The following is a 57671-nucleotide window of genomic DNA, read 5'->3' on the forward strand; positions in this document are numbered from 1 at the left end:
TTACAGCTTTGTGGATGCCAAACTGAGGATCTACTTCCAAAAGCATATGAACATGGTCTGGCATGATCTCCATTTCCAGAATGTCTACAGAAAAATTTGCAGCATACTCTGTGAGCAGCTCCTTCAGCCGGACGTCCACACCATTAATTAATACTTTTCGTCTATGCTTTGGACACCATACTACATGGTATTTACAGGAATAGACGACATTGTTGTTTGATTTATATGTTGTGTTCATATTTGTATTATACTATGGTTTATCAGTTAATACAATTACTATTTTGTCCATCTTCAATTACTTGCATAAATTCGATGGACGCGTCTTATATCCCCATAGCTGAAGCAGGGGGTTTTACGACGCATTGGATAATATTACGATACTTTTTTTACCTTAGAATTAATGGACATAAAGCCTGCTTCAGGATGTCGCGGATAAATATTCTTATACCTGTAAGTACTCAGCACGATTCCCATGAGTCCATAAGAAACTATGATACAGCTTCCTCCGGCTGAAAAAAACGGAAGAAATGTTATTGATTGCGGAAATACGCCAAGATTCTCAAGGACATTTATCAAAAAACTGATGAGAAATACAATTCCGCACCCGCATCCCATCATCATACCCAGCTGATTTTTCTGTCGCAACGCAGTGTTAAAGACTGCAAAAATCAAAACCGCAAGAACACAGCACAAAAGTATAGCTGCAATTATTCCATATACAGATGACAGATAGGTCAGAATGTAATCCGCGTTAAATGCTGGCAGGATTCCCGTTACATCTGATTTGCTTTTCCCGATCAGCTTATTTTGTCTCCAAAGTGAATGCAACATTTTTGTGAGATAATCTGTTTCGCTACCGCTGGAAAACATCGCCTGTATGCGCGCAATTTGATATTCCGCCAGCCTGTTTCTCAGGTACATACCCAGGAAAGCTGCTATGGGCGCGGTCAAAAACACAGCCCAGATTCCACAGATAGTTCTTTTCTTTCTGACAGTAAACCAGTCCTTTTTGATTGCGATCGTCAACATAGTCAGCATAGTTACCAGCATCACACAAGCTGTCCTGAGTGCCGGCAGGCTGTAAACTAATATTACTGGAGCAATCAGCCATAAGATTGCTCTTACCAGTCCCTTATATCCCCACCCATGATATTTATATAAAATTGCTCCATATATGGGGACATAAAACAGCATCAGTTTTTGTACATCCATGCCTCTTCTGCCTCCTGGCAGTGATATAAAAATCCTTGCTCCGTTTACCTGGCCTCCTTCCAATATAACCAGCAAACAGGCGGACAATAAAACAGCTGCAATTATTTTTGAAAATTTTGCCAATACGGTATAGTCCAGCAGATACAAAATCATCATGACAGCCAGCCCGATCATAACATGAAACACATATCTGTCAGAACCGGCTACCGCATTCTCACTGGCTTTTCCGGAAATCCCTGCATGTATCAGAACACCTGCAATGCTGATAAGTATAATCATTCCCAAAAGTTTCCATGCAGCTTGAGGTCTGTGGATACTGTCAAGGGAGATTCCTGTTTCCACAGGATCCCCCATGTCTCTGACGGCTTCCTTCTCTGCCTGTTCATGATCCATGCCTGCCTTCATGTTTTCCGCAATCTGATCCTCCATATGATCCTGCAGTTCCTGTTTTATGTATGGTCTGGCTTTTGTGCAGCGAATCTGTTCCAGCAATAATTTCAGATATTCATCCATAACTCACACCTCCAGTATAAGCACATTGGTCACTGCTGCAGAATACTCTTTCCATTCCTCTATTTTCTTTTCCAGGAATCCTCTTCCCTGTCTGGTAAGGCTATAATACTTTCTGGTCTTTCCAGCTACATCCTGTTCATATACTGTCAGGAGTCCTTTCTCTTCCAAGCTGTGCAGCAATGGATAAAGAGTTCCAGCCTTCAGCTCAAATACATTCTGAGATTTTTGCCTCAGTGTGTCGATCATCTCATATCCATACATATCCTTTTCAGACAAAAGTTTCATTACAAGCATTGCCATACTTCCTGAAACCAATGCTCTTTCAATAGCCATCTGGTCCCCCCCCTTCTTAGAATAAGTTATATATCGGCGTTCTATATATCGGTTGTCTATATAATAGATTATTTTACATTATTTGTCAATATATCAATAAGATTTATCAAAACTAATGGCTATTACCATTCATTGATTGTTTCGGTAATTGCCATATTACGTATGCGCTTTGCAGGGGCATAGACAGATACAATAGCAGATATAAAGATAAAGGCAACAACGATTCCAAACCATAGGATAGGAAAACTCCACTCAATTCCAAAATAATGTGCAATTAGACGATTATATAAAAATCGGCTAAGAGGAAGTCCAATACCACATCCAACTATCAAACCAGAAATTGCATAGGTGTACGCTTCCGCAGAAATCATTCGTTTAAGCTGTCAGCGAGATAATTCCGACAGTAGCCAGAAAACCATAACAAACAATTCGTACCGCCAAATAGGTAGCATTATTTTGTTTATTGCTTTCACGCTGATCTGTGATAATAATGTCATCATTTTCAAGGCTTCTAATTTCTGCTATCGTTTCTTCAGTTGCATTTGAAGCTAATTGAATTCCAATAAGACCATACTTTGTATTGCGCATGATACGTTCAAACACCGACACTTGCAATACCCGGTCTGCCGTTTGTGCTATGCCGCGGTTATGGGTAATCATAATGATGGTCTGCTCATATTTTTTCGATGTTTCTTTGAGCAATGCTATAACCTCGCTGCTATTTTGTGAATCCAGAGTTCCCGTCGGCTCATCTGTAAACTGTACCCCTATCCCTTATGCCTTGAAAATAGAGGCTTTAACTGTATGCACACTTGTGTACTGTGTACACTTCTATTCAGAAAAAGGCAGGGCTTTTATACCCTACCTTGATCTCCCTTAAATACTATGAAAAATTTTCTTTTATCCTTTGATTGCTTTTATCCAGCACACAAAAGTACTCTTTTTCTTTTTTGTTTCCGTAACAGAATCATAGACTTCTTTTTCTTGTAATTTGTAACTTGTAATGTACGATACTTCTTGTAATCGTTTAGCAAGCCTTTGGCTTTCTTCGCTATTAGGTAATTCAACGTTATGTTTTTTACTTCTATCGCAAAATCCTGAATACCATTGTGAAAGTTCTGAAAAACAATTTTCAAAATCAGCCGCTTCTAAAATCGAAAGGCATTTAAACATCAACGTCTTTTTCCCTTTTTCATCTACATATTCCCAGGCTGCTGTAAATATCGATTTGTTAATCGTCATATTTGAATCAACTAAGTTTTCAGCAATTTTTGCAGTCATATAATTTTCTCCAAAAGCATCCAACAGAATTTCTGCATTAGAAAAATTGAGAATAGGTGAAAGCAATAGTGTTTCTAATAATGTTTCTCCCATTGGAATCTTTTCCATTACTTCCATATATTCCGCTTGATTATACAAAATAAAATCTGGACATAAATCAGGATAGGCATCTTTAATTTCACCATATTTATTAACATCAAAAGGAATATATTTTTTCTTAATCAAAATTCCCACTTTCCGTCTCTCAACCTTCTCTATTGGAATATCAAATTCTAATTCCAACTGAGATAATAGTTTTTCAAAAGCAGAATCATCAATTGTACTTGTAATAAGTTCTTCGGCAAACACTTCATTTAAACACTGATTCTCTAAAAATGTAAGTTGATCACTATTTGTTTCAATGTATTGAAGTAGTTCTGGCGTAATCTTATATCTGTCCCAATAACATTTGATATTCTCCCATTTCAAGCTTACTTTTCCTTTATCCAATAACTCATTCCAAAGAATTTTCACGTCCTTATCAAAATCAGAATCGAACTTTCCACAGCATTCACAAATATCATCTACACAAAATTCTTCATGATTCACTAATTCCAAACAGATTTCGGTCTCTTCTGGATCATTTTCCAACATTCTTTCTAACAAATCCATAATCTGTTCAACATCTTCCTTAGTATTATTAGATGCTAATATAATTTCCCTTACATACTGTTTCAAATTTTCTTGTATGTATTTAATTAACGGTTCATATCCTAGTGAAATAATTGTTGTATAATTTCGAGTATCTAAACCGGAAAGCATTGTATCATTTTCAAATTCCACAATCCTACGTATCATCGTATCATTTAACTTATAGCACCGATTTTCAAAAACATATCGCAAAATTTCCTCCGAAACATTTTCAATAGAAACATTCTTGAAAATAATTCCAAGTGTTTCAATTAAGGAAATCACCTTTTGATCTTGAATAGATGATAGCCGCTGTAATATATCTGGATTTTCCTCTATAAAGTCGCTCATCTTATTATTGTCATTTAATTCAAATAAGCGTTCTGTATCCACGTTATCAATAAGTAACTGTAAATAAAAAATTTTCCTTTCGTATGTTATCGATATATCCTGGACAATATCATTCCACATATCAGGCCAACGCATTGCTAATAATTGAATCAATCTCTCTTTATATTGAGTTTGCTCAATAAATTCATCTATAAACTCCCAGCTTTCCACTGTTCTATCAGATAATTGATCAATTAATATCATACGTTTTTCATTCTCATTCTCTTCAGACAATAAATATTCCAAAAGAATAAAATTGAAAATACTTTTTTGTTCGAATTCATACGGTTGTAAACGCTGTATAACCATTCCAACTTTTGTCAAATTATAATTATATGGCAGCTTTTCCATATTTTTTACTGCCAGTATATAATTCATATCTTCTTTTGTAATGCTTGTCCCCTTAAAATAATTGATATAGTTTGCGTATTTTTCATCAATGTATCCTCTTCGAAGCATAAATACAAGCAATTTATTTTCAGCAACTTTTTCAGATAGTACATTATGAACTCCAAATTTTTCTATCAGCTTTTTAAGTGACCAGCCTGAAAGTTCATGTACATTCTTCTTCAAATCTTCAATTTCTCTTTTTATTGAACTAACACCTTTTTCTTGGACAAATTGAAAATTTTTAATTCTTTCATAATATAGTTGAAAAACTTCTTGAAAATCACTCACAGATTTTTCCGACTGGAAACAACTCCATGTGTAATACTCAATTTCAACATCTTTTAATTCCGCAAGTTTCGATAATTCAAACGAATCCTCCATTATTTTACTCACTGAACATTTATCCCAATAGCTTTTATTAATACTATATGGAATGCCTTGCCAATTCACCATAGCACCAAGCATAGCTGTTTTGAGTTCTTTTATGTGTTCTAAACAGTCATCATGATATTTTTCTAATTCCTGTGTAAGTTCATCAACTTCATTATGCCATTTCATACATTGTCCAGAGATATATCTTTGCTTATCCTCAAAAGCTTGTTTCACAACTCCTCTCTCCATCTGAAGTTCTGCAAACTCCCGTGGATACAAATTTTTAAAAATAATCAATGCCATCATTGTTTCATCTGACAATTTCAGTTCCTGATCAGTACGAATCGTTTCCTTATAAATAACAAACTCATTGTATATATTCTGAAGAATTCGCATATCTTCAACATATGGAGATACGTCTAATATAAATTCCTGTGAGATTTCATGAACAATCCCTTTCTTTTCAGATTCCTCAAGTTTTTGTAAAAAGATTTCCCCAGAATTCGTAGAATTTATAATTGGAATTACCGGAATAATAAATTCAAAGAATTTTGTTCTGTCTGTATCCGTAAATATATCATCTCTAATAGCATAAATAAAAACAATACGCCCTTTAATCCCGTCGTAGTTGTTCAATAATGTATTCAATTCCCGAAGATGGATAAAAATAGATGGATCTTCTAAGCGATCTAAATCCTCAAAAAATACAACTCTGTGCTTTGTCTCTTCAAAGAAATATACAATTTCATCCATATTTTTATTAAATACAGTTTCCGCTGCCGTTTCAGAACTTTTCACAACTGTCTCTGTTGGCAATTTTACTTCATTTACTTTAAAGCGAAACAGCACCAAACGATATGTTCGGGCGATGATTGCCAATATTCCCGCACAAAAAACAAGGAAAATACTATCCGAAACCACTGCTTTTAATCCAAATTTTCCACCTGCCTCTTCTATTTTTTCAATTATCATTTGAAAAGTATCTGGAAAAAATATAAATTCCGTCACTCCCAAAATTAAAAATATCAAAACCAAATATCCCCAGACACGTTTCCAATTAATTTTGTGTAGCTTCCGATATCTGCTCTGCGGGATCTTTTTATAATTGACTTTATAAAATAATTGCTTTAAAATTCCTAATTCAATTTCATCTTGTTTCAAAGAAATTTTCTTAGGATTCCCCTTCTCATCAGTTTCGTTTTCAACAAAAGTTGCCATTGAAACACGAAGCGATTTACTTCTAATAATTCTATGTTTTTTCAAATATGTATCAATGATACTACTCTTGCCCGCACCATATGGACCTGCCAGTGCAATATTTTTAACTTTCTTTTTCTTTATCGCCCAATGTAATGCCTTTAAATATTCAGCTCCATTTTCAATATCATCAATGGGTGCCAAGTCTGTAAATTCATTTTTCTTTTTCTCTTGTATTCTTTTATTTATTACTTCACGAATTTTCTCCAAAAGTGCTATCGTAGAAATCCCTCCCTCAAATTTAACTGATAACACTATTGTATCATGAAATATTTGATGATACAAAATGAAAAAGTCTTGATTTCTCCTCTATTTTATCCCCATAACCATCAGCAGACACGTTCTTTACCTCCCCCTGCCAGTCGCTGATTATTTTCTTCTTCATTAGAAATTCTTAATCAGATTCAAGTCTCTTTTATTCAATACTTTCCGCATTGCTTCATTTTCTTTCCGTAATGTCTCGTTCTCTCTTTTTAGTTTCGCTACCTGTTGCTCCAGCTGCAGGATACGGTTGTCCATTGCCATATCTAAAAATCAAAGCCACCGCTTCAAAAGCACGCGAAAATGTATCTGCGTTACGATGGCTTTTTTTCTTTGCCGTCGTGCGGCAGAATGAAGTTATATTCTTTACTTATATACTATATGGAAAATTTGTAGATTTTATAAAGATTTGAAAAAATAATGAGCGATACCGTAGTATCGCCCTCTAATTTCTTAATATGGAATTTTAATTATTACCTGCGCACCACCAGTCTTTTTAGAATTGCTTAAAATAAGTTGCCCGTCATGTTGTTTGATAATGCTGTTTGTGATATAAAGTCCCATACCAAAGTGCATATTAGAAGTTCTGCTTTTATCGCCCATAAAAAATTGTTCTTGTGCATGGTGTATAGCTTCTGATGTGAAGCCGGTTCCCTCGTCTGTTATGGATATGTGTAAAAAATGGTCTACCTTTTGTGTTGTTACATAAATTGTTCCCAGTGGTGGAGAATAGTCTACGGCGTTGCTTATCACATTCATAATTGCCCGTTCTAACAGAAGTTTATCCGTTTTGAATATACCCAAGTCAACTTCCTTTTCCATGTGCAGACAAATTCCTTTTGCAAGACATAAAGAGTTTGCCTGTGCTTCAATCTGTCCCATGTAACCAGAAATATCAATTTCTTCCAAATGAAGCTGATACCCGGCAACAGTCCGGGAAATATCAATCAGCGTCTTAATATAAATGCTTATTTGACTGGAGCTTTCAGTGATATAATCTGCATATAGACATTGTTCGTCATCAAGTTCCGTTTCATTTATCAAATCAATATTTCCTTGAATAACTGTCAAAGGTGTTTTCAAATCGTGGGCTAATGCTGCAATCTGTTCTCTCTGTAATTGTTCCGCGTGCCATTGCTTCTCTAAAGACATTTTCAGATCATCCCGCATTTTAGAGAAAGAAAGCAGAACATCTTCAAATTCTTTAATATTAGAATGGCCTATTTCAAAATCAAGATTTTGTGATGAAATTTCTTCGGTCGCGTTCATAATAGGCACTAATTGTTTTTGTAGACGCCTTGAAAAACGAATGGTTAATAGTATACATACAAACACGCAATTCAGAACAATTAGAGAGTAAAGTATCATTTCCGGTGAAGGAAAATATTTGTTCAACCATGGGTTTATAAAGCGTGAACCAATATAGTATTGTAAAACAATCAATTCCTTATCCCTTGTAATCAGCAGAAACTGCTTTCCGTTATTTGCAGTATTAACACCATCGGTCGCATATCTTAATGCTGATTTCACATCATCATTTTTTAAGGAGGTTTCCAGTATTGTGTATGATTTATCCAGTAAAAGGTAATCACACCCGGAGGGCATATTTTCTGTTACATCTGCCAAATCAGGTGTTGAAGCAAGAACAGGAGCTATTGTTTTCACAAATTCTTCACTTTGATTAGCATAATTAACAATCCCAAAACTAGCAAATATCGTAAATATAAGAAAAGGAGTGATTACGGATAATGCCAGACCGCCTATCAGCATAACAAGGTATTTTATAAAAGCTGTCCTTAATGTCGCTATCTTTGTTCCCATTTGTAACCTTTCCCCCAAACTGTAATGATTGGCTGTACCCCCATCTTATTGAACTTTGCCCGTACATTTTTAATGTGAGTAGAAATTGTTGAGTTATCGCTGTCTCCGTCAATACTGAATACAGCCTCATAAATCTGTTCTTTAGAAAAAACCTGTCCTTTGTTATTAGCAAGATATTCACAAATTAAATATTCGCTCTTTGTAAAGGGAACCGGGCAGTCATCAACCCGGATTTCTTTTGCGGATAAATCGACCTTAATATGTTCAAAAACGATTGTGCTGTGTTTTTCTCTTGTTTCCCGCCGCAGATGGGCGTTTACACGTGCCCGCAATTCAGCTATACGGAAGGGCTTTGTCAAATAGTCATCAGCTCCAATTCCCCCAAGCCAAAAGTGATATCGTTCTCCAATGTTTTAGCAGTAAGAAATAGTATGGGGCAATCCACAAGGGAGCGGATTTTTTTACAGAATGTAAAGCCGTCTGTGTCAGGCATCATAATGTCAAGCATTATCAAATCATATCGGTTTAAGTACTCTAAGGGAATCTGTGAAACAGATGGATATGTGGAAACGGTGTGTCCGTCTTTCTGCAATCCATTTTTTATCAATTCCAAAATAGGAATTTCATCATCTATAGCAAGGATATTTGCCATAAAATGCACCTCCTTTCACTCCGGTACTATTGTAGCACCATCATATTGTTTTGCAAATTTTACTGACATTTTGCCACCCGGTATTCAGAATTTACTTCTACTGCCACGGAATCAGTTCTATCTTTGTGCAAGATTTCATATATACCGCCTATTGTCCACTGCTCTCGTTTTTGTGAGCTCTTCTCTTTTCCGTTCCAATCAATATGATATAGTTCCTCTTTGGGAATTTGTAATTTTGTATCATTATCAAATGTATAGGATTCAGCAATTATATCAATATATTCTCCAATATTTTCATAGGGAACGGTTTCATCTGTTATCTGATAAACTTTATCCCCGCATAGCAACTGTGTACAATTTTGCGTATTTATTGTAAATTCTCCTTCGGCTGTTGCCTCTGTTTTCTGATTGTATCGAAAAATAGTATCTTTGTCCGTAACAAATCTATTAAGAATAGCTTTGTGGTAGCCTCCGTTTACGTCAACAATAAGCTCCTGCGTATTTCCATCTTTGACCGTATAGACATTTAAAAATGGAATGATATAGGCGGCGTCTGGTTTTGAATCAGCAATATCAGCTAAAGTTTTAAAAGTGGCCTTTTCTGTATCCTGTTGAAGCAGGATTTTCCCGTTTGAATCTATGACCGCAAGTTTTCTGATATAGCCAACCCATTCTCCAAGTTCTGAATTTGACAGTGTATCATCAAGAATGGTGAAGCTGTCTCCCTTGTAGGTAAACTGTGTCACATTATCCGTATTCAGCACACATTCTTCTTTGTCTTTGGAATATTCATCAATTCCCTTTTCCAAAACAGAACAGCCAGTCATACTTGCTCCCATCAGCAGAATAGCAACAACCAGTAAAATCATTTTCTTAATCATCGTTTTCCTTCCCATTGTGAAATCCAAAAAGTCATTGCAATAAAAGCAATTATTGTAATAAGTCCCATTATAAAAACCTCATTTTTGTGTAGGGATAGTTTATCGTCTAACACATAACGGCTTAAATCAATTGCCCAAGCGAAAGGGATATACTTCCAAACTCCCGCTAAGACAATATTACTGTACATAATTACCTGTAGGCTTTCAAATACACCTAAAAACAATGACGGCCCAAGTCCAAACTTAAAGCCAATAAATAAATGGAAAATGTAAAGTATAATATTTCCAAAGGCAAGGACTATTATTGTTTCTAACAGCATGACATAGGGTGTATGTGGAATAAGTCCTTGTATTGCTACCAGTATAGAAAATAATAGCACCAAACTAATCAGTGAAAGAACGCCTCCACCAAAAAGGACAAGAAACTTTCCGCAGAAAATGGTTATCCTGTTTGGAACGGATAGAATCGACTGTGAATGTGCGGCGTGATCTTCCATAAACGTATTTAACCCGGTAATTATGCTGATAAGAATTGGAAAAAACGTAGCTGTAATCTCAAAAATCAGCTTATATTTATTGTAGTCTGGTCGGAAACTGTATAAACCAAAATAGCTTGTAAAAAGGATTGCACCTGCTATCGGTACGAATATATGAATTGGTAATAGTGGTGTGTGGCGCAATTTTACCAATTCTGAACGGATTGCCCTATATAGTGTCATTCTATTTTGCCTCCTGTCTGCTAAAATTACCTGCACCCAAATAAGTAAGTACGAAAAAAAGTATGAATGATAAAATTAAAGATAATGCAACAGGTAATATGGAAACGTTAGGAGTGTCATTCAATGTTCCATTGATACCAATTCCCATTAGTGATTCCGCCAGCTTTGGAGCCCAACAATATGGACACAGCCACCATAAGGAGGTAGTTCCAAAAAAGCCGGGAAGAAAAATTCCAAAGGCAGTGTTTACTACAAGCGGCATAAACAATCCTATTTTAAAAATCAAGAATAAGCAAAGCGGAATCTGCCATATAGAAGCTATCATAATAGCAACACTGCCTATAAAGGATTGTCCCGGTGTGAAAATAACGGTTGACGGGGAGATAATATTGCTAACACATACTAACAATGCCAATATAAAAGCCGCAAATATCATTTTTTCAATCAGAATCAGGTTTTTACTAATCCAAAATTTTTTCAGATTGATAGACATAGAATATACAGAATAGTATTTATCTGCACGTATTTCTTTTTGATTGGACAAATAGCAAAGAACTGTAATTGTTCCCGGAAGTAAAAAGGAATACCACCAATACAAGGACATATACTGGAATTCAGTAAATCCAGCCATAAGCCAAGCAAAAACTGCTGTAATCAATGGGGCAATTATCAATAATTTATTGAAAAAGGTTCTTCTGAATTTTAAATGTTCTGATTTAAGGTATTTCATACTCTTACATTTCCTTTCTGTTTTTTTTCACAATATCCATGAATAATTTTTCGAGATTTTCTTCAGCATGTAAAACACCTTCATACCCCAAGACACCCTCCGAGATAATGCCGATATGGTCAGCAATCTGCTGTACTTCTGTAAGAATGTGGCTGGAAAGAATTACCGTAATTCCTTTAGAGGGGAAGGAACGAATCAATTCACGAAGTTCTTCTATACCAACAGGATCGAGGCCGTTTGTAGGTTCGTCTAAAATCAGCAGGCGGGGATTGTTTAAAATTGCAATCGCAATTCCCAACCGCTGTTTCATGCCAAGAGAAAATTGTCCTGCCCGTTTCTTTCCGGTATTCGTAAGGCCGACAATATCAAGCGCTTCATGGCAGCGTTTATCCGGTAAGCCGAGAAGCTCCGTCCTCACTTTTAAATTTTCAAATGCAGTCAGGTTCTCATAAAGAGGCGGGGTTTCGATTAAGGTTCCTATGTCATTCAAATCTTTTCGGCGCCAAGCATGGCCGTCAAACTCAATGCTTCCAGATGTCGGTTTCAAAATGCCTGTTATCATTTTAAGTGTTGTGGACTTTCCGGCTCCGTTTGGTCCCAACAATCCATAGACGGAATTTTTTTCAATATTCAGCGATATGTTATTTACAACTGTCTGCCTGCTGAATGATTTACAGAGATTTGTTGTTTTCAAGATTATACTCATATTTTACACTATCCTTTCTTTTGATTATGCTAAAAGGATAACTGCAAATTTTGAAGATTTCATAAAGAAAATAGAATTTCTTAAATACATAATAGGAAATACTTGTCCACTTCCAGAAGATGCTTTCCAATCGTATCCTGCAGAAGCATCACCTGATAGGTTGAATTTCGATGGTTTTTCAGATAATCTCTGCGAAGAAAACCATACTTGCCAAGTTGCTCCATCTGCTCACCGGATTTATAAGTAAGATCCGGAAGCAGATATCCATTTACATTCGTATACGTTAATTTCATTTTGTTAGCACTCTCCATTTCTCATCATTTTTTGACCACAAATTTACGACATTTACGACAAATCTGACACTGCTTTACAATATCAGACAAAATGACTGATACCCCGGAAAGCCTGTAAAACAGGCACTTTTGAGACACACAAGACAGGACAAAAATCGACTTCCATTATCAAATAAAAAACGCGAATATTCCAGTGCTAAATAAGCCACTGATATTCGCGTTTCTTATTATCCTAACCACTTGAAAGATGGATAGTATCTTACAACAGCTTTCCCCACAAGCTGGTCAAATCGTACGAATTTGTTTTTCCATGAACGTGAATCCTTCGAATCATTCCGGTTATCACCAAGCATGAAATAACAGTTTTCCGGAACTGTATATGGACCATAACTTCCGATCATTTTCTCCGGAATGAAAGAGTCATCCAATGGAGTGGGTGAACCATCAATGTAAACTTTCCCATCCTTAATTTCCACTACTTCTCCCGGCAGTCCGATCACTCTTTTGATAAAAAGACGGCTTTCATCATCTGGGTATTTGAATATTACAATATCAAATCGCTCCGGGTCCTTGAACTTTTCAGAAATTTCATAACCGAACAGATTAAGATTAATTCCATACGCAAGCCGAAAGCCGAAAAGGCGGTCTTTCACCATAAGTGTTTTTTCCATGGAGGGTGAAGGGATTTTTGCGTTAATCAAAACAACATTATTGATAACCAGAGTAATTGCCACTACTATTACAATCAATTTCACATAGCCTAACAGTTCACGCCAGATTTTCATATTCTCCACCTCACCGTTCTTCATCATTCATATATCTGAACAATCTTTTGTCATATTTTGCTTCCTGGTACCAGCCAATTCCGATCATGACCACGCCTAATACAATGGTAACCGTTCTGACCATTGTATCAGCTGAAAACAGGCAGGTGATTACAATTCCAGTTCCTGCACCTGTAAAAAAGTCAATAACAGACTTTTCACGTTCCAATGTTCATATTGCTCTGCTCCTGTTCTTCCAATCGGTTTTGCTTTCTCACCTGGATTATATAAAAATTTCTGCCAAATGAAAAGCAATTTACCTTTTACAGCGAAAAAACAGGTATGCAAAGCTTCTTTGACATGGGATTTTTGAAAACAGATTCACGTTTCTCTACCTAATCTGAATCCTTATTTTATCCCCGACAGATGTCCAACCGGATTCTGCAGTGATTTCACCTGTAGCTCCATCATAATATGCGCTTTCTTCGGTTCCGTAATCTTCATCCGTTTTATCTGCTGCGTCGGTATTTTCTTTCTGGTCTGTATCGTCTTGAAGCCTTACTTCTGTGGGAGCATCTGCCCCTCCGATAATTTGAGTTTCAACCTGATCCTCTGCATCTGACGGATTTTTTTCCTCCAAAGTATCCTCCGGAACTTCTTCTACCGCTTCTGTAGTCTCACCAATTTCTACAAAATCGTCATCAACCCAGACAGTGTCTGCTGCAGCCATGTAAGGTTCTCTGGTATAAAGCTGTAATTCCAGATAATCGCTGTCAATATCCGGGAGCAAAAGAACCGGGCCGTCAGAATCCAGCTGATACATACCCCAGAAACTGGTTTTAAAACTCCATTGAGATTTACCATCTGCCGCCGAATTACTGCGCAGTTCATACTGTACCTGATTTCCTTTACTGTCTGTCCCCATAAGCATCATCTCATTACCATTATACAGCTTTTCCTCAAGTTCTTCCGGAATTTCTGCCTTAATTATACTTTGCAGTTTATTCATGGAAAAGTCTGTTAATTTTACGGTTCCTTCTTCTGTTTTAACAGAAACATCTTCTAGCTTTTTATGAACTGTCTGTTTCATAAGCTCCTCATGGGGAATAGAAAAATCAAACTCAAACTCTGCGAAATAATCTTCGCCAAGATTTTCATTTTGATAGGCACCGAGTACCAAATGTACTTCTGGATTTTCTCCCAAATCACCATCAAGGGAAAACCGGGATTCCAGAACAGCATCATAGACATTTTCATCCAGTCCAGTATTTAGCAAATCTTCGTCCGAATATGGCAGAAGGTGTCCGCTTTCGTATTCTTCAATTTTCTGTCCATTTATTGTAGTTTTCTGATAATCAATGTCAAGCTGTGTATTGGCAAAGGTCCAGTCATCCTGGACATCATCCGTGTCCTTTTGCCCGGAAGATGTTTTTTCTGCATGCACCTTTGTTAACAGAACCCCATTATCCAGAACAACTTCTTTTAATGTTACAGTAATTCCTTTGTCTTCCTTAGAGGTATTCAACACTTCCGTATAAGATTCAATGCCTTTTGGGAAACCAAGGGTTTCTCCTATGGACAATGTAATATTTTTTATTGCAGCCTGGATATGTGGATTAGAAAAGATAACAGAACCCAAGGTGACGATCACACAGGCAGCAGCTGCTTTGCTCCACCCTTTTGGTCTCCGGTTTTCCTTTTTTTCACTCCATTCCCGCTCTGCTTCCTCTATATATTTCGAATCAATATTACCAAATTCTTTTGAAAAATCAAACTTTTTCATATGCGTCCTCCTTCTTTTTCCAACAGTTTCAACAGCTTTTTCCGGTTTCTGTATAAATTCATTTTCACGCTTCCCGCTGACATATGATGCCTTTTGGATATTGCAGAAACAGGATCTAAAAACCAGTATCTTCGTACAAAAATATTTCTGTCCTTTGGAGACATTTCTTCCAAAAAACGATTTATGGTTTCCATCAGTTCTTTTTCCGCCAGCTGTTCTTCCACGGTATAAGTTACATTTAGCTGCTCCATTTCCTCCATAACATCTGCCATATGAACATCCGGGCGCTTGCCTGCAAACTTTTTCCTTAAGCGGTCAATACTAAGATTTCTTGTAATCCGACCGCAAAAGTGTGCCAATACAGAAGGATGCGTAGGAGGAATCTGTGACCATACCGAAAACCAGGTATCATTCAGACATTCCTCGGCATCTTCTCTATTCGCCAATAAATTCCAGGCAATCTTGTAGCAATAGGGGTGATACTTAGTACTCAATTCTATAATTCCATTCTCATCTCTTTTCAAAAACAGGTTTATAATTTCATCATCATTCATTTACAGGTTGTCCTCCGGGTTTCTTTAAGATAAAAGTCACTGTCCATAATCTGACCAGCAACAGATAAGGCGCCTTTTTGAATAAAAAAATTTCCATTCATATTATATATCGTAAAAAATAGTGGATGGTAACAAAAAAATTTAATTTTTTTCAGTTGAGATCCAAACTACAGTTTTGGTTTTCAGAAGATTACCTTTTAGAGGTAAAAATAATGAAAAGCAGCCGATATTCTCATTTTATAAATCATGAGATACCGGCTGCAACTGCTGTTATAAAATATTTAGTCCAATAAAACTCCCTCTATTTGTATTTTTTAGAAAAGATTTGCACGTCTAACTCATCACTGAAATAACGAGAATGCGACGCACAATTATTCAAGTCGTTGAGTCACTCTTGAAAGTAAAACCGTATTACACTTGTAAAAAAGGTCTGCCGCTTCTGCACTCAGATTTTTTAGCAAGTGTAATATTCTACATATTCCTGAACTCTCCTTATGGAGTAACATATCACTGATATGGACAAACAGATACCTTTCGACGATCAATCAGTCTATTAATTGTTTTTAGTAGCAACATCAAATTGAATCAATTTCTTTATATAACTTTATTAATTGCCTAAGCAAATTTTCATATTCTTTTATTGTCTCATCCGAATCAGACTCTTTTACTATATCCTTGTCATTTCGTAGATTAGAAATTTCAAATGGGTATTGGTTCAATAATTTGATTATTTCTTTGCAATTTGGGATTAATTGATTTCTTTTATTATATGGAATCGCATTTATGCGCTCTCTTAAATTATGCCGCAGATTGTATGCAAGCCAGTCTGCCGTATCAAAAAAAGCACGATACTCATGTCCATATGCTTTCTCAAGGTTTCCTTTGATATAAGAATAGTAATCGTATCCTTCCGGCACTTTTTTGGTTGTGCTTGCAAAAATCCTTACAACATGATCATATGCATCCCGGTGCTCTTTTAATGGCTGAATCAATGCATCCCCATTTTCTGATATTTCTTCGGCTGTAAGTAGATAAATTTTGGTTTTTTGATGTAATTGATATATCTTTTTCCACAACAGTCCAATCTCATCGTTTTGCATTAGATTAAAAACATTTTGTTCAGCCATTTAAAATACCCCGCTATTGAATTAATGAATTTTTAACTTTGACTCCTTTTCCCTCATTACCAGAAACGATTTTTCATCTAGAATACGGTCACCAAAAATCCGCCAGGATCCACGTCGCTTTATTCGGTACGCTTTAATAGTGGAGATTTGTCCGTTTTCACAGTCTCTTGAAAAAAATTTCCTATATTTAAAAGTTTCTATTATCCCCCATAGAGTTCCTGCAACTATAAAAAAGGAAGTACTGCTACAGCTTCAATCATAAATATTCTCCTTATCATCCCAGTTACATGCATCGTCACAATCGGACTGCATCCCAAGGTCTTTTGGTTCGATCACATTTCTTACACTACTACCTGCACTATATTTTTCTCTTCTGTAAATTATGCTAAGATGAACAAATGTTTCTCTGTAAAGTAACAAAAGAATAAATCCAACAAATATACAGGATAGTAATATAACTCCTTTCCTAGATGCCACAGACTGCAATTGTGGATTTCCAAGGAAGCAAACTGCTGAAATTGCGCTTCCTGATTTGCCTTTCCATTTAAGAACAATGAGTCGAAAGCATCCAAAACCGTAAGATCTTTCAGATTTCCACCCACATACTCCTTAAACTCTTCCTCCAATAATCCGAAAGTTTCTATACAAACAAATAGAGTTTTATCATAAAAGTCCCAAATACCATTGTCAACGGATTTTTCGTATATTTATATTTTTACCGTCTCATAACCAACTCTCTCACTTCGAACATGTAGCAAAAAATCTATCATACCAGATAAGGAATGTCAAAACTGTCCAGATTTTACGGCTGTTATCTGCCTTTTTCTCTTTGTGCTCTTTCAGAAGTAAAAGAAGCTTATCTGTATGAAAAAACTCTTCTGCTTCTTTCGAGGTAAATAACTCCTTTACCCTCTGATACCAGTCATCCTGCCGCAGCCACACACGGATTGGAATTGGAAAACCAAGTTTCCTACGTTCATCGGTTTCCTGTGGAAGAAATTCTGAAACAGCTTTACGGAAAATATATTTGGTTGTACCCGCTGCAATCTTGGCTTCTTTCGGAAGCTTTGCTGCAAAGTCAAAAACTTCTTTATCCAGAAATGGTACCCTGACTTCCAATGAATGTGCCATGCTCATTTTATCTGCTTTCTGTAAAATATCGCCAGGAAGCCAGTATCTCAGATCTACAGACTGCATTTTTTCCATGTCTCGAAGTGATCCTCTGTTTTCTGACTCAAGTTCTTTAAAAAATGGTCTTAAATATTCCTGTGTGGAAGGTCCTGTTACTTTATTTTTCAAAATCTGCGCTTTCTCTTTTTCACGGTAAATATATGCATTTCCGATGAAACGTTCTTCCACTTTCATTCCTGCACGGATAAGGAAATCTCGTCCCTTCACATCCGGCAGCTTTGCAGCCAGTTTTCCAATTACACGTCTGACACCAAATGGAATCCAGGCAATTTTTTTCAATGATTCCGGTTCTCTGTAAATATTATATCCACCGAAAAGCTCGTCTGCTCCTTCTCCGGAAAGAACAACCTTGACATGACCTGCAGCCTCTTTTGAGAGAAAGTAGAGTGCAACGGCAGAAGCATCAGCAAGGGGCTCATCCATATGATACATAACATCTGGAAGGGCATCCCAGAATTCCTGCTTGGATATGATTTTCACATGGTGTTTTAAACCAGCTTTTTCTGCCACTTTGGCAGCTTTGTTTACTTCACTATATCGGTCTCCCTCATCGAATCCCACTGTAAATGCCTGATCTGCACCAGAGGAAGAAGCCAGATAACCGGAATCCACTCCCCCGGATAAAAACGCGCCGACTTCCACATCACTTAACATATGGTGCTCCACTGAATCCTTTAAATTCTCTGCAAGCTGATTCCGCAGCTGCTCCATATTCGTCTTACGGTCCCATTGGCCTGGTGCAAGCTTTGTTTTGAAATAAGTCTTTATCTCATAGTTTCCGTTTTTATATAAAAGCATATGACCTGGCATAAGCTTATAAATCCCCCTGAAAAAAGTTTCTTCCAGAGGGGAATATTGAAATGACAAATACTGCTCCAGTGCCTTCTGATTTACTTTCCTTTCATAGCCTGGAAATGCAAGGATACTCTTAATTTCAGAAGCAAATACAAAGTGTCCATCTATTTCGGCATAGTACACAGGCTTAATTCCAAAAAAATCCCTTGCAAGCATCAAACTCTGCTCCTGTTCATTCCATACAGCAAACCCAAACATTCCCCTGAGCTTATCCAGTGCCTTCTCCCCATACTGCTGAATAGTATTTATCAGAACCTCCGTGTCAGAATGAGTACAGAAAGAAATGCCGAAAGCCTCAAGTTCTGCCCGCAGTTCCTTATAATTATAGATTTCTCCATTAAAAACAATATGAAGGTTTCCGTCCGCACTTTCCATAGGCTGCTGCCCATCTTCTAAATCAATAATACTAAGTCTTCGAAAGCCCAGCGTGATCTTCTCCCTGCAAAAAGAGCCCTCACTATCCGGGCCCCTATGCTCAATAGCTTTCATCATCCTTTCAATTACTGTCTTCTGATCCTGTCTGTAACCTGTAAATCCACAGATTCCGCACATTTTATCCTCCGTATCTATTTGATGTAGTTTATACGCTGCAGCAACTTTTTTATCACAAGTGAATCCCACATGGTCACATCGTAATCATAGTGGTCTGTGAGTCTGCGCCTCAGCTTGTGTTCTCCCTTCTTTTTCTACCTTTGTAGAAATCATCTCTAATTCTACATCTGTAGAATTAGAAAGTCAATCCCATTTTCTACAATTGCAGAATCTATGTCATATATTTGATTACCCGTCATGACATACCCCAATGACTCAGATCTTACAGATTTACAAACGGTATGAATGCCTCACTGCTGACAAAATGAAAAGCCGGAAAAACGGTCTTTTGTTACAGAGCCATTTTTCCGACTGTACGGTTATCTATATTTAATGAATCTTTACCCTTTCACTGCACCTGCCATTACACCGCCGATAATATGCTTCTGCATCACAAGTATGTGCAGATACGCACATGCATGCGCTTTCATCTCGGTAATTGAATTGCCGAGGATTCTCACTTATTGTTCTAAGCAACTATACATAACCGCCCCTCATCAGTTTTTATACATAAAAAGCGGTGGGAAATAATTTTCCTGCCGCTTTAAATCTCAGATTAATCATATTTCGCTACATTTCGTAAAATTCTCCTGCATTCTGCCGGGATTCTCCCGAGTCCATCAGGTCCTACATTCAGCAAATAATTAATTCCCAGATGATTTAATTTTTGTTTTATATCTGCGATCTCTCTTGCAGATTTCCAATTTTGATCCCATGCACAATATCCCCAACTGTTATTCACAGTTGCCGCAGTCTCATACAGGCCATAAGGTGATGGCTTGAATCCGTCAAATGCATTCATCATGCTTTCTTTCAGTTCCGCATTATCTGGTATAGATTCCGGTACTTCATTGTCTCCCAGTGATACATAATCATATGCTCCATTGCCAAGCCTTGAATTGATCAGACAATCTGGCTGATATTTTTTTACCAAATCAAAAATCGCCCGACTATGCTTCTCTTCCAATGTTATCGGAACATCAAACCAAATCAGGCTCAATTCCCCATAATTTCTCAGAAGTTCTTCGATTTGAGGATAAATCTTATTGCGAAAGCACACATCATAATCTTTTTTATCATTATCCGGAAAATCCCAGTCATTGCACCAGGCTGTTCCCTCACACGGAATGTGTCCGGATAAATATCCTCCACCATTCTTATCATGCCAGTCCAGATCCTGGGAATAATATAATCCAAACTTTAACCCGTTTTTGTAGCAGGCTTCTGCAAGTTCTCCTAAAACATCGCGTTTGAACGGTGTCGCATCCACCACATTGAATTTATCCACCTTAGAATGGTACATGGCAAAGCCTTCATGGTGTTTGCTTGTAAACACCAGATATTTCATTCCGCAATCTTTTGCAAATTTTACAATTTCATCCGCATTAAAATAGACAGGATTGAATGCCGTTGCCAGTTTATCATATTCGCTTATCGGAATTCTGCATCTTGTCTGAATCCATTCAGCGTAATTTCCACATTTCTGGTCTTTCCACTCTCCGGCCAGAAGTGAATACAAGCCCCAATGAATCATCATTCCATATCCGGCTTCTTTAAACCATTTTCTCGTATCTGTGCTCATACTGATCGATCTCCCTTCATTTGTGTTTTCATTATATCAGAAAGTTCACGATTCCAACATTCCATAACTTTTACATTATATTAGATATTTTTACTTTCAGAGATGCTATTTGCAAGATTGCCATAATCTGCCAAAAATTTACGCGTTCTATTCGTCACCGCAGATAACAGTGAGAACACAACGCGTAGTTTTCAGCTGAAAATATCAGTTCCTGATCAATATACTCCCACGAAAGACATTACCGGTGCTACTCTGGAGTCTTCGATCACGATTGCCAGAAAATCTGTCTGGATTCCTTTAAGATCAATAATCTTTTTATATCCAATGGTAGTTCCATTATAGCATTCTTTCATAGATCCATTTTCTTCATAGCAGACTTTGAACTTTTCTACTCTCTGGCTGAATGGAATGGCCTCCTTCAGTACCAGATAATTAAGTTTCTTTTTCTCGATCCAGTTAATCTTGATCATGAGCTTATTTGTTCCCGCTTCGTTCATAAAATAAGTCTCATAATCATCATTTCTTAATACTGTAGGTTCTTTCTCCCAGCAATCCAATGGCGGGATAGATGTGATACCTGCTTCATCAACCAGATTATATTTAAAGGTATTCTCAATAAACTCGCCCAACTGTTTCAGATTTGCAGCATCTGTTTCATGGATACGGCCATTTTTCATCGGAGGAAGATTTAATAATAATGTGGTATTTCCCCCTACGGATTTTAAGTAAATGTCTTTCAGGTTCTCAAAGGAGCGGACCTGGTCATCTTCTTCCTCATGATAGAACCAGCCTGGACGGATAGAAACATCCGTCTCTGCAGGGTACCATGCAAGCTCTTTTTCATTTGCAAGGCGTTCCCTGCTTCCAAGGTCTGTCTGGGTCTCGTCCAACGGCCGGTTCCGGAATTCTTCATTATCTTCCTGCTGGCTTAACGCTGCTGTGATCGCCGGATCAGTCATATCCTTTGCAACAACGCTCCATTCACTCGGTCTTACTTCCCCGGCCTCGTTTCCACACCATCTGATGTCCGGGCCTGAAATAGAGATCACCGCATTCGGCTGCAGTTCACGCATCACTTTATAATATCTCTGCCAGTCGTATTTCTGAACCTTTCCATTTGGTCCCTCACCACATGCACCGTCCAGCCAGATTACAAAGATATCACCATATTCTGTCAGCAGCTCTGTCAGCTGGTTCAGATAGTAATCGTCATACTCTTTTCCCTTTCCATAGCTGCTGTTGTTTCTGTCCCAGGGTGAAAGATAAACACCAAATTTAAGTCCAAACTCCCGGCACGCTTCGGCTGTTTCTCTGACAATATCCCCTTTTCCGTTTTTGTACGGGGAGTTTTTGATACTATGCTCGGTGTATTTGGATGGCCACAGGCAAAATCTGTCATGATGTTTGCATGTGAGGATCAGGCCCTTCATCCCGCCCTCTGCTGCTGTTTTTGCCCACTGGCGTGCGTCCAGCTCTGTCGGATTAAAAATGGATTCCGGTTCTGTTCCATCTCCCCATTCGCTTCCGGTAAAAGTATTTACAGTGAAATGAATGAAACAGAAAAATTCCATGTTTTCATATGCGATCTGTCTTGCTGATGGTACCGCTTTAACTAATCTTTTATCTTCTTTCAAACCATTATAGTTCATATCGAATTCCCCTTTTTATTTTTATCGTTTCCTCTCTTCAGAAAAACGGTAATTCCATTTTAACCTTTTAATCTTCTGCTTTTCAGTTCTTCATTTGCTTTTTCTACATTCATTTTTGTCATGATGAACGTGATAATTAAAGCAAGGATTACAGGGAACCACAGATACATGAAATGTAATATATTCAGGCAGGATGCAGACTGGGTAACAACTTCACCATTGAATCCACTTGCAGCTAAAAGCCATCCTGTCAGTGCAGTACCAATTCCACCACCAAGCTTGGTTCCGAAAGATGTACAGGAATACATGGTTCCATCAATTCTTTTGCCTTTTGTAAGGTAAGTATATTCAGAACAGTTTGCCACAACTGCTCCCATATCTCCCTGCCATGGTCCCTGTCCGAATGAGGATACAGCAGTAAAGAGAATCATAAGAGGTACACTGTGCATATAAGCTGCAACAACAACAAGTGCTCTTCCGACAGTTGCAATTGCATAACCTACAATATTCAGTTTGTAAAGTCCTTTCCATTTTGCTACCAGGGTAGGTGTTATGATCAGTGCAATGATCAGTGGAATATTGATCGCCCAGGAAAATACAGCATAAAGATCTTCATTAAGAAGGACATATGTCATATAGTAGATACCCATGTTCAGCATGGCAGAGTATGTCTGCTGTACAATATATGTTACGGAAATCATAATGTAATATTTGTTAGAAAACAGAAGTTTTGCTGCCTCTACAAGACCATATTTCTCTATCTCGTCATCAACAACCCCATCACCATTCAGTTCCTCTTCCGGAAGCTCTTTTACAGAGAAAACAGAGATGGTATTTACAATGACACCTACAATCGCAAACACGATTGCAACTACTTTCCAGGCGTATGCCCCGCCTCCAAGGATCTGTACAAACTTAACTGTCACTGACTGAATAATAAGGACAGTTGAAAAGGCAAAGATGAATCTCCAGGATCCCATCTCAACTCGTTCCTTACTGTTCTTGGTTACTAATGCTACAAGTGCCGCATAAGCAATATTGTTTGCAGTAAAGAATACGGCATTTAAAAGGGTGTATGCAATAAAGAACCATGCATACTGTGCAAATTTTCCCATGTTAGTCGGAATAGCAAAGTTTGCTATCAGAGTTACCGCACAGCCAATGTATGCGTAAAGCATCCAGGGTCTTGCTTTTCCAAGACGGCTCTTTGTTTTATCGATCATAGCTCCAAAAAAGATATCCGTTACACCGTCAAACAGTTTGGATACTGCAATAAGTGTTCCGACGATACCTGCATTCAGACCAACTATATTGGTCAGATAGATCATGATAAAGGATGACAGAAATGAATATACCACATTTCCAGCCATGTCTCCTGAACCATATCCAACTTTGTTATACCATTTATTTATCCGCTCCTTTTTTGGCAAGATTTGTCTGTTTTTTCTTTCTATTTGGCATGAATTCCCGGTTAACCTGCTTTATAATACAGCCATAAGATAAAGAAAGGAGGAACAGACAATGAAAAGATTTAAAGCTTATATCGAATATGTAATGAATTTTTATGCCAACTATTACAGATTTTACCGGTAAGTGCAAAATATGGCTTCCGGATATAACCCGGAATCTGTATTTGCAGTTCATGTAGACCTTGTAATCAATAATTTCAGTATACGCTAGAATCCGTTTCCTGTACATGAACAGGATGCGTTAATATATAAACAAAATTTTATAGTTGGCAGACTTAGCCAAAAAGAGCCGATATCAGTCTTGCAAAGACCTTGTATCGGTTCTTTTTGTATTTTCTCATTATCTAATTATGGGAGGATTTTTCTGTATCACCGAAAAAACTTTTATCCCCGCACTTCAAGCCATTGGTCAATGTTCCCAAAATGTACCGCCTGCAGGTTATCTACATCAACCAGTTGCGGGAAGCTGTTTCTGATGATCAGGACACCGTTTTCCTTATCCTGTTTTTCTCCACCGCCAGCGATGCCTCCCATGGTCCTATCAAGTGTTAAAACCGTTCCATCTTTATAACGCACCTGGTCAATACTAGTTCTGGCATAAAGATCCATGCCATAGTCCGTACCTGCGTACTCAAATTTGTTTTTTTCATCTTCATACACCTTCATAGCTTCATCATAATCAAGATATAATGACCATAAAAGGGGCGTTACTTCCATTTTTTTCACTGTGATTTCATAACCTCCAAAATCACATTTCCGGTTCACTTCCAGAGTTGTCGGAGGCTTTACTGCACCCAGAGTCCATTTAAAATCCCATGTTCCATCTGTAATAACAGTCGTATCATAATCTCCTTCCTCCGTAAGATTCTTTAATGTGATTTCTACTGTTTTATTACTCAGATCATAATCACCGTCATAAGATATACAGGCGTTAAAATATTTAAGATGTGTAGAATTTTGATCTGTTTTCAGTAACACATCCTGTCCTACCCCAGTATTGAAACTTCCAAATCTGTTATCGTCCACTGCATATACTTCTTTTCCATCGATCTTAAAATGTGTCATCTCCTCAAAAGAAGTATGATCAGTCATAGAAATACTGTCATCTGTTTTCACTTCAAAAAAAGCATACAGGAATCCCTGATCCTGAATAGAATCTGTCAGGGTAACCGTCACACCATTTTGTGTTACAGACTGGTCTATATTCTGAATATAAGTTGATTCCTGCAGTGTCTCCTGCTGTTCCTCCGATGGATCCAGTCTTTTCACCAGGTAATCATTCCATTTAAAGAACTCTTTTGCAGCCACAGTAACAGCCATACCAGTACAGATTACTGCTGCTGCAATCAGTAATCGTCCACTGATTTTTTTTCTTTTGTATTTTTTATCAACTGAATCCGCCTGTTCAATCTGTTTTAGTGTATCTTCAAATTTATTATGAAAATCCTGTGGTACTTCCGGTGCGATATTATTCCATTTCTTCTCTAACATGACATTTTCCCCTTTCCTGTTATTCTCTTTAATTGCTTGCTGTTTTTCCCAGTTGCCGGTCTTTTCTCTTCTTCGGATAACTGCACCTTCAAAAACTCTCTTGCACGTGAAAGTCTGCTTTTGATCGTTCCTTCCGGAATATCCAGAGCCTCACTGATCTCTTTCAATGAAAATCCTTCTAAATAATACAATGTTACCAAAACCCTCAGATCCTCCGGAAGTTCCATAATCGCCATATACAGATGACTGTATCTGTCCTCCTCAGTCATTTTCATATTGTCCATATATTCTTCATATGGAATAACATTTTTTCTTTTCCGAAGAATCCCTTTGCATTCATTGATCAATATCCTTGTGATCCATGTTCGGAAATATTTTTCTTTCTTTAAAGTGGGAAGTTTTTCATATGCCTTAAGAATTGTTTCCTGCACAGCATCCCCACAATCAGAGTCATTCTTCAGAATGGACTTCGATATATGATACAGCATGGCTTCTGCATCCCGGACCTCCTTAATAAATACATCTTTTGTCATAACTTTGTCTTCTCCTTTTGTCCAGCTGGATTACTACTCATGTTTACTTTTACACTAATTAGATGCATCGAAAAGGAAATCGGTTCTCATAAAAGTATTTTTTTCCGTTGCCTCTTCCATTGCCAACGAAATATCCACTTTTTTAATCTCTGTTCTGTTTGTGTTTGTATTTTTTATGTAATTCCGTAATATATTCCTCAAGCTTCTCTTTGTCTTGCTCTTCACAGGCGACAAAAACAAAACACTGCTTAGATCAATCCGATATGCTTTCCCTGTTTTCTCACCCAGTTTCTCTGTATATGTGCAATGAAAGATGAGATACTTTATCCCCATTCCAGACAGGTACGCAGAGCATGACTCTCACAAAGCAGTGTCCATTCAGATAGTTGGAACCGTTGTGTGCGGCTCAGTATAGATAATATCAGCAGAAATAAGGTATCTGCTGTCGGAACAGAAAAAGTTTCAAAATAGATCAAAAAATATTGCTGAAGTCTGCCTATCAGTATTTTTTCGCTGTATAATGTTTTTGCCGTACAGGGTCACTTTCCTTTGTAATGTTTTATGCCAAATTCATTATACATCAGGAAATCCTGTACGATATTTTTTTATAAAAAAGTTGTAAAATAGTGTATCAATATCATAATTTTCTAAAATTGAAACTTTTTGCTCTTTGACAGGATATATAAGAATGTAAAGGTTAAAAGCTTTTAATTTTTGAAAATATTAAAAAGAAAGTAGGATTGATATGACAGATGAAGCAGAACTTTTGCAGCGTCTCGGGAACAGAGAAAAAAATTCAATAGATGAAGCAATCCGAATTTATACGCCGTATTTGAGTACTGTTTTGTATCATATGGCCGGCAATTCACTGCCGAAAGAGGATATTGAAGAAATTGTGGCAGATGTGTTTGTTGTACTTTGGAAGAATACCGGGAGGATAGATTTGCAGAAAGGTACATTACGGTCATATCTTGCTGCTGTTGCCCGGAATTTTGCTCTGAAACGGATAAACAGAAAGATGGATCATACATCTCTTGAAGATATTGAACTGTCAGATGGCAAAAATTTCATGGAAGAGAATTTTCACAATAATTATGTATGGGAAACAGTTATGAGCCTTGGCGAACCTGACAGCGAGATTTTTGTAAGGCGGTATAAATTTGATGAAAAAATCAAGGATATTTCAAAAGCAATGGGACTTAATATTTCTACAGTTAAGACCAGACTTTCAAGAGGAAAAAGAAAACTCAGAAAAATGTTATCGGATGCGGAGGAAAAATTATGAGAAGAAAAAATTTGCTTAAAGAATTGGGAATACAAAAACAGGCAGATATTTCCTGCAATGCTCTTGATATTGATACAGAGAATGTCAGACAGAGAGTTTATGCAAAACTTGACTTCGCAGATACAGAAAGGAAGCAAACGACTATGAGATCAAAAAAGAAAATATTACCTTTGTTGATAGCTGCAACACTTACAATTGGAGTTACTGCTATGGCAGCAACAGGAAAGATTTCAATGTGGACAGGTTCATCTGCATCACGTGCTGATTATACATCTCTTCCAACGTCAGAACAGATTACAAAGGATATTGGGTATAGACCGGTATTGATTGATACCTTTGAGAACGGGTACTGCTTCAAAGAGGGCAATATTATAAAAAACAGTTTTAAGGATGGCAATGCAAATGTAATTGAGAATTTTAAATCTGTGTCCTTTGATTATCAGAAGAATGGAGATGTTGTATTGTTTGAACAGCAGAAATTTAACTCAAAACTTACTCCGTCAGGTGATATTATTGCCACTGTAAATGGAACAAATTTGTATTATGTACATTATATAAATAAAGTGGTATCAGATGATTACGAATTGACAGAACAAGATAAAAAAGACCAGTCCAGTGGAAAAGTTGTATTCAGTTACGATGACAGTGCTTCTCAGATTGAAGTCAGTCAGGTTCAAAGCGTTAACTGGAATAAGGATGGCATCCAGTATGATTTGCTGCAAATAGATGGAAAATTATCTGCCGGAGAACTTGCAGATATGGCGAGAGAGGTTATTAATAACAGAAGATAAAGAAAAAAGATGGTGGATTCAGTCCGGTTCACCATCTTTTTGTAACTGTTGTGGAAATACCTGTATCGCAGCTGATGCATAATATGTTATAATTTACAGATAGTGTAGCTGTCCAGAACTTTTATAGTTAAAATAAAAGTACAGCCTTTCGATTCATTCAATTAGCTGTACTCTCATTTCCTAGATTGACATGATCCAGCAAAGGGATTGCGTAATTGATATCGTTACGCTGCCCTTCACGGATCATAAAATAAACCGGATAACCGTATGCATCTACAACTGCATGGATTTTTGTGCTGGCTCCACCACGGCTGTGTCCGATTTCGTTTGGAGGCCCCCTTTTTTTGCTCCAGCACTATGCTGATGAGCTTTGACGATAGAAGCGTCCATTGACAGTTCTGTTAATTCGGCTTCTAAGCTCAAAACACGAAAAATATTATCAAGGGTGCCGTCTTCAATCCATTTACGGAAACGGGAATAAACCGTTTGCCAGGAGCCATAACGTTCTGGAAGGTCTCGCCATGGAGCTCCGCTACGAGCAATCCAAACAATTCCATTCAGAATTGTCCGGCTGCATTTTTGTGGGCGTCCCTGTTTTCCAGAATTTTCAGGCGGCAGTAATGAAGCTATACGGTTCCATTCTTCATCGGTTAATTCGTATCGTCTCAACATAATTTTTCAATTCTATCATAAAAGGATTTTGGGTTCAAGATGGGGTAATGAGAAATTTTCTATCCGGATGTCCTGTTTATTCTTTATGATCATTCCAATACATGCGACAGTGCAGTGCCATTCCCGGAAATAAAAAAACGGCTCATATCTTCATGCTCCAGTTCAAAATTGGTGTCCAGGGCTGTCCTTTCGCCTGATAGTTTTCATACAGTTCAGAAAAGAAGCTGTTCTTTCAGTTTCCATTTTCTGTTCCTGGAAGTAAAGGCTGCCTCCACAGAATTCAGAAGCAACAGCCTTTTCTGCTCCTGGGTAAGATCTAACAGAGATTCCATATATCGGAATTCCCGGGAAAGGGTTGTTCTTTCGATCGCCGGATCATCGGTATTTAAGGTTACCTTAAGTCCCATTTCGAGAAATGTTTTCAGCGGATAAGCAGACATTTCTTCCATAGCTTTTGTCTGGCGATTGCTTGTAGGGCACATTTCCAGAAAAACCCCCTTATCCTTTACAAGCTGTATCACTTCCTTATTTCCCGCGATCCTCACACCATGACCGATCCTGACTGCCCCCATATGGACAGCTGTTTTTACATCCTCTGCATTTCCGGCCTCGCCTGCATGGATGGTAAATGGAACCTGATATTCTCTTGCTTTTGCAAAAAGCGCCTCGTAATTTTCTGTTGGAAAGAGTGCCTCGGCTCCTGCAAGATCGATAGCAACCACGCCGCCATCTTCAACAAGATATTTTTTTGCCAGCTCCAGAGTTTCCAGATTTTCTTTCTGGTTAAGATCACCGCGCATACAGCATAAGATCAGATTACCGGGGATGGGAGCTCTTTTCAGACCACGTAATGCAGCATGGATCGCTGTTTCCTGAGTCATTTCCTTCTGTGTATGGAGCTGTGGGGCAAAACGAAGTTCTGCGTAGATCACACCGTCTTCTTTCATTTCAGAAAGGATAAGATAAACAGCCTCTTCCAATGCCTCTTCTGTCTGAAGAAGAGAAAGAGGCAGGTCAAAGCATTTCAGAAAATCATTGAGATTTTCGCAGGTATCCGGCACAGAAAGGAGAGAAAGAAGCTCTTCATCTGTGGCAGCCGGAAGCGTGATCTGCTGCAATGCGGCAAGTTTTCTGGCTATCTCTGTGGTAATGCAGCCGTCCAGATGTGCGTGGAGATCGATGTAGTGATCAATTCTATTTTCTGTTTTCATAGGCGCTAAGTACCTCCCTGGTTGGATTTATTCTTATCCCTGAAATGGTTTTGCGTTTCTTATGGTATCTGTCGGAAGGAAATATTAAGGTGAATTCCGGGTTATATTTCCTGTGTGGCTTTTTTTAACCAGGATTGCTCTTCTTCATTCAGATACGGAGAAATCTTTTCGTATACAAGGGCATGATACTGATTGAGCAATTTGCGCTCTCCTGCTTCCATCTGTTCCGGATCGATACCTTCCAGATCAAATGGGACCAGAGTCAGTGGCTCAAATTTCATAAACTGGCCGTAGGATGTTTTTTCGGCTTTTTTGCAAACTACAAGATTTTCGTGACGGATGCCGAATTCATTTTCCGCATAATATCCTGGTTCATCGGAAGTGATCATCCCTTCTTCCAGAACAGGAGCCGGAAGCTCTGCAGGGCTTTTCCAGCGGAAGCTCTGCGGTCCTTCGTGTACATTGAGAAGATAACCTACGCCATGGCCGGTTCCGTGGTTGTAATCCTCTCCCATAGCCCAGAGAGGTCCTCTAGCCAGGGCATCCAGATTCAGGCCGGTACAGCCGTAACGGAATTTTGCTGCTGCCAGGTTCAGGTGTCCACGGAGTACTGCTGTGAAATATTTTTTTTCTTTTTCAGTAACCGGGCCAAGTACAACGGTGCGGGTGATATCAGTAGTGCCCTCCAGATAATGTCCGCCTGTATCCATCAGAACCAGCCCTTTTGGCTCAAGTGGAATATTGGTTTCTTCTGTTGCACTGTAATGGACAATGGCTCCATGTGCACCGTAGGCAATGATGGGATCAAAGCTGTTTCCCTGAAAATTCTCCTGTCCGGAACGGAATTCATAGAGCTTATCAGCAGCGGAAAGCTCGGTGATCTTTTGTTTTCCCACATTTTTCTTCAGCCAGTGGATAAACTTCACCATTGCAACGCCATCTTTGAGGTGGGCAGTCTTTTCATTTTGGACTTCGGTTTCATTTTTGATGGCTTTTGGGAGAAGGGTCAGATTTTCACCGTCCAGGATCGTTACCGGCTTTGGAATACTGCTGACCAGCCGGCTGTTTACATTGCTTCTGGAAAGAAATACCTTTTTCTCTTCGGGAATCGTCTGCACATAGGTGTAAATATCATCATATGGATAAATGGCAATACCGTCTTTGGAAAGTGCTTCCTTAACAGAATCCGAAAAGGCTTTTTCATTGACAAAAAGACGGAGCTCACTGTCATCCAGCACAAGATAGGAAAGAACTACCGGGCAGCAGTGGATATCATTTCCGCGGATATTTAAAAGCCATGCAATGTCATCAAGGGAAGTGAGGATAAAGAGGTCTGCGCCCTTCTCTTTCAGTTTGCTGCGGATCTCACGGATCTTGTCTGCTCTGGATCTTCCGGCCCATTTTTCGGATAATTCCATTACCGGTTCACAGGAAAGTGCCGGACGGTCATTCCAGATATTTCCGATGAGATCCTCATTTACAGAAAAATGTACCTGTTTTTTCTGAAGGATTCTTTCTAGCGTCTCTGCTTCTTCTGCGCTTACGGTACGGCCATCGAAGCCGAGACACATTCCCTCTTTCAGATTTTCTTCCAGGAATTTGTGGATCGTTGGTACGTCCGGTTCTCCCATCTTAAACAGAGTAACCGGAGTTCCCTCTAACTGCTGTGCAGCCTGGATAAAATATCTTCCGTCTGTCCAGAGTCCGGCCATGTCCTGCATGATCACGGCAGTTCCGGCAGAACCGGTAAATCCGGTGATGTATTTTCTGCATTTAAAATAATCCCCAACATACTCAGAACCATGAAAATCATCGGTCGGAACCAGATAAGCATCGATTCCCTTTTCCTTCATTTGTTTTCGAAGAGCTGTGATCCGTTCTGTAACTGTCATAATCTTATGCCTCCTCTGTATAACTGTTCTTTATCGCAAAGCCATGATCCATAGGGCCGCTTCCCTTTCCCAGATCCAGCATGGCAGCAAGGGCTCCGGAAATATAGTCCTTGGCACGGTTTACAGATTCCACCATGGAAAATCCCTTTGCAAGGTTGGAAGTGATGGCCGAGGAAAGAGTACATCCTGTTCCGTGGGTGTTGAGATTGTCGATCCTTTTTCCCTCAAACCACTGATATGTTCCATTCACATAGAGAAGATCATTGGCATCATTGAGCTTATGTCCGCCCTTGCAGAGAACTGCACAGTGATACTGCTCGGAAACCTGTTTTGCAGCTTTGATCATATCATCGGCGCTTTTGATCTTCCGTCCGGTAAGCACCTCGGTTTCCGGGATATTGGGGGTGAGAAGATCTGCAAGAGGAAACAGTTCTTCCTTCAGAACATCCACCGCCTCCTCACTGATCAGTCTTGCACCGCTTGTGGCAACCATAACCGGGTCCACCACGATATTTTTTGCCCGATACTGTCGGAGCTTTCCTGCGATCATATGGATCAGATTACTTTCGGAAACCATTCCGATCTTTACTGCATCCGGAAAGATATCCGTAAAAATACAGTCCAGCTCCTGACCCAGGAACTCTGCGGTTGCATTCTGGATGGCTGTGACACCGGTGGTGTTCTGGGCAGTCAGCGCAGTGATGGCACTCATGGCGTATACTCCGTTTGCCATCATGGTTTTAATATCGGCCTGGATCCCGGCTCCTCCGCTGGAATCGCTGCCTGCGATGGTTAATGCTGTTTTCATCTTTGGTTTCCTCCGTTTTCTGTGAATATATGGTTCTGTAACTCTGTCAGATCCCGACAGTAGATATAGGCATCCTTTTTCAGCTGTTCCTGATCCGGTTCTCCCAATGCGTCATAAATACCGGCAGTCAGAAATCCTGCATTTCCGGCAGTCTGCAACGCGTAGAGTGAATCCTCCACAACCAGCGTCCGGGATGGCTTTGTTCCCAGTGCTTCTGCAGCTGTAAGATAGACCCTCGGAGAATGTTTGCTTTCTCCGATCTCACTGGTGGTATAGATTTTATCAAAAAAGGAAAGAAGTCCGTTTCTTTCCAGCGCCCGGCAGATATGTTCCCTGGGGCTTGAGGTTGCCACCGCAGCCGGGATTTTCTGTTCTGCAAGGCATTGAAGAAGTTCTCTGGCACCTGATTTTGCCGGGACCTCTTCAAAATAGTATTTACGGATCCGGGATTTCAGATCCATCACGATCTTTTCTTCGGAATACGCAAGAGTAAACCTGTTTTTCAGCCAGTCCGCTCCCTGCTCCATACTCATGGGAAAAAGGATTTCGTCCATTTCCGCAACCGGCTGATATCCCAGATCTGTAATATATCGTTTTCCAAGCTCCTTCCAAACAGAGAGCGAATCCAGAAGGACGCCGTCTGCATCAAATATCACGGCTTTTATAGGAAAAATCATGTTTATACTCCTGAAATTTTTTTTTGTGATACTCTGTCATTGGAACATTACGAAATAATTTCCCATGACATAAAAAACTGATATAAAAAACGCGGATATATCACAAAAGATATATCCGCATTTATTATAAGCCGCAGATATCCAAAATGCAACCGGGAGTTAAGGAGGCTCATCTGAAACAGCAGCTCTATTTTCAAAACATTTTTTATTCTTTACCGTTAAAACAATATGTGCATACATTACAAGGATTGATCCCAATGGATTCCAGAAGATCATCCAGTCTGTGATAGCGAAGGGTGGTAAAATTCTGCATCTCGCAGATATCCTGTACCATCTGCTCGTATTTCTCTGTATGTGGATCTGCATATTCATCCAGAACTTCCTGCGGACAGTTGGGGCCTTCTCTCTTCTCGATCACCTGACGGGTGATCAGCTCCATCTCAGATTTGGAACGGGAGAAGTTTAAATATTTGCAGCCGTACATGATTGGCGGGCAGGCAGGACGGACATGAACCTCTTTGGCTCCGCTGCGGTACAGAAATTCGGTTGTCTCGCGAAGCTGGGTGCCACGTACGATGGAATCGTCTATGAGAAGAAGTTTTTTATCCTTGATCAGCGCACGTACCGGGATCAGTTTCATTTTGGCAATAAGGTTACGCTGGTTCTGATTGGTCGGCATAAAAGATCTGGGCCAGGTTGGTGTATATTTAATGAATGGTCTTGCGTAAGGAATGCCGGATTCATTGGCGTATCCGATGGCATGGGCAATGCCGGAATCCGGAACACCGGCTACAATGTCCGGGTGCACGGAATCGCCGTCTCTCTTTGCAAGCATGCTTCCACAGCGGTAGCGCATCTCCTCTACATTTACACCTTCATAAGAGGCTGTCGGATATCCGTAGTAAACCCAGAGGAAGGAACAGATCTTCATTTTCTTTCCGGGCTCAACCAGAGTTTTGACTTCGTCTGCTGTTACGAATACGATCTCTCCGGGGCCAAGTTCTTTATAATCTTCGTATCCAAGGTTGATATAGGCATGACTTTCAAAGGAAATACAGTATGACCCTTCTTTGCGGCCAATTTCCACAGGAGTTCTGCCCATCTTGTCACGGGCTGCATAAATTCCGTCTTTTGTCATAAGAAGCAGAGTCATGGAGCCGTCGATCAGTCCCTGTACGTACTGGATACCTTCCACAAAATTGTCCTTTTCACAGATCAGTGCAGCGATCAGTTCGGTCACATTGACGGTTCCGTTGGTCATCTCCTGAAAATGTACCTTGGTCGTATCATACAGCTGCTGCAGAAGTTCATCGTAATTATTGATCTTTCCCACAAAAGTGAGGGCAAAGCTGCCGATCCTGGAACTGAACAGAAGGGGCTGAGGCTCATAATCAGAAATACATCCGATTCCCATATTTCCCTTCATGGAACCCACATCTCCGTCAAATTTTGTACGGAAAGGCGTGTTCTCAATGTTGTGGATGGCACGGTCAAATCCATGTTCTCCGTAAACAGCCATACCTCCGCGGCGTGTTCCCAGATGAGAATGGTAATCCACTCCGTAAAAAAGCTCCAGTACACAGTCATCCTTCGATGCTACTCCAAAAAATCCGCTCATAATGCGCTCCTCTCTACTACTATGATGTTAACGATTTCTGTTATCGTTCCTATATCCATAATCGCTATCAGTATAGCATAAGAGAATTGAAAATAAAAACCAATTTGGCGGATAATCCTGCTTTTTCAGAATAAACTATAAAGATATTAGCCGGATTTATAGAAGTGGAAAATTTTTTCTGTATGAGACAAAAGAAACAGCTCCGCTTTTACAGAACTGTTTCTTTTGGCCATTTGGCAAATATGTGGTTTAAAAATCCGGTTTATTCCTGGGTGATTCCCTTAAACTCGTAACCGGCTTCCTTGATCACTTCTTCAACCTTTGCCTCGTCAACCTTCTCAGGTACAGAGAATACAGTTGTTCCGTTCTCGTGGGAAGAAACTACGTCTTCTGCTCCGAAAGCTGCCTGGATGGCTTTGTTTACGTGTGCCTCACAGTGTCCGCACATCATTCCTTCTACATTGACCGTTACCTTTACCATTGTTTTGTTCTCCTTTTCTTCTTTTATATTTTCATCATGACTGATGTGTAATGTTACCGGATTTTTGATTTCTTTGTCTTTTGCTGCATTGTGGATCTGAAACAGATTCAGACGCAGCGCATTTGTTACAACACAGAAGCTGGAAAGACTCATGGCCGCAGCTCCGAACATCGGATTCAAGGTCCATCCGAAAAGCGGGATCCAGACACCTGCTGCAAGGGGAATGCCGATTATATTGTAGAAAAATGCCCAGAAAAGATTCTCATGGATATTCCGAAGTGTGGCACGGCTTAAACGTACTGCCGCTGGAACATCGCTTAACTGGCTCTTCATCAGAACGATATCTGCCGCATCAATAGCAATATCTGTTCCTGCACCGATGGCAATTCCGATATCGGCTCTTGTAAGTGCCGGCGCGTCGTTGATACCGTCACCGACCATGGCAACCTTTCCCTGCTCCTTCAGAGCGCGGATCACACTTTCTTTTCCATCCGGAAGAACTCCTGCGATCACATCGTCAACTCCTGCCTGAGCTCCGATGGCTTTTGCGGTACGCTCATTGTCACCGGTAAGCATAACTACACGGATTCCCATGTTCTGAAGCTCTTTTACTGCACGGGGACTGTCTTCCTTGATCACATCCGCAACTGCGATGATTCCCAGAAGTTTACCGTTTCGTGTGAAAAGAAGGGGCGTTTTTCCCTGCTCTGCAAGCTGTTCGGCTCTCCTATTAAGGGCTGCGGAAACCTTTGTCTGGCTGCTGATAAATTTCATGCTTCCGCCGGTCAGTTTGTCACTTCCAAGTATAGCGGAAAGTCCGTTTCCCGGAAGTGCCTGGAATCCGGTTACTTCACCTGTGGCAAGGTTCTCTTCCTCGGCTTTTTTGAGAACGGCTTTTGCCAAAGGATGTTCACTTTTTTTCTCCAGTGCACAGGCCAGAGTGAGAAGCTCTGTTTCTGTAACTCCCTCTGCCGGGAGAATATCTGTTACCTCCGGCTGACCGCTTGTAATGGTTCCGGTTTTATCCAGTGCGACGATCTGGACTTTTCCTGCTTCCTCAAGAGAAACGGCTGTTTTGAAAAGGATTCCGTTTTTGGCACCCATACCGTTGCCGACCATAATGGCAACCGGTGTTGCAAGGCCAAGTGCGCAGGGGCAGCTGATGACCAGAACGGAAATCCCCCTTGCCAGAGCATAACCGAAGGTCTGTCCTGCAAGAAGCCAGATGATCGTTGTGATCACTGCGATTGTGATCACTGCCGGTACAAACACACCGGAAACACGGTCTGCGATCTTTGCGATCGGTGCCTTGGTGGCTGCCGCATCACTGACCATTTTGATGATCTGGGAAAGGGTGGTATCCTCTCCCACTCTGGTCGCTTCGCATTTGATAAATCCGGACTGATTCACAGTTGCCGCAGAAACCATATCTCCGGTTTCTTTATCAACCGGGATACTCTCGCCGGTCAGTGCGGATTCATTGACTGCGGTGGTTCCTTCCAGGATCACTCCATCCACCGGAATATTCTCTCCCGGGCGGACGACAAAGGTTTCTCCTTTCTGAACCTGCTCAATAGGAACGGTAAGTTCCTGTCCCTTTCGTACCACAACCGCAGTTTTGGGTGCCAGCTTCATAAGGCTTTTAAGCGCATCCGTTGTCTTTCCTTTAGAACGGGCCTCCAGCATTTTTCCTACGGTGATCAGTGTCAGGATCATGGCTGCAGATTCAAAATAAAAATCCATCATGTAATTCATAACTGCAGCAGAATCTCCATCTACCTGTGCTCTTGTCATGGCAAACAGTGCATAGACGCTACACAGGAAGGATGCCATGGAGCCAAGAGCTACCAGAGTATCCATATTTGGGGAACGGCGCCACAGACTCTTAAATCCATTGATGAAAAATTTCTGGTTGATCACCATAATGATACCAGCCAGGAGCAGCTGTACCAGTCCCATGGCTACGTGATTGCCGTCAAACCATTTCGGCAGTGGCCATCCCCACATCATGTGCCCCATGGAGAAATACATCAGCACCAGCAAAAATCCCACGGATGTGATAAGACGTTTCTTTAGAATCGGAGTTTCATGATCTTCCAGCGCTTCTTCTGCCGCAGACATGGAAATCTTCGCTCCGGCAGCTCCGCCCTTTAAAGATGCACCATATCCGACGGCTTCCACTGCGGCAATGATCTCGCCGGATGAAGCGGTTCCCTCAACTCCCATAGAGTTGGTCAGAAGACTGACGGAACAGCTATTCACCCCCGGAACTTTCGATACGGCTTTTTCCACACGGGCAGAGCAGGCGGCGCAGCTCATACCAGTTACATTATATTGTTCCATTTTCTTTCAGTACCTCCTAAAATCCAGTTTGTCCCTTTATTTCATCAGCTTCTGGAGGGTTGCTACCAGCTCATCAATGGTCTCATCCTTACCTTCCCGGATATCCCGGGCAACGCAGGTGCGGATGTGGCTGGCAAGCAGCTCTTTATTAAACGCATTTACTGCAGCATTGACTGCAGCGGACTGGATCAGGATATCATTACAGTAGGCATCATTCTCCATCATTCCTATAATGCCTCTGATCTGGCCTTCAATACGTTTCAGACGGTTGATCAGCTTTTTTTTCTCCTCCTCTGAACGTGCAGTGTGTTTTTCACAGCAGCAGGGACAGGCTTTCTTTTCAGACATAGGCTGTCTCTCCTTTCCTATAAATACCCTCATAGGGTATCCTCTATATATGGAATATATATATACCCTAATGGGGTATTTGTCAATAGAAACAGTATTTTTATAATAAAAAAGCCCGCTCATCCGATAATGGCAATGAGCGGGTAATATAAACTTATAATTAGCCGAATCAGGTAAGTCCCCAACGGGGTTGCGAAAAACAATAAGCAGTGGGTGGGGACTTGTCGATAATTCTACTCTTCCACGATATGTCCGAAATAATAGAATCCCTTGCAGGTATCCAGGCTTACTTTTACATATTTGCCGATGAGATCTTTTTCTCCTGGGAAATGAACCAAGAGATTATGCTGGGTACGACCTGTAAGAGTACCCTTCTCCCGGTTTTCGTCTTCTACCAGGATTTCCTGAATGGTTCCCTGGAAACGGGAGGAATTTTCCCGGCCCTTTTCCTGTACCAGGGTAAGAAGACGGCTGAAACGGTCTTTTACCACATCCTCCGGCACCTGATTTTCCATGCCGGCTGCAGGGGTTCCGCTTCGTTTGGAATAAATAAATGTGAAGGCAGTATCATAATTTGCTTTTCTTACAACATCCAGTGTTTCCTGGAAATCTTCTTCTGTTTCTCCCGGAAATCCGACCATGATATCTGTTGTCAGCGAAATATCCGGGATCGCCTTACGGATCTTATCTACCAGCTCCAGATATTTCTCCTTGTCGTAACGGCGGTTCATTTCCTTTAAGACTCTGCTGCTTCCGGACTGCAGCGGAAGATGCAGATGGTGACAGATCTTCTGGCTCTCTGCCATGGTCTGGATCAGCTCATCGGACAGGTCCTTCGGATGGGAAGTCATAAAACGGATACGCTTCAGTCCTTCGATCTTTTCTACTTCTTTCAGAAGTTCTGCAAAGGTCACCGGTGTTTCCAGAGTTTTACCGTAGGAGTTTACATTCTGGCCAAGAAGCATGATTTCAGTAACGCCATCTGCGACCAGTTCCTCGATCTCGCGGATGATGGCCTGTGGCTCGCGGCTCTTTTCGCGGCCGCGGACATAAGGAACGATGCAGTAGCTGCAGAAGTTATTGCAGCCAAACATTACGCTGACTCCTGTTTTGAAGGAGTATTTGCGGGAAGTTGGCATGCCCTCTACGATCTCATCGGATTCCTTCCAGATATCAATGATCTGGTCGTCGGTCTGCAGCGTCCGGTAAAAAAGCTCCGGGAATTTGTGGATATTATGGGTTCCGAATACAAGATTTACATATTTATAATCCTTGCGGATCTTTTCTACTACGTGATGCTCCTGCATCATACATCCGAACAGTACGATCTTCATATCCGGGTGCTCCCGTTTGATGCTCTTTAAATGTCCAAGATGTCCATAGATCTTCTGATTGGCATTTTCCCGGACTGTGCAGGTGTTAAATACAACTGCATCAGCATCCTCGGTATCTACCATTTCATATCCCATTTTTTCCATGATGGCCGCAATAGACTCTGTCTGGATGGAGTTCATCTGGCATCCTTCGTTCTGGATGTGGAAGGTGGGATGTTTCGTACTGCTTTTGGCAAGAAGCTCTTTACATTTTTCAATGTACTGAAGCTGGATCTCTGTTTCTTTGTTCTGGCTCAAATCAATTCCTCCAATAACTAAAAATTTCATATGTATCTATAAATTATTTTTCTTTAGACAATATCAGACGGGAGCATTGAACTCCCGTCTGATATATCATACAGAATTTACAGTTGTCTGTCAAAGAGTTTTTATAATAGCGGTGCAAAAACTCTCAGTACGTTCTGAATGGCACGTACCACAATATTTCTCTTCTGGCAGAATGCCAGATCAATGGGATCACAGTACTCCAGGGTTTCTGTAAAATCATCCCGGATGTCCAGGATCACATCATTCTTATACATCCAGACACCATCTTCAAAATGCAGATAAAGGCTTCGGTAATCCAGATTTATGGTTCCTACGACGCCTACTTTGTCATCACAGACAAAAGATTTTGCATGTAAAAATCCCGGCTGGTATTCGTAGATCTTTACACCTGCTTCCAGAAGCTGTTTATAATAAGACTGTGTCAGCAGGAAGACCATTTTTTTGTCCGGGATACCTGGTGTCATGATCCGGACATCCACACCGCTTTTTGCAGCGAGGCACAGGGCGGTCATCATCTCATTATCTATGATCAGATATGGTGTGCAGATATAAACATAGTTTTTGGCGCGATTGATAATATTAAGATAAACGTTCTCTCCTACGATCTCATCGTCCAGGGGGGAATCGCAGAATGGCTGGACATAACCGTTTCCCGGAAATTCGTTGGGGTGCCACCTGTGCGGAACATAATTTCCGAAATCAAGAGAAGTATCTGTTCTGGTAACGATTCCCCACATATACAGGAACATAGCTGTCATATTCCAGACGCCTTCTCCTTTCAGCATAACGGCTGTATCCTTCCAGTGGCCAAACCGTTTTCGCTGATTGATATATTCGTCAGCCAGGTTGATGCCACCGGTAAAACCGGTCCAGCCATCGATCACACAGATCTTACGGTGGTCACGGTTATTCTGGATTATATTAAGAATCGGACGGAACCGGTTGAATACTTCGCATTTGATTCCTCGCCGGCGCATCTCCTGATCATACTTGTATGGCAATGTGGTAAGGCAGCCGAAGCCATCATAGATCAGTCGGACATCCACTCCTTCTTTAGCCTTTTTTTCAAGGATATTAAGGATCGTCTGCCACATTACCCCGTCATTTATGATGAAATATTCGATAAAAATAAAATGCTTTGCCTGCTCCAGCTCATGCACCAGAACCGGAAACATATCATCTCCTACCTGAAAATACTCTGCTGTGGTATTCTCGTGAACCGGATATCTTGAATACTGCCAGATGTAATCCGACTGGATTCTCATGGAACGGTCGTCTTCGTTTAAACGTTTTCTTGTAAGCTCTGAGCCTTCCAGGTATTCTGCTGTTTCATCAATAAGATTCTGATAATGCTGTTCCATTACAGCGCCGATCCGCGACTTACCGAAAAGAAGGTACAGGGAAACACCAAATACCGGAAAAATAAGGATCAGCATCGTCCAGGCGAGCTTATAAGATGGATTGATCTTTTTATTTACGATCCACAGAACAACCAGAAAACCTATGGCCTGCATTCCGATCGTCACCCATCTGGAGTATTCCATAAGCCGGAAAAGGGCGATCAGCAGCCATGCCAGCTGCACAACAAGAGCCAGAGCTACATAAAAAATTCGATTAAATAATAATTTAAGGAGCGATCGCAATGGTTTGATAATCAGTTTAATAAACAAATTCATATTTCTTTCCTTCGTCAAACGTTCCTGTTTCTATTTAATTAAAAATCCCTGACCATACAGCCAGGGATTTTTGCGCACAATTAATTATATTTACGTTTTCTTGCGGCTTCAGATTTTTTCTTACGACGAACGCTTGGCTTCTCGTAATGCTCTCTCTTACGGATTTCCTGCTGGATTCCCGCCTTAGCACAGCTTCTCTTGAATCTGCGAAGAGCGCTATCTAAAGTCTCGTTCTCTTTTACGATAACGTTTGACATAGACTCACACCTAACCTCCCTCCAGTTGTAGATTGTGCTAAAATACAACTGTCTGGGTATTTTTCTTGCACGAGTGTTATTATATAGCATAACATGTGGTTTCGTCAACATCTTTTTCGATTTTTATGAAAAAAATGTCAAAATTGTAAATCACGCACAACTTTGTTATTTTGTGAGCTGTTTTTCAAGGATTCCTGCTGCTGCGTCCATAGCTTCCTGAGCCTTTTCCGGATTCTTTCCGCCGGCCTGTGCCATGTTCGGACGTCCGCCGCCGCCACCGCCAACGATCGCTGCCACAGCTTTGATCAGGTTTCCTGCATGAGCGCCTGCTTTCTGAGCTGCATCCGTTGCCATTGCAAGAAGATTAACCTTGCCGTCGTTTACTGCTGCAAGAAGGACAACACCTTCGCCAAGCTGCTCTTTCAGTTTATCACCCAGGTCTCTGAGACCGTTCATGTCAACGCCCTCAACTTTGGCTGCAAGGAGTTTTACGCCGTTTACTTCAACGACTTTATCCATGACATCGCCAAGTGCACTCTGGGCAGCTTTGCTCTTGAGGGATTCATTTTCGCTCTGAAGAGCCTTTACCTCAGCCTGCAGGTGACTGATCTTTTCTACAACCTCGGCTGTATTGGCCTTTAATGCTTTTGCAGCCTCATGGAGAAGCTCTTCCTGCTTTCTGTAGTATTCGATAACTGCTTTGCCGGTAAGTGCCTCAATACGGCGTACACCAGCTGCGATACCGGATTCGGAAACGATCTTAAAGAGCATGATGGAGCTTGTATTCTTTACATGAGTACCACCACAGAGCTCTTTGGAAAAGTCTCCCATGGATACTACACGTACCTTCTGGTCATATTTCTCACCAAAGAGAGCCATTGCTCCGGATTTCTTGGCTTCTTCCACATCCATGACATCTGTATGAACATCAAGACCTGCCTGGATCTCTTTGTTTACAAGCTCTTCTGTTGCCTGGAGTTCTTCTGCTGTCATAGCCTGAAAATGAGCAAAGTCAAAACGAAGTCTGTCCGGAGTTACCAGAGAACCCTTCTGCTCTACGTGGGAACCAAGAACGGTCTTCAGTGCTTTCTGAAGAAGATGTGTTGCACTGTGGTTTTTCTCGGTATCTTTTCTTGCTTCTTCGTTTACCTTCAGGGATACTGTCTCACCTGAGGAAATCATACCGGATTCCATATGTCCTACGTGACCGAATTTGCCACCGCGGAGTTTGATGGTGTCCTCAACAACAAATTTACCGTTTGCAGTCTCGATCACACCGGTATCACCTTCCTGTCCACCCATTGTTGCATAGAAAGGAGTCTGCTCTACAAATACGGTACCCTTCTGTCCCTCTGTGAGAGAATCTACGATCTCTGTTTCTGTGGTAAGGACAGTAACCTTGGAATCAAAGGTAAGATGATCGTAGCCGACGAATTCTGTTGTTACGTTTACATCAATATCATCGTATACGGTTGCGTCTGCACCCATATAGTTGGTTACTTCACGGGCAGTACGTGCCTTGACTCTCTGTTCCTCCATTGCTTTCTGGAAGCCTTCCTCGTCAATGCCGTAGCCTTTTTCCTCAAGGATCTCTTTTGTAAGGTCAAGAGGGAATCCGTACGTATCATAAAGCTTGAATGCGTTGTCACCGGAAAGAGTCTTTTCACCTGCTTTTTTCATATCCTCTTCCATGTCGGAAAGGATGCGAAGTCCCTGATCGATAGTTTTGTTGAACTGATTCTCCTCATTTGTCAGTACACGGAAGATGAACTCTTTCTTCTCCTCAAGCTCCGGATATCCGGCTTTGGAGCTCTCGATCACCTGTGCACTTAATTTCGCAAGGAAAGTTCCCTCGATGCCAAGAAGACGTCCGTGACGTGCTGCGCGGCGGATCAGACGGCGGAGAACATATCCACGTCCCTCATTGGTTGGCATGATTCCATCGGAGATCATAAATGTTGCGGAACGGATATGGTCCGTGATCAGACGGATGGAAACGTCATCGGCATAGTTTTTATCATATTCTTTATGTGCGATCTCGCATACAAGATTACGAAGTGCACAAATTGTATCTACATCAAAAATAGAATCAACATCCTGAACAACTACAGCAAGACGCTCAAGTCCCATACCGGTATCGATGTTTTTCTGTTTCAGGGTTGTGTAGTTTCCGTTTCCATCGTTCTCGAACTGTGTGAAAACGTTGTTCCATACTTCCATGTAACGGTCGCAGTCGCAGCCTACCGTACATCCGGGTTTGCCACAGCCGTATTTTTCGCCACGGTCATAGTAGATCTCAGAGCATGGACCGCATGGACCTGCGCCATGCTCCCAGAAGTTATCCTCTTTTCCGAAACGGAAAATACGTTCAGACGGAATCCCTACTTCTTTGTTCCAGATATTGAAGGCTTCATCATCATCCAGGTAAATGGATGGGTAGAGACGGTCTGCATCAAGCCCTACAACCTCAGTAAGAAACTCCCAGGACCAGTGGATGGCTTCTTTCTTGAAGTAATCACCAAAAGAGAAGTTACCAAGCATTTCAAAGAAAGTACCGTGACGTGCGGTTTTACCTACATTTTCGATATCTCCGGTACGGATACATTTCTGGCAGGTTGTCACTCTTGTTCTTGGCGGCTTCTCAGCACCTGTAAAATATGGTTTCAGCGGAGCCATACCTGCATTGATCAGCAGAAGACTCTTATCTCCCTGAGGAACCAGGGAAAAGCTTTTCATTACAAGATGGCCCTTGCTCTCCATAAAGTCAAGGAACATCTTACGAAGTTCGTTCACTCCGTACTTTTTCATGTTGTTATCCTCCTTGTGTCAACCCTACCTGTCAGCATTTCCGGAATGCCGTAGCTTTATCCCGGAAATGTCACAGATATGGGAAATTATTTTACACAGATCTTTTTGAATTTTTTCTTGCCTCGTTTCAGAACGATCCCGTCCCCTGCAAAAGCATCCTTCTCAACCGTATGGTAAATATCGGTGAGCTTCTCACCATCGATGGATACACCACCCTGCTGGATCGCACGGCGACCCTCGGAACGGCTTGGTACCAGCTCTGCTTTTACAAGAAGTGTGATCAGGTCGATTTTTCCTTCCTCGTCAAAATCTTCCTCTGAAAGCTCTGTTGTAGGCATATGAGAAGTATCTGCACCTGAGAACAGTGCGCGGGCACCCTCCTGTGCTTTCTTGGCTTCCTCCTCACCGTGTACAAGCTCTGTCAGTTGGTATGCAAGGATCTCCTTGGCTTTGTTCAGCTCGCTGCCTTCCCATTTGGCCATCTCGTCGATCTCCTCAAGAGGAAGGAAAGTAAGAAGACGCATACATTTGATAACGTCAGCATCGTCTACATTTCTCCAGTACTGGTAGAAATCGAACGGGGATGTCTTATTCGGATCAAGCCATACAGCTCCGGACTGTGTTTTTCCCATCTTTTTGCCCTCAGAATTGAGAAGCAGTGTGATGGTCATGGCATAGGCATCCTTGCCAAGTTTACGGCGGATCAGCTCGGTTCCGCCAAGCATGTTGCTCCACTGGTCATCGCCACCGAACTGCATGTTACAGCCGTATTTCTGGTACAGCATGTAGAAGTCATAGCTCTGCATGATCATGTAGTTGAATTCCAGGAAACTTAATCCTCTCTCCATACGCTGTTTGTAGCACTCTGCTGTCAGCATACGGTTTACGGAAAAGTGAGCGCCTACCTCACGGAGAAGCTCTACATAGTTAAGATTCATAAGCCAGTCTGCATTGTTTACCATAAGAGCTTTTCCATCGGAGAAATCGATGAAACGGCTCATCTGCTGCTTGAAGCAGTCAATATTGTGCTGGATGGTTTCTTTTGTCAGCATCTGACGCATATCGGTCCTTCCGGACGGGTCACCGATCATCCCTGTTCCGCCGCCGAGAAGGGCGATCGGACGATTTCCTGCCATCTGCAGTCTCTTCATCAGGCAAAGAGCCATGAAGTGACCTACATGAAGGCTGTCTGCTGTAGGGTCAAAGCCAATATAGAATGTGGCTTTCCCGTTATTTACCATCTCTTTGATCTCGTCTTCGTCTGTAACCTGTGCGATCAGGCCACGTGCTTTCAGTTCTTCCCAAACTGTCATTGTTCTTTCCTCCTGTATAGTCATATAAAAAATGCCCGGTTCCTGTCCGTTTAGGACGAGAACCGGGTCCCGCGTTACCACCTAAATTTACAGAAAACTCGCATTTCCTGCCTCATAAAGTGAATCTACATCCCGTTATATCCATATATATCAAGATATAAAACCACTTCAGCACAATAACGGGTGCCATTCCGTCGCAGCCTATCTATAATACGCTATTATTATAAAGTTTATAATTTACAGTATCAAGTCCCGATTCGGTGCGCAGCTCCGGGATGTATTCACAAAAGTTCTACCCTGCGCCTCTCACCTGCCGGCTGCTCTCTGTGGGGTTTTCCTCAAGCTACTTTTTCCCTTCCAAGCCTTTTACTATACTATATGAAGTATACAAACTGCTTTTTTGTTTGTCAAGAAATTTTAATATTGCTTTGACAACTTAAAGTGGCAGAATATTACTTTTTACTCTGTTCTCAGTAACACGCTTCGTGATGTACAGAATTTACGCTGATCGCATAAATTCGCGCGGTATGTTTCGGGTTTTCTGTGAGTGATAAGTGGAACTTTTATTTCTGTAAGCTATTTATTCCTTCATCTACGTAAAGGTCATTGCCGTCTGCCGCTGATGTGGCAAGTTGATCACACCGTTCATTTAACGGATTATCTGCATGTCCCTTAACCCAGTGGAAGCTTACCTGATGCTGCTCCTTGGCCTTTAAAAGGCGTTTCCAGAGATCTACATTCTTCACATCTTCGTTTTTTCCACGTTTCCAGTTTTTCTTTAGCCAGGAATCGATCCAGTGCTGATTAAAAGCATCTACCAGATATTTGGAATCGGAATACAGATCCACCTGGCAGGGGCGGTTCAGTGCTTCCAGTGCTACGATGGCTGCCATCAGCTCCATCCGGTTGTTTGTGGTTTTTTTGTAGCCTCTGGACAGTTCACGTTCATGTAACTGGCCTTTGGTATCGATGTACTGAAGAACTGCTCCGTAGCCTCCCGGTCCATCCGGATTTCCCCGGGCTGCACCATCCGTATAGATTTTCACCTGCATATTTGCTTCTCCTTAAATTTTCAATTTTATGTCCATACGCCTGTTTGTTCAAAGTTTACTGCCGGAGACTATGTTGCTTATACCCAGTCTACAAAAAATGTATGGCCTTTATAAGTTTCATATTTCACTTTGCTGAAATTCAGATTCTGGTTCCAGAAATAGCTGGTCATCATGAAATACATATAATTAAAATCTTTCTGTTTAAATCCTCTGAGTGTTCTGGCTTTGCCGGAAGTGACATGTTTATTGAAAATAGTCATTGCTTCTCTTGCAGCCTGATAAGCAAGAGTACGGTTTTCAAACTGACCATTGAGACGTTTGAGAAGGGCCCCGTTCCGCACTACAGAATACTGTGGGGTTGTGCTGCTTCCGATATTCTCATAGATCACACCTCGTATCGTAGATGGAAATTCCTTGTCTGATTTGATCGTACGATTCAGAACACAAAGTGCTACTGCTTCCATTCCGATCTTGCCCTGATCGCCTGCCTCCGATTCGCAAAGTGCGGCCAGCAGTGCTTCATCGGATGTCTTGCCGTTGGCTATTCCAGGATGGCTCTTATATTCTTTTACCATAGTGTAATATCTGCTGTTTTTGGTATCGTAAACTTTGACATCTCCATTGCTGACATTTAGATTTGGTTTGGTAGTCTTCGCAGTGGCCACTCCGTCTGCTGCGATGGAGTATGTAATTCCATTCACTGTCACGGAGGTACTTACTGCCATGACACCGTTGGATTTAAAATAATAGTTCTTCTGATTGATCGTCTTCAGACCAGTATACATATAACCGGTACTGGTGGCAAAATAGTAGCTGATATTTTTGGATTTGTTTTTTACCCATTTGGTTGCCATATAACCGGAAGTTTTGTAAAAATAACGTTTCTGCCCTTTGCTGTTGGTGAGCCAGCCGGTTGCCATAATGCCTCCGCCTTTTGTGAAATAACGTTTCCTTCCCTTGCTACAGTTTACCCAGCCTGTGGTAAGCTTACCTGTTTTGGGATTGAAATAGCGCTTATGGCCTTTGGAATCTGTCATCCAGCCGGTTGCCATAACACCCTTGCCTTTTGTAAAATAGTAGGTATATTTGCCATTGACCTTCATCCAGCCCTTTACCTGTACTCCGGTCTTTGTGTTAAAGTAGTACTTGTATCCGCCCAGGGTCAGCCAGCCTTTCTGCTTGCTCCCATCACTTTTTATGTAGTATGTTTTTCCATCGATAGTTTTAAAGCCTGCAGTGGCAGCCTGTACCTCTTTTGCAGAAGCAGAAAAGACTGTGCTTCCCACGATCAGCAGCATAGCAAGCATCAGACCCTTCAGCCATTTTTTTGTTCTGAAACTCTTCATAATTTTCCCCATTTCCTGTTTTAGATATAAAAGCTAGTTTGTCTCAAAAATTACAAAAATGTTACATTTCGTTTATTATATCGTAATGAATAAACACTGTCAACTTTTTTGTAACTGTGGACGGACTCCTGCCATATGATGAAGTGTAAATAAAATTTGCTGGAGGACTTATCGATGAGTGACTTAGCGGCTACCAATTGTGGATGTGATTGCGGATGTGGTTGTGATTCCGGATGTAGCACAGGATGTGGATGTAACAATAACTGTGGCTGTAATAATGGCTGCGGAAATTCCCTGTTTGGAAACGGTGGAAACAGCTGCTCCTGTATCCTTTGGATCATCTGTCTGATGTGTTGCTGTGGAAACAACAGTGGCTGTGGCTGTAATAACAACGGCTGCAACGACAGCTGTTGGATCATCATCCTTCTTCTGCTTTTGTGCGGAAATGGATGCGGCTGCAACAATTGCTGCTGATCTTTTGAAAAGGCAGAGGTTATTTCCTCTGCCTTTTCTGCTGCCGTTTTTCTGCTTCCTCCTGTTTCTGTTTTTTCTCTTTCAGACATTTCAGATCTATTTCATAAAAAGAATTTCCATCAATGACAAGTTCCTGTTTTTTTTCAGATTCCATAATCACATTCCTTTGAAAAATTTCTTCTATATATAATATGACCAGAGAAGGTTTCTGTCATATTTCTTTCTGCAAATTCATAGATTTCAGGAAAAAGGATTTTTTTATGGAACAGGAGCCTATCGCACGTACTGCTCTGGATGAAATGGTGGAAAGTGACCAGGATCAGATGCTGAAAGCCATGATCCCGTACCTTCCTTCTTCCGGGCAGCGGTTTTTATCTGTGTATACGAAAGTCCGGGAACTTCGGAATACCATGTCGCTTTTTCAAAGCAGCCGTAGAACAGCCGATCTGCAGGCTACCGGTTTTTCTGGCACCGATCCTCTGGAAATGCTGCAGGATATCCGTAAGTGCTGTGGCGGAGAAAATCGCCGTCAGATCGATCATATCACCAGTCTTATGGCTACGATCCAGATGCTTCAGATCATGAATGAAGATTCGTCAGGAGGTGAGAATCCATGAGTGATGACTGGAAAAATAATCCCCGGCTTTCCGGAATGGACCCTCAGAAGCTTTCCATGCTTCAGGGTCTGGCAGATCAGGGATTGGGGAAAAATCCGTCCGAACTTCTGCCTTTTATCATGGGCGCAGCTTCTAAAGGAAAAAATGCGGGCTTAAATTTCAGCTCTGATGAGATCTCTACTATCATAGAAGTTCTGAAAATGGGGAAAAGTCCGGTAGAGGCAGCTAAACTTGACAGAATTGTGAATCTGATGAAAATGATACGTCATTAACAGCTCTGTGATCCCGGAACAGCGGTTTTCTGTTCCGGGATTTTCTACTTTGTAATTCTTTTTATATTTGTCGGAATATAATCTGCAAAAATCTGACATATCCATAGATTCTATCGCATAATTCATAGAACATATTCCCTATTTTTGTGATATTTTTTTATCATTTTCCCTTTCTTCTTATATCAGTATATGGTATACTTGTCCGTGAAATGAATGATATGCAAAATAGGATTTTATGCGTCAAGTGTTTGGCGAATGGGGAGTTGTCGCCAGAACGAAAAGTACGTCTTACGGTATGAAATCCGCACCCGTTGCAGCAATATAAGAGAATATCTCATATTGTGTAGGGCTTTTTCGACATACGTTCTATTACAATTGGAGATATCTTTTTTTATGCGCAAAAATAAAAGAGACAGTCTCCGAAAAACGTGATTTTTTTAACAAATGGAGGTTGTTATTTATGGTAGACAAAGCAAAAGTTGAAGAGGCGATCAAGCTTCTTCTCGAGGGAATCGGCGAGGATGTAAACAGAGAGGGACTGCAGGGAACTCCGGAACGTATCGCCCGCATGTGCGAGGAAATTTATGGCGGACTTGATAATGAAGCGGATGAACATCTTCAGAAACAGTTTCATGTAGAGAACAATGAAATGGTTCTGGAAAAGGATATTACCTTTTATTCCATGTGTGAACATCATCTTATGCCCTTTTACGGTAAAGCTCATATCGCATATATCCCAAATGGCAAGGTTACCGGCTTAAGCAAGCTGGCCCGTACCGTTGATGTGTATGCAAGAAGACCGCAGATCCAGGAACGTCTGACTGTGCAGATCGCAGATGCGCTGGAACGTGTTCTCGCTCCAAAGGGAATCATGGTTATGCTGGAAGCGGAGCATACCTGCATGACCATGCGTGGAATCAAAAAGCCGGGAAGCAAAACGGTTACGACTGTTACCAGAGGTGAATTTAAAGAAAATATGGAGCTTCAGAAACAGTTCCTTGCTATGGTCAAGGACTGATGGACAGAGTGAATCAGATCTGGAATCATCCGCTCTATCAGAATGAGCTTAATAAGCTTCAGCTTCTGGAGACTGACCGTGAATTCTGCAGACATACACCGGAGCATTTTTTGGATGTGGCACGCCTTGCCTATATCCGGGCACTTGAGGAAAATGCTCCTGTTTCAAAGGAACTGATCTACTGTACTGCCCTTCTTCACGATATCGGACGGGCCAGACAGTATGAAGATGGCACTCCTCATGATGAGGCCGGTGCTGCTATCGCAGGACAGATCTTAAACGAGCTTGGATTTTCTATGGAAGAAATGGAAGCGATCATTGCGGCAATACGTGGTCACAGAGCTCAGACGGATCCGACAGTTCTTGGAAAATTGCTCTATACTGCGGACAAAAGCTCCAGAAACTGTTTTTCCTGTAAAGCAGAGCCGGAATGTTACTGGTCTCCTGCTAAAAAAAATATGACGATCCAATATTAGGAGGTTTTTCCATGAAAATCGGAAATCGTGAGTTTGATGTAAAAAACAAAACATATATTATGGGTATCCTAAATGTCACACCGGATTCTTTCTCAGATGGCGGAAAATGGAACGATATGGATCATGCCCTGAAACATACAGAAGCTATGATCGCCGAAGGTGCTGATATTCTTGATATCGGTGGGGAATCCACACGTCCGGGGCATACACCGGTTGGCGCACAGGAGGAGATCGAGCGTATTCTTCCTGTTATCGAAGCAGTAAAAGGGCGTTTTGATATCCCCATCTCTGTAGATACCTATAAGGGATGTGTTGCGGAAGAAGCCCTGAAACACGGAGCAGATCTTATCAATGACATCTGGGGACTGAAATATGATCCTGAAATGGCTCCTGTCATTGCCAGATATCAGGCTCCCTGCTGTCTGATGCATAACAAAGATAATACTGAATACAATAATTTTATTGTGGATATGCTGGCAGAAACCCAGGAATGTGTCAATATTGCCAAACGTGCCGGTATTGCCGATGATAAGATCATCCTTGATCCTGGTGTCGGATTTGGTAAAACCTATGAGATGAACCTGATGACTATGGATAATCTGGAGCTTTTCCGGAAGCTGGGATATCCGGTGCTTCTTGGTACCTCCAGAAAATCCATGATCGGACTTGCCCTTGATCTTCCTGTAGATCAGCGTGTAGAGGGAACTCTTGCCACATCGGTGATCGGTGTTATGAAGGGGTGTGCATTTGTCCGTGTTCATGACATCAAAGAAAATAAACGCGTCATCCAGATGACAGAAGCTATTCTGGGACGTTAGGAGGAACTGATGGATAAAATCGAAATCAGAGATCTTGAGATTTTTGCAAACCATGGTGTGTTTCCGGAAGAAACAGCTCTCGGACAGAAATTTGTTGTTTCTGCTGTTATGTATACAGAAACACGTCCGGCAGGGCTGACAGATGATCTTTCTGCTTCCATCAATTATGGAGAAGTCAGTCATATGATCACCGATTTTCTTCAGAAAAATACTTATAAACTTCTGGAGGCTGCTGTGGAGAATCTGGCAGAGACGCTGCTGCTTTCTCTCCCTCTTCTTAAAAAGATCACCCTCCGTATTGAAAAGCCCTGGGCTCCGGTAGGTCTTCCGCTGAAAACCGTTGCTGTGGAAATTACCCGAGGCTGGCATACGGCTTATATTGCTTTTGGTTCCAATATGGGGGATAAGAAGAAATACCTGGACAATGCGATCCAGGGTCTTCGGGATATGAAAGAGATTGTTGTTGAAAAGGTTTCCGAGTATCTTGTAACGGAGCCTTACGGGGATGTGGAGCAGGATGAGTTTCTCAACGGAGCCTTAAGAGTCCGGACGCTGCTTTCTCCGGAGGAGCTTCTTGACAGGCTGCATGTGCTGGAACAGGCTGCGGACCGGAAAAGGATCATTCACTGGGGACCAAGGACACTGGATCTGGATATTCTGTTTTACGATAATGAGATTATTGATACAGTGGAACTACATGTGCCTCATATTGATATGGAAAACAGGGATTTTGTTTTGAAGCCTATGGTGGAGATCGCACCGTATCTTCGGCATCCGGTGTTGAATTTAACAATGGAGCAGTTGTTAAAAAAGCTTGAGGGAAAAACTTTGGCGGTGTGACTTTATTTATTAAATAATAAAAAGATAACAAGCCCGATACAGATATCTTTACTATAATCTGTATCAGGCTTGTTTTGTATCAGTGTGAATTATTGACTATTATCGAAAAATATTTTATTTCTGGTTTACCAGATCAAATTCGTCAGTGATCTCTTTGGATGGTGCCTTGGTAATGAGGCTGACGATGATGTTTGCTGCAATAGCCACCAGGAATGCGGGAAGAAGTTCATAGATTCCCCAGGCGCCGCCGAGCGTGCTGATTCCGTATTTCCAGATAAATACCATGGAACCGCCGCAGATCATTCCTGCCAGGGCTCCCTGCCAGTTGGAACGTCTCCAGAATAATGCCAGAAGTACCACCGGGCCGAATACGGCTCCGAAGCCTGCCCAGGCAAAGGATACGATAGTAAACACAGAACTGTTCGGGTCGCGGGCAATAAACATGGCTACTACGGCGATGAGAAGAAGCGTGATCTTATCGGCTACCATGCTTTCTTTTTTTGTTTCTTTATCCTTCAGGATACTTCCGAGAAGGTCGGAAGAAACTGCTGAGGATGCTGCCAGGAGCTGAGAATCTGCAGTTGACATGGTGGATGCCAAGATTCCTGCAAGGATGAGTCCTGCAAGGATTGCTGCAATTACACCATGTTTACTGAGAAGATCTGCGATCTGAACGATAATTGTCTCAGATGCGGAGCCTTCCAGAAGGTCAAACTCTCCTGCTGCTGTCATTCCAAGTCCTACCACACCAATCAGTACTGCTACTGCCAGTGAGATCACTACCCATGTAGTTGCTACTCTTCTGGAAAGTGTAAGCTTCTCTTCGTCTTCGATCGCCATGAAACGAAGAAGAATATGCGGCATTCCGAAATATCCAAGTCCCCATGCAAGCATGGAAATGATATTAAGCAGTGGATATGCCTGTTCTGTTCCGGTTGTTGGATCATATGTAGTAAACATAGTCAGATATCCGGGCAGTGATCTTGCATGGTCTGCAACTGCTTCAATACCACCTGCTGTGCTAATCCCGAATACAAATACGATCACAAGAGCGATGGACATGATGATACTCTGAATAAAGTCCGTGGTAGATGCTGCCAGGAATCCTCCCAGTGTGGTGTATCCAACGATGACCAGTGCACTGATGATCATAGCTGGCAGATATTTTACACCGAAGAGACTTGCAAAAAGTTTACCACAGGCTGCAAATCCGGAAGCTGTATACGGAATAAAAAAGATCACGATAAAAATCGCTCCGATAGACTGCAGGATCTTTTTCTCATCTCTGTAACGATTACTGAAAAAGGATGGCAATGTAATGGAATTTCCTGCCACATGTGTGTAGCGGCGGATTCTTTTTGCCACGATCCTCCAGTTTACGTAAGTTCCGATCGCAAGGCCAATGGCTGTCCAGCCTGCATCTGCAATACCGGTAAGATAAGCAAGTCCCGGCAGGCCCATCAGAAGCCAGCTGCTCATGTCAGAAGCCTCTGCACTCATAGCTGTGACAAGTGGACCAAGCTTTCGTCCTCCAAGATAGAAATCAGAACTGTCATTATTGTTCTTGGAGCAAAGATAACCTACAAAGATCATTGCACCCAGATAGACGATAATGGCTGCCATTATACAAATATGTGCTGTTGTCATTGTTTCTCTCCCTTCCATGTTTCTGCTTTAAAATCACAAAACATGAGGGATTTTGCTTATGCATCCCCATGCTTTCTGTTTTTAAACCAGTTTTACACATATTTATAGATTTTATTATATTAACTTTAGAAAGTAAAGAGGATTTTTCGTTTTTTTACATAAAAAAGTATTTTATATGAAGAAAAAGGGCTGAACCATATAAGGCGGCCCAGCTCTTTTTCAAAATCTCTGTTTATTTTTCTTCCATACGCTTCTGCACATCTTCCACTGTATATGCTTCTGTCAGTGCTTTCATATCATTCGGTGTAGTGTCTGGATTATACGACTTGATCACTTTCATCAGATCTGCACAGCTGTATGCATTTTCATAAATGTCCTGTGTATATCCGTAAAGCTTATTGAAAGAAGCTTTATCGGATGCACTCCAGAAGCCCTGATACAGACGCACTGTATTAGAATCAGCGTCGTCGGTATTTGCCTCCGGATAACCGGTCATTGCATTGTACAGGATCGCAAAGGCAGGACCGCCCATGGATGCATATTTACCGGCAATGTAATCAATTTTAGGATTTCCAAAGGAATCCTCAGTATTGATCTCATCGTGGTTTTCCTGGGAGAAGCAGTCAACTGCTCCAATCTTGATATTGGAGCCCTGCTCATCTTCTTTTGCTGTAACAATCTTCATGATCTCATCTACATTGAAGGTACAGAGAATTGCATCATAATTTCCGTCTACAAAAGCATGTTTCAGATTATTGATCCCTTTTGGGGCTGTCATATAGCCTGGACAGATGGTAATGCTGATATCATCTTTTCCTGTATCTGCAACGGTTGTTTTCTCAGATGCCGCAAGCCTCTCAACATCCTCGGAATAAGTCAGCCCCTCCTTCTCCGCCAGAGCTTCCAGAACACCGATCGCTCTCTGAAGATGCATGTAGTTTCCAGCGGAGGAACCACCTGTCAGTACAATATATTTGCTGGTGTCTGCATCTGCAAAATACTCTGCCATATTATAGCCGGCTTCATAATCTGCTTTTGCATCCGGTCCTACGCTTCCAAGAAAATACTGGCTGTTTTTTATCTTGTCATAATCTTCATCACTGATGTTTCCAGAACCAAGAACATAATACATTTCTTCCTCATCGCAGGTTTCTACGATCTTCTGGATATCCTGTCCATAAAAAGAAATGATCCCGCTCACACCCTGCTGCTTCATTGCGCGGATGAAATCGCACTCATCCTCCGCAGAATTGATATTTCCTGAAAAATAAAACTTAACCGGAAACCCCTGCTGGATGTATTCTCTGTAATAGTTCATGAACATGTTCATTTCCGGGCTGTCCTGATTATATACTACAACACCTATTGTATATTGGATATCTCCGTCTTCGACAGCAGCAGAAACTTTTTTTCCGCCAACTGTAAAAACGGCAAGCAGCAACAACAGAATGCCCAGTACTTTAAAGTTTTTAAAAATCATACTGTTTTGTGCATTTCCTTATTTTTCCGTTACATAATGGCAGGCTACTTCATGTCCGGACTCTACTTCTGTGAGCACAGGACGGATCGTCCTGCATTTCTCCATGCAGTGTTCGCAACGATTCTGGAATGGACAGCCATGAGGAACATCCAGAGGGCTGGGGGCCTCACTTTCGATGCTCTCGATCTTTTTGTTCTGATCCATATGAATGGAAAACTGTGCCCCCAGAAGAGCCTGTGTATATGGATGAAGAGACTTTTCCGTAACATCCTCTCCCGGAATTACCTCCACGATATTCCCGAGGTACATGACAGCAATCTGATGAGCAAAGGAACGGATCAGAGCCAGGTCATGGCAGATAAAAAGCATGCTGATGTTTTTCTCCTTCTGGAGACGCACCAGAAGACGGATCACGGATTCCTGTACGGAAACATCGAGTGCAGAGGTAGCCTCGTCACATACCAGGATCTCCGGCTCCAGGGAAAGTGCCCGGGCAATACTGATACGCTGACGCTGACCACCACTCATGTTATGGGGATAGCGGTCTATAAAATCTTCAGGAAGCTCTACCATTTTCAGGAGTTCTCTGGCCTTGGATTCCTTTTCGCTTCTTTTCAGCTTTCCGTAATTGATCAGGGGTTCTGTGAGAATATCCACGATCTTCATTTTCGGGTCAAAGGACGCCAACGGATCCTGGAAGACCATCTGCATGTTCTGACGGTTCAGCCAGGTTTCTTTTTGGGAAAGATCAGAGAGGTTTTTTCCATGGTAAAGGATCTCTCCGCTAGTCGGCTTGTCAAGAGAAATGACCATGCGGACAAAGGTTGATTTACCGCAGCCACTTTCTCCGACGATTCCCAGAGTCTTTCCTTTATAAACGTTCAGGTTCACATCGTTGCAGGCTGTTAATGTTCTGCCGCCGGAAGCCGGGAACTGTTTTACGATATGTTTTGCACTGAGTACGATATCGGATTCCTTAAACATAACGCTGTCCCTCCATTTCCGGCACTGCAGCCAGCAGTTTCTTTGTATAGTCACTGGTCGGATGCTCCATGACTTCATCTCGTGTTCCCTGATCCACAACTTTTCCGTTTTGCATAACAACAAGCTGATCTGCCATATAGGCTGCTACGCCAATGTTATGAGTAACAATGATGATACCGGTTCCGAAATCATCACGGAGCTCCATCATCTGGCGTACGATCTGTGCCTGTGTAGTAACGTCCAGCGCACTGGTCGGCTCATCTGCAAGAAGCAGCTCCGGGTTAAAAGTCATGGCCATGGCAATACCAACTCGCTGGCGCATACCACCGGAAAGCTGGTGAGGATAACTTTTCATGATATTTTCCGCGTCCGGAAGACGCATTTTCTGGAGCATGGAACAGCCTTTCTTCCATGCTTCTGCTTTGGATATATCTGTATGTGTACAGATATATTCCACATACTGACTTCCAATCTTACGGATAGGGTTCAGGGTTCCGCCGCAGTCCTGGAAGATCATGGAAATGCGGGTACCCCTTAAATTTCTCCATTCATCCTTTGTATTGGAAAGCAGAGAATGTCCGTGAAACTGAATATCTCCGGTGCTGACCCGGCCACCTCCGGCGAGTGCACCGAGGACAGCACGGATCACGGTTGTTTTTCCACTTCCACTCTCGCCTACCACACTGATGATCTCCCCCTTCTTCATGGAAAGGTTGAAATGTTCAATGGTAGGTGCC

The 57671-nt window shown here is 41.3% G+C and carries 51 protein-coding genes, 3 pseudogenes, 1 riboswitch and 1 other annotated feature (1 of these 56 running past the window's edge); of the genes and pseudogenes, 9 read left to right on the top strand and 45 right to left on the bottom strand.

The window, feature by feature from the left end:
* From tnpA to NE638_RS10525, 25 genes and pseudogenes are all read right to left on the bottom strand, one after another.
* Nucleotides 1-238 (bottom strand): IS200/IS605 family transposase (gene tnpA, locus NE638_RS10410; protein ID WP_173746152.1); only part of this gene is annotated, 238 nt, incomplete at its 3' end.
* A 134-nt stretch (nucleotides 239-372) separates the two neighbouring features.
* Nucleotides 373-1725 (bottom strand): FtsW/RodA/SpoVE family cell cycle protein, encoded by a 1353-nt coding sequence (locus NE638_RS10415; RefSeq protein WP_173746153.1) that lies wholly within the window; start codon nucleotides 1723-1725, stop codon nucleotides 373-375.
* A 3-nt stretch (nucleotides 1726-1728) separates the two neighbouring features.
* Nucleotides 1729-2058, bottom strand: coding sequence for a PadR family transcriptional regulator (locus NE638_RS10420; protein ID WP_055066334.1), 330 nt, complete (start codon nucleotides 2056-2058; stop codon nucleotides 1729-1731).
* A 122-nt stretch (nucleotides 2059-2180) separates the two neighbouring features.
* On the bottom strand, nucleotides 2181-2429 hold the full coding sequence (locus NE638_RS18435) for an FtsX-like permease family protein (RefSeq protein ID WP_173746154.1): 249 nt from the start codon (nucleotides 2427-2429) through the stop codon (nucleotides 2181-2183).
* A gap of 232 nt (nucleotides 2430-2661) precedes the next feature.
* Nucleotides 2662-2811, bottom strand: a pseudogene (locus NE638_RS10425) (ABC transporter ATP-binding protein); the annotation flags it as partial.
* A gap of 147 nt (nucleotides 2812-2958) precedes the next feature.
* Nucleotides 2959-6672, bottom strand: coding sequence for a YobI family P-loop NTPase (locus NE638_RS10430; RefSeq protein WP_173746155.1), 3714 nt, complete (start codon nucleotides 6670-6672; stop codon nucleotides 2959-2961).
* A gap of 7 nt (nucleotides 6673-6679) precedes the next feature.
* Nucleotides 6680-6802 (bottom strand): hypothetical protein, encoded by a 123-nt coding sequence (locus NE638_RS10435; RefSeq protein ID WP_256137159.1) that lies wholly within the window; start codon nucleotides 6800-6802, stop codon nucleotides 6680-6682.
* Between the two features lie 329 nt (nucleotides 6803-7131).
* A complete protein-coding gene (locus NE638_RS10440) occupies nucleotides 7132-8499 on the bottom strand; it encodes a sensor histidine kinase (RefSeq protein ID WP_173746156.1) in 1368 nt (455 codons plus the stop codon).
* Nucleotides 8484-9151: pseudogene (locus NE638_RS18230) on the bottom strand (response regulator transcription factor). The gene NE638_RS10440 and the pseudogene NE638_RS18230 overlap by 16 nt, the downstream one beginning before the upstream one ends.
* Nucleotides 9152-9210: 59 nt before the next feature.
* Nucleotides 9211-10032 (bottom strand): NisI/SpaI family lantibiotic immunity lipoprotein, encoded by an 822-nt coding sequence (locus NE638_RS10450; protein ID WP_173746157.1) that lies wholly within the window; start codon nucleotides 10030-10032, stop codon nucleotides 9211-9213.
* Nucleotides 10029-10751 (bottom strand): lantibiotic immunity ABC transporter MutG family permease subunit, encoded by a 723-nt coding sequence (locus NE638_RS10455; protein ID WP_173746158.1) that lies wholly within the window; start codon nucleotides 10749-10751, stop codon nucleotides 10029-10031. Before NE638_RS10455 ends, NE638_RS10450 begins: the two co-directional genes overlap by 4 nt.
* Nucleotide 10752: 1 nt before the next feature.
* Nucleotides 10753-11481, bottom strand: a complete 729-nt coding sequence (locus NE638_RS10460) for a lantibiotic immunity ABC transporter MutE/EpiE family permease subunit (RefSeq protein ID WP_173746159.1) — start codon at nucleotides 11479-11481, stop codon at nucleotides 10753-10755.
* Nucleotides 11482-11485: 4 nt separating this feature from the next.
* Nucleotides 11486-12187, bottom strand: coding sequence for a lantibiotic protection ABC transporter ATP-binding protein (locus NE638_RS10465; protein WP_173746160.1), 702 nt, complete (start codon nucleotides 12185-12187; stop codon nucleotides 11486-11488).
* Between the two features lie 101 nt (nucleotides 12188-12288).
* Nucleotides 12289-12480, bottom strand: a pseudogene (locus NE638_RS10470) (TnpV protein); the annotation flags it as partial.
* 227 nt (nucleotides 12481-12707) lie between these two features.
* Nucleotides 12708-13265 carry a signal peptidase I gene (lepB, locus tag NE638_RS10475; RefSeq protein ID WP_173746161.1) on the bottom strand — a complete coding sequence of 186 codons (558 nt, stop codon included), beginning with the start codon at nucleotides 13263-13265 and terminating at the stop codon, nucleotides 12708-12710.
* Nucleotides 13266-13275: 10 nt separating this feature from the next.
* Nucleotides 13276-13473 carry a hypothetical protein gene (locus NE638_RS10480; RefSeq protein WP_173746162.1) on the bottom strand — a complete coding sequence of 66 codons (198 nt, stop codon included), beginning with the start codon at nucleotides 13471-13473 and terminating at the stop codon, nucleotides 13276-13278.
* A 162-nt stretch (nucleotides 13474-13635) separates the two neighbouring features.
* Complete coding sequence (locus NE638_RS10485) at nucleotides 13636-15027, bottom strand: DUF4179 domain-containing protein (protein ID WP_173746163.1); 1392 nt, start codon at nucleotides 15025-15027, stop codon at nucleotides 13636-13638.
* On the bottom strand, nucleotides 15024-15581 hold the full coding sequence (locus NE638_RS10490; protein ID WP_114002530.1) for an RNA polymerase sigma factor: 558 nt from the start codon (nucleotides 15579-15581) through the stop codon (nucleotides 15024-15026). Before NE638_RS10490 ends, NE638_RS10485 begins: the two co-directional genes overlap by 4 nt.
* A gap of 575 nt (nucleotides 15582-16156) precedes the next feature.
* Complete coding sequence (locus tag NE638_RS10495; protein WP_173722943.1) at nucleotides 16157-16708, bottom strand: hypothetical protein; 552 nt, start codon at nucleotides 16706-16708, stop codon at nucleotides 16157-16159.
* 738 nt (nucleotides 16709-17446) lie between these two features.
* Nucleotides 17447-19306, bottom strand: a complete 1860-nt coding sequence (gene asnB, locus NE638_RS10500) for an asparagine synthase (glutamine-hydrolyzing) (protein ID WP_118071917.1) — start codon at nucleotides 19304-19306, stop codon at nucleotides 17447-17449.
* 595 nt (nucleotides 19307-19901) lie between these two features.
* Entirely contained in the window at nucleotides 19902-20927 is a 1026-nt protein-coding gene (locus NE638_RS10505) for an alpha-L-fucosidase (protein WP_173722941.1), read from the bottom strand.
* Between the two features lie 215 nt (nucleotides 20928-21142).
* Complete coding sequence (locus tag NE638_RS10510; protein ID WP_173722939.1) at nucleotides 21143-22576, bottom strand: alpha-L-fucosidase; 1434 nt, start codon at nucleotides 22574-22576, stop codon at nucleotides 21143-21145.
* Between the two features lie 59 nt (nucleotides 22577-22635).
* Entirely contained in the window at nucleotides 22636-23988 is a 1353-nt protein-coding gene (locus NE638_RS10515) for an MFS transporter (protein ID WP_420314137.1), read from the bottom strand.
* A 441-nt stretch (nucleotides 23989-24429) separates the two neighbouring features.
* Nucleotides 24430-25536, bottom strand: a complete 1107-nt coding sequence (locus NE638_RS10520; protein WP_173722935.1) for a DUF4179 domain-containing protein — start codon at nucleotides 25534-25536, stop codon at nucleotides 24430-24432.
* Nucleotides 25530-26069 carry an RNA polymerase sigma factor gene (locus NE638_RS10525; RefSeq protein ID WP_055056185.1) on the bottom strand — a complete coding sequence of 180 codons (540 nt, stop codon included), beginning with the start codon at nucleotides 26067-26069 and terminating at the stop codon, nucleotides 25530-25532. Before NE638_RS10525 ends, NE638_RS10520 begins: the two co-directional genes overlap by 7 nt.
* 745 nt (nucleotides 26070-26814) lie before the next feature.
* On the opposite strand from NE638_RS10525, the gene NE638_RS10530 reads away from it, so the two are divergent.
* Together NE638_RS10530 and NE638_RS10535 are read left to right on the top strand one after the other, a co-directional pair.
* Nucleotides 26815-27354 (top strand): RNA polymerase sigma factor, encoded by a 540-nt coding sequence (locus tag NE638_RS10530; RefSeq protein ID WP_173734101.1) that lies wholly within the window; start codon nucleotides 26815-26817, stop codon nucleotides 27352-27354.
* Nucleotides 27351-28145, top strand: coding sequence for a hypothetical protein (locus NE638_RS10535; protein ID WP_173722932.1), 795 nt, complete (start codon nucleotides 27351-27353; stop codon nucleotides 28143-28145). Before NE638_RS10530 ends, NE638_RS10535 begins: the two co-directional genes overlap by 4 nt.
* 273 nt (nucleotides 28146-28418) lie before the next feature.
* On the opposite strand, the gene NE638_RS10540 is transcribed toward NE638_RS10535, so the two are convergent.
* The 15 genes from NE638_RS10540 to NE638_RS10610 form a co-directional block, all read right to left on the bottom strand.
* Nucleotides 28419-28817 carry an IS5 family transposase gene (locus tag NE638_RS10540; protein WP_227588895.1) on the bottom strand — a complete coding sequence of 133 codons (399 nt, stop codon included), beginning with the start codon at nucleotides 28815-28817 and terminating at the stop codon, nucleotides 28419-28421.
* 212 nt (nucleotides 28818-29029) lie between these two features.
* On the bottom strand, nucleotides 29030-30028 hold the full coding sequence (gene add, locus NE638_RS10545) for an adenosine deaminase (protein ID WP_173746164.1): 999 nt from the start codon (nucleotides 30026-30028) through the stop codon (nucleotides 29030-29032).
* A 101-nt stretch (nucleotides 30029-30129) separates the two neighbouring features.
* Nucleotides 30130-31920, bottom strand: coding sequence for an aminopeptidase P family protein (locus NE638_RS10550; protein WP_173740843.1), 1791 nt, complete (start codon nucleotides 31918-31920; stop codon nucleotides 30130-30132).
* Nucleotides 31921-31924: 4 nt separating this feature from the next.
* Nucleotides 31925-32728, bottom strand: a complete 804-nt coding sequence (gene thiD / locus NE638_RS10555) for a bifunctional hydroxymethylpyrimidine kinase/phosphomethylpyrimidine kinase (RefSeq protein ID WP_173740844.1) — start codon at nucleotides 32726-32728, stop codon at nucleotides 31925-31927.
* Nucleotides 32725-33405, bottom strand: coding sequence for an HAD family hydrolase (locus NE638_RS10560; protein WP_173740845.1), 681 nt, complete (start codon nucleotides 33403-33405; stop codon nucleotides 32725-32727). Before NE638_RS10560 ends, thiD begins: the two co-directional genes overlap by 4 nt.
* A 205-nt stretch (nucleotides 33406-33610) precedes the next feature.
* The gene (locus tag NE638_RS10565; protein WP_173740846.1) at nucleotides 33611-35023 is read right to left on the bottom strand and encodes an amidophosphoribosyltransferase; all 1413 of its coding nucleotides are present in this window, start codon (nucleotides 35021-35023) and stop codon (nucleotides 33611-33613) included.
* Between the two features lie 262 nt (nucleotides 35024-35285).
* Nucleotides 35286-37847, bottom strand: coding sequence for a heavy metal translocating P-type ATPase (locus NE638_RS10570; protein ID WP_173746165.1), 2562 nt, complete (start codon nucleotides 37845-37847; stop codon nucleotides 35286-35288).
* Between the two features lie 36 nt (nucleotides 37848-37883).
* Nucleotides 37884-38195 (bottom strand): metal-sensing transcriptional repressor, encoded by a 312-nt coding sequence (locus NE638_RS10575; protein WP_022427232.1) that lies wholly within the window; start codon nucleotides 38193-38195, stop codon nucleotides 37884-37886.
* A gap of 233 nt (nucleotides 38196-38428) precedes the next feature.
* Entirely contained in the window at nucleotides 38429-39856 is a 1428-nt protein-coding gene (gene miaB / locus NE638_RS10580; protein ID WP_021651459.1) for a tRNA (N6-isopentenyl adenosine(37)-C2)-methylthiotransferase MiaB, read from the bottom strand.
* A gap of 101 nt (nucleotides 39857-39957) precedes the next feature.
* Nucleotides 39958-41532, bottom strand: coding sequence for a cardiolipin synthase (gene cls, locus NE638_RS10585; RefSeq protein WP_021976940.1), 1575 nt, complete (start codon nucleotides 41530-41532; stop codon nucleotides 39958-39960).
* Between the two features lie 80 nt (nucleotides 41533-41612).
* Complete coding sequence (gene rpsU / locus NE638_RS10590; RefSeq protein WP_004222305.1) at nucleotides 41613-41789, bottom strand: 30S ribosomal protein S21; 177 nt, start codon at nucleotides 41787-41789, stop codon at nucleotides 41613-41615.
* A 165-nt stretch (nucleotides 41790-41954) separates the two neighbouring features.
* On the bottom strand, nucleotides 41955-44597 hold the full coding sequence (gene alaS, locus NE638_RS10595) for an alanine--tRNA ligase (RefSeq protein WP_092070532.1): 2643 nt from the start codon (nucleotides 44595-44597) through the stop codon (nucleotides 41955-41957).
* 86 nt (nucleotides 44598-44683) lie between these two features.
* Nucleotides 44684-45910: a tyrosine--tRNA ligase gene (gene tyrS, locus NE638_RS10600; RefSeq protein WP_015524942.1), complete on the bottom strand. Its 1227-nt coding sequence runs from the start codon at nucleotides 45908-45910 to the stop codon at nucleotides 44684-44686.
* Between the two features lie 48 nt (nucleotides 45911-45958).
* Nucleotides 45959-46279 (bottom strand) — a binding site (T-box leader).
* Nucleotides 46280-46473: 194 nt separating this feature from the next.
* Nucleotides 46474-46962, bottom strand: coding sequence for a ribonuclease HI (rnhA, locus tag NE638_RS10605; RefSeq protein WP_173746166.1), 489 nt, complete (start codon nucleotides 46960-46962; stop codon nucleotides 46474-46476).
* 77 nt (nucleotides 46963-47039) lie between these two features.
* Nucleotides 47040-48308 (bottom strand): cell wall hydrolase, encoded by a 1269-nt coding sequence (locus NE638_RS10610; RefSeq protein ID WP_179976481.1) that lies wholly within the window; start codon nucleotides 48306-48308, stop codon nucleotides 47040-47042.
* Nucleotides 48309-48482: 174 nt separating this feature from the next.
* Here NE638_RS10610 and NE638_RS10615 point away from each other — a divergent pair, with 174 nt between their 5' ends.
* The gene (locus NE638_RS10615; protein ID WP_015524939.1) at nucleotides 48483-48782 is read left to right on the top strand and encodes a hypothetical protein; all 300 of its coding nucleotides are present in this window, start codon (nucleotides 48483-48485) and stop codon (nucleotides 48780-48782) included.
* 19 nt (nucleotides 48783-48801) lie between these two features.
* On the opposite strand, the gene NE638_RS10620 is transcribed toward NE638_RS10615, so the two are convergent.
* Nucleotides 48802-48936 (bottom strand): hypothetical protein, encoded by a 135-nt coding sequence (locus NE638_RS10620; protein ID WP_021651468.1) that lies wholly within the window; start codon nucleotides 48934-48936, stop codon nucleotides 48802-48804.
* Between the two features lie 106 nt (nucleotides 48937-49042).
* On the opposite strand from NE638_RS10620, the gene NE638_RS10625 reads away from it, so the two are divergent.
* The 6 genes from NE638_RS10625 to folK all read left to right on the top strand — a co-directional run bounded on the left by NE638_RS10625 (nucleotide 49043) and on the right by folK (nucleotide 52823).
* The gene (locus NE638_RS10625) at nucleotides 49043-49399 is read left to right on the top strand and encodes a hypothetical protein (RefSeq protein ID WP_022426549.1); all 357 of its coding nucleotides are present in this window, start codon (nucleotides 49043-49045) and stop codon (nucleotides 49397-49399) included.
* Nucleotides 49396-49671, top strand: coding sequence for a hypothetical protein (locus NE638_RS10630; RefSeq protein ID WP_118608709.1), 276 nt, complete (start codon nucleotides 49396-49398; stop codon nucleotides 49669-49671). The genes NE638_RS10625 and NE638_RS10630 overlap by 4 nt, the downstream gene beginning before the upstream one ends.
* 219 nt (nucleotides 49672-49890) lie before the next feature.
* Nucleotides 49891-49987, top strand: a riboswitch (THF riboswitch).
* A gap of 144 nt (nucleotides 49988-50131) precedes the next feature.
* A complete protein-coding gene (gene folE, locus NE638_RS10635; protein WP_015524935.1) occupies nucleotides 50132-50689 on the top strand; it encodes a GTP cyclohydrolase I FolE in 558 nt (185 codons plus the stop codon).
* A complete protein-coding gene (locus NE638_RS10640) occupies nucleotides 50689-51165 on the top strand; it encodes an HD domain-containing protein (RefSeq protein ID WP_021651470.1) in 477 nt (158 codons plus the stop codon). The genes folE and NE638_RS10640 overlap by 1 nt, the downstream gene beginning before the upstream one ends.
* An 11-nt stretch (nucleotides 51166-51176) precedes the next feature.
* Nucleotides 51177-51983, top strand: a complete 807-nt coding sequence (gene folP, locus NE638_RS10645; protein WP_092070547.1) for a dihydropteroate synthase — start codon at nucleotides 51177-51179, stop codon at nucleotides 51981-51983.
* A 9-nt stretch (nucleotides 51984-51992) separates the two neighbouring features.
* The gene (folK, locus tag NE638_RS10650; RefSeq protein ID WP_092070551.1) at nucleotides 51993-52823 is read left to right on the top strand and encodes a 2-amino-4-hydroxy-6-hydroxymethyldihydropteridine diphosphokinase; all 831 of its coding nucleotides are present in this window, start codon (nucleotides 51993-51995) and stop codon (nucleotides 52821-52823) included.
* Between the two features lie 114 nt (nucleotides 52824-52937).
* On the opposite strand, the gene putP is transcribed toward folK, so the two are convergent.
* The 4 genes from putP to NE638_RS10670 all read right to left on the bottom strand — a co-directional run.
* The gene (gene putP / locus NE638_RS10655) at nucleotides 52938-54470 is read right to left on the bottom strand and encodes a sodium/proline symporter PutP (RefSeq protein ID WP_110103526.1); all 1533 of its coding nucleotides are present in this window, start codon (nucleotides 54468-54470) and stop codon (nucleotides 52938-52940) included.
* A 232-nt stretch (nucleotides 54471-54702) separates the two neighbouring features.
* Complete coding sequence (locus NE638_RS10660) at nucleotides 54703-55950, bottom strand: hypothetical protein (protein ID WP_173746167.1); 1248 nt, start codon at nucleotides 55948-55950, stop codon at nucleotides 54703-54705.
* An 18-nt stretch (nucleotides 55951-55968) separates the two neighbouring features.
* Nucleotides 55969-56934, bottom strand: coding sequence for an ABC transporter ATP-binding protein (locus tag NE638_RS10665; protein ID WP_173746168.1), 966 nt, complete (start codon nucleotides 56932-56934; stop codon nucleotides 55969-55971).
* Nucleotides 56927-57671 carry the 3' portion of an ABC transporter ATP-binding protein gene (locus tag NE638_RS10670; RefSeq protein ID WP_059085714.1) on the bottom strand. It continues 41 nt past the right edge of the window, so the window shows 745 of its 786 coding nt (coding positions 42-786); its start codon lies off the right edge, out of view — the gene reads right to left on this strand; the stop codon is at nucleotides 56927-56929. The genes NE638_RS10665 and NE638_RS10670 overlap by 8 nt, the downstream gene beginning before the upstream one ends.

The sequence above is a fragment of the Blautia sp. MSK.18.38 genome (assembly GCF_024460535.1).
GTDB lineage: Bacteria > Bacillota > Clostridia > Lachnospirales > Lachnospiraceae > Blautia_A > Blautia_A fusiformis.

Coding starts and splice junctions, on each gene's coding strand:
- lepB (WP_173746161.1), bottom strand. CDS start 13,265: ATGAAAATCTGGCGTGAACTGTTAGGCTATGTGAAATTGATTGTAATA.
- add (WP_173746164.1), bottom strand. CDS start 30,028: ATGAAAACAGAAAATAGAATTGATCACTACATCGATCTCCACGCACAT.
- asnB (WP_118071917.1), bottom strand. CDS start 19,306: ATGTGCGGAATCTGTGGATTTACAGGTTACAGACAGGATCAGAAGACA.
- NE638_RS10485 (WP_173746163.1), bottom strand. CDS start 15,027: ATGAAAAAGTTTGATTTTTCAAAAGAATTTGGTAATATTGATTCGAAA.
- NE638_RS10665 (WP_173746168.1), bottom strand. CDS start 56,934: ATGTTTAAGGAATCCGATATCGTACTCAGTGCAAAACATATCGTAAAA.
- NE638_RS10570 (WP_173746165.1), bottom strand. CDS start 37,847: ATGGAACAATATAATGTAACTGGTATGAGCTGCGCCGCCTGCTCTGCC.
- rnhA (WP_173746166.1), bottom strand. CDS start 46,962: ATGCAGGTGAAAATCTATACGGATGGTGCAGCCCGGGGAAATCCGGAT.
- NE638_RS10440 (WP_173746156.1), bottom strand. CDS start 8,499: ATGGGAACAAAGATAGCGACATTAAGGACAGCTTTTATAAAATACCTT.
- NE638_RS10615 (WP_015524939.1), top strand. CDS start 48,483: ATGAGTGACTTAGCGGCTACCAATTGTGGATGTGATTGCGGATGTGGT.
- putP (WP_110103526.1), bottom strand. CDS start 54,470: ATGACAACAGCACATATTTGTATAATGGCAGCCATTATCGTCTATCTG.
- rpsU (WP_004222305.1), bottom strand. CDS start 41,789: ATGTCAAACGTTATCGTAAAAGAGAACGAGACTTTAGATAGCGCTCTT.
- NE638_RS10495 (WP_173722943.1), bottom strand. CDS start 16,708: ATGGCTGAACAAAATGTTTTTAATCTAATGCAAAACGATGAGATTGGA.
- NE638_RS10575 (WP_022427232.1), bottom strand. CDS start 38,195: ATGTCTGAAAAGAAAGCCTGTCCCTGCTGCTGTGAAAAACACACTGCA.
- NE638_RS10565 (WP_173740846.1), bottom strand. CDS start 35,023: ATGAGCGGATTTTTTGGAGTAGCATCGAAGGATGACTGTGTACTGGAG.
- NE638_RS10660 (WP_173746167.1), bottom strand. CDS start 55,950: ATGATTTTTAAAAACTTTAAAGTACTGGGCATTCTGTTGTTGCTGCTT.
- NE638_RS10420 (WP_055066334.1), bottom strand. CDS start 2,058: ATGGCTATTGAAAGAGCATTGGTTTCAGGAAGTATGGCAATGCTTGTA.
- folK (WP_092070551.1), top strand. CDS start 51,993: ATGGATAAAATCGAAATCAGAGATCTTGAGATTTTTGCAAACCATGGT.
- alaS (WP_092070532.1), bottom strand. CDS start 44,597: ATGAAAAAGTACGGAGTGAACGAACTTCGTAAGATGTTCCTTGACTTT.
- NE638_RS10510 (WP_173722939.1), bottom strand. CDS start 22,576: ATGAACTATAATGGTTTGAAAGAAGATAAAAGATTAGTTAAAGCGGTA.
- NE638_RS10455 (WP_173746158.1), bottom strand. CDS start 10,751: ATGACACTATATAGGGCAATCCGTTCAGAATTGGTAAAATTGCGCCAC.
- miaB (WP_021651459.1), bottom strand. CDS start 39,856: ATGAAATTTTTAGTTATTGGAGGAATTGATTTGAGCCAGAACAAAGAA.
- NE638_RS10625 (WP_022426549.1), top strand. CDS start 49,043: ATGGAACAGGAGCCTATCGCACGTACTGCTCTGGATGAAATGGTGGAA.
- cls (WP_021976940.1), bottom strand. CDS start 41,532: ATGAATTTGTTTATTAAACTGATTATCAAACCATTGCGATCGCTCCTT.
- NE638_RS10435 (WP_256137159.1), bottom strand. CDS start 6,802: ATGAAGAAGAAAATAATCAGCGACTGGCAGGGGGAGGTAAAGAACGTG.
- folE (WP_015524935.1), top strand. CDS start 50,132: ATGGTAGACAAAGCAAAAGTTGAAGAGGCGATCAAGCTTCTTCTCGAG.
- NE638_RS10610 (WP_179976481.1), bottom strand. CDS start 48,308: ATGAAGAGTTTCAGAACAAAAAAATGGCTGAAGGGTCTGATGCTTGCT.
- folP (WP_092070547.1), top strand. CDS start 51,177: ATGAAAATCGGAAATCGTGAGTTTGATGTAAAAAACAAAACATATATT.
- NE638_RS10460 (WP_173746159.1), bottom strand. CDS start 11,481: ATGAAATACCTTAAATCAGAACATTTAAAATTCAGAAGAACCTTTTTC.
- NE638_RS10630 (WP_118608709.1), top strand. CDS start 49,396: ATGAGTGATGACTGGAAAAATAATCCCCGGCTTTCCGGAATGGACCCT.
- NE638_RS10620 (WP_021651468.1), bottom strand. CDS start 48,936: ATGGAATCTGAAAAAAAACAGGAACTTGTCATTGATGGAAATTCTTTT.
- NE638_RS10525 (WP_055056185.1), bottom strand. CDS start 26,069: ATGACAAAAGATGTATTTATTAAGGAGGTCCGGGATGCAGAAGCCATG.
- NE638_RS10505 (WP_173722941.1), bottom strand. CDS start 20,927: ATGAGCACAGATACGAGAAAATGGTTTAAAGAAGCCGGATATGGAATG.
- NE638_RS10640 (WP_021651470.1), top strand. CDS start 50,689: ATGGACAGAGTGAATCAGATCTGGAATCATCCGCTCTATCAGAATGAG.
- NE638_RS10540 (WP_227588895.1), bottom strand. CDS start 28,817: ATGTTGAGACGATACGAATTAACCGATGAAGAATGGAACCGTATAGCT.
- NE638_RS10550 (WP_173740843.1), bottom strand. CDS start 31,920: ATGACAGTTACAGAACGGATCACAGCTCTTCGAAAACAAATGAAGGAA.
- NE638_RS10535 (WP_173722932.1), top strand. CDS start 27,351: ATGAGAAGAAAAAATTTGCTTAAAGAATTGGGAATACAAAAACAGGCA.
- NE638_RS10530 (WP_173734101.1), top strand. CDS start 26,815: ATGACAGATGAAGCAGAACTTTTGCAGCGTCTCGGGAACAGAGAAAAA.
- NE638_RS10465 (WP_173746160.1), bottom strand. CDS start 12,187: ATGAGTATAATCTTGAAAACAACAAATCTCTGTAAATCATTCAGCAGG.
- NE638_RS18435 (WP_173746154.1), bottom strand. CDS start 2,429: ATGATTTCTGCGGAAGCGTACACCTATGCAATTTCTGGTTTGATAGTT.
- tyrS (WP_015524942.1), bottom strand. CDS start 45,910: ATGACAGTTTGGGAAGAACTGAAAGCACGTGGCCTGATCGCACAGGTT.
- NE638_RS10415 (WP_173746153.1), bottom strand. CDS start 1,725: ATGGATGAATATCTGAAATTATTGCTGGAACAGATTCGCTGCACAAAA.
- NE638_RS10560 (WP_173740845.1), bottom strand. CDS start 33,405: ATGATTTTTCCTATAAAAGCCGTGATATTTGATGCAGACGGCGTCCTT.
- NE638_RS10490 (WP_114002530.1), bottom strand. CDS start 15,581: ATGAATGATGATGAAATTATAAACCTGTTTTTGAAAAGAGATGAGAAT.
- NE638_RS10450 (WP_173746157.1), bottom strand. CDS start 10,032: ATGATTAAGAAAATGATTTTACTGGTTGTTGCTATTCTGCTGATGGGA.
- NE638_RS10520 (WP_173722935.1), bottom strand. CDS start 25,536: ATGTTAGAGAAGAAATGGAATAATATCGCACCGGAAGTACCACAGGAT.
- thiD (WP_173740844.1), bottom strand. CDS start 32,728: ATGAAAACAGCATTAACCATCGCAGGCAGCGATTCCAGCGGAGGAGCC.